The 57671-nt window shown below is 37.8% G+C and carries 50 protein-coding genes, 2 tRNA genes and 3 pseudogenes (1 of these 55 only partly in view); 31 read left to right on the top strand and 24 right to left on the bottom strand.

What is annotated here, in order from left to right:
* Positions 1-62 precede the first annotated feature (62 nt).
* From EJF25_RS07220 to mtgA, 3 genes are all read left to right on the top strand, one after another.
* A complete protein-coding gene (locus EJF25_RS07220) occupies positions 63-1436 on the top strand; it encodes an MATE family efflux transporter (protein WP_125040682.1) in 1374 nt (457 codons plus the stop codon).
* A 126-nt stretch (positions 1437-1562) separates the two neighbouring features.
* Complete coding sequence (locus EJF25_RS07225; RefSeq protein WP_025075746.1) at positions 1563-2276, top strand: YiaD family glycine zipper/OmpA-like lipoprotein; 714 nt, start codon at positions 1563-1565, stop codon at positions 2274-2276.
* On the top strand, positions 2257-3000 hold the full coding sequence (mtgA, locus tag EJF25_RS07230; protein ID WP_125040683.1) for a monofunctional biosynthetic peptidoglycan transglycosylase: 744 nt from the start codon (positions 2257-2259) through the stop codon (positions 2998-3000). The genes EJF25_RS07225 and mtgA overlap by 20 nt, the downstream gene beginning before the upstream one ends.
* A gap of 97 nt (positions 3001-3097) precedes the next feature.
* Here the strand turns inward: mtgA and EJF25_RS07235 are convergent, their stop codons facing one another.
* Positions 3098-4873 (bottom strand): hydroxymethylglutaryl-CoA lyase-like TIM-barrel protein, encoded by a 1776-nt coding sequence (locus tag EJF25_RS07235; protein ID WP_125040684.1) that lies wholly within the window; start codon positions 4871-4873, stop codon positions 3098-3100.
* 204 nt (positions 4874-5077) lie between these two features.
* On the bottom strand, positions 5078-5581 hold the full coding sequence (locus EJF25_RS07240; protein WP_025075748.1) for an RNA polymerase sigma factor: 504 nt from the start codon (positions 5579-5581) through the stop codon (positions 5078-5080).
* Positions 5582-5821: 240 nt separating this feature from the next.
* On the opposite strand from EJF25_RS07240, the gene EJF25_RS07245 reads away from it, so the two are divergent.
* The 3 genes from EJF25_RS07245 to EJF25_RS07255 all read left to right on the top strand — a co-directional run bounded on the left by EJF25_RS07245 (position 5822) and on the right by EJF25_RS07255 (position 8037).
* The gene (locus tag EJF25_RS07245; RefSeq protein WP_125040685.1) at positions 5822-6382 is read left to right on the top strand and encodes a LemA family protein; all 561 of its coding nucleotides are present in this window, start codon (positions 5822-5824) and stop codon (positions 6380-6382) included.
* Positions 6383-6418: 36 nt separating this feature from the next.
* Positions 6419-7378: a M48 family metallopeptidase gene (locus tag EJF25_RS07250; RefSeq protein ID WP_125040686.1), complete on the top strand. Its 960-nt coding sequence runs from the start codon at positions 6419-6421 to the stop codon at positions 7376-7378.
* A gap of 158 nt (positions 7379-7536) precedes the next feature.
* On the top strand, positions 7537-8037 hold the full coding sequence (locus EJF25_RS07255) for a DUF4251 domain-containing protein (protein ID WP_125040687.1): 501 nt from the start codon (positions 7537-7539) through the stop codon (positions 8035-8037).
* A gap of 100 nt (positions 8038-8137) precedes the next feature.
* On the opposite strand, the gene EJF25_RS07260 is transcribed toward EJF25_RS07255, so the two are convergent.
* The gene (locus EJF25_RS07260) at positions 8138-8791 is read right to left on the bottom strand and encodes a trimeric intracellular cation channel family protein (RefSeq protein WP_125040688.1); all 654 of its coding nucleotides are present in this window, start codon (positions 8789-8791) and stop codon (positions 8138-8140) included.
* 83 nt (positions 8792-8874) lie between these two features.
* On the opposite strand from EJF25_RS07260, the gene EJF25_RS07265 reads away from it, so the two are divergent.
* The 4 genes from EJF25_RS07265 to EJF25_RS07285 all read left to right on the top strand — a co-directional run bounded on the left by EJF25_RS07265 (position 8875) and on the right by EJF25_RS07285 (position 15061).
* Positions 8875-9960 carry a UDP-N-acetyl glucosamine 2-epimerase gene (locus EJF25_RS07265; RefSeq protein ID WP_125040689.1) on the top strand — a complete coding sequence of 362 codons (1086 nt, stop codon included), beginning with the start codon at positions 8875-8877 and terminating at the stop codon, positions 9958-9960.
* Positions 9961-10224: 264 nt separating this feature from the next.
* A complete protein-coding gene (locus tag EJF25_RS07275; protein ID WP_125040690.1) occupies positions 10225-12801 on the top strand; it encodes a DUF5686 and carboxypeptidase-like regulatory domain-containing protein in 2577 nt (858 codons plus the stop codon).
* Between the two features lie 5 nt (positions 12802-12806).
* A complete protein-coding gene (locus tag EJF25_RS07280) occupies positions 12807-14078 on the top strand; it encodes a replication-associated recombination protein A (protein ID WP_125040691.1) in 1272 nt (423 codons plus the stop codon).
* A 26-nt stretch (positions 14079-14104) separates the two neighbouring features.
* A complete protein-coding gene (locus tag EJF25_RS07285) occupies positions 14105-15061 on the top strand; it encodes a D-2-hydroxyacid dehydrogenase (RefSeq protein WP_125040692.1) in 957 nt (318 codons plus the stop codon).
* 636 nt (positions 15062-15697) lie between these two features.
* Here EJF25_RS07285 and cydB read toward each other — a convergent pair.
* Genes cydB through EJF25_RS07305 form a run of 3 tightly spaced genes read right to left on the bottom strand, consistent with a single transcriptional unit; the run spans position 15698 to position 18679 of the window.
* Complete coding sequence (cydB, locus tag EJF25_RS07295; protein WP_125040693.1) at positions 15698-16840, bottom strand: cytochrome d ubiquinol oxidase subunit II; 1143 nt, start codon at positions 16838-16840, stop codon at positions 15698-15700.
* Positions 16841-16864: 24 nt separating this feature from the next.
* Entirely contained in the window at positions 16865-18421 is a 1557-nt protein-coding gene (locus EJF25_RS07300) for a cytochrome ubiquinol oxidase subunit I (protein ID WP_125040694.1), read from the bottom strand.
* A 21-nt stretch (positions 18422-18442) separates the two neighbouring features.
* On the bottom strand, positions 18443-18679 hold the full coding sequence (locus EJF25_RS07305; protein WP_125040695.1) for a DUF4492 domain-containing protein: 237 nt from the start codon (positions 18677-18679) through the stop codon (positions 18443-18445).
* A 225-nt stretch (positions 18680-18904) separates the two neighbouring features.
* Between EJF25_RS07305 and EJF25_RS07310 the strand changes: the two genes are divergently transcribed.
* From EJF25_RS07310 to EJF25_RS25535, 7 genes and pseudogenes are all read left to right on the top strand, one after another.
* Positions 18905-20296, top strand: a complete 1392-nt coding sequence (locus EJF25_RS07310; RefSeq protein ID WP_125040696.1) for a TolC family protein — start codon at positions 18905-18907, stop codon at positions 20294-20296.
* 23 nt (positions 20297-20319) lie between these two features.
* Entirely contained in the window at positions 20320-21543 is a 1224-nt protein-coding gene (locus EJF25_RS07315; protein ID WP_125040697.1) for an efflux RND transporter periplasmic adaptor subunit, read from the top strand.
* Between the two features lie 147 nt (positions 21544-21690).
* Positions 21691-22434, top strand: coding sequence for an ABC transporter ATP-binding protein (locus tag EJF25_RS07320; RefSeq protein ID WP_125040698.1), 744 nt, complete (start codon positions 21691-21693; stop codon positions 22432-22434).
* A gap of 12 nt (positions 22435-22446) precedes the next feature.
* Entirely contained in the window at positions 22447-23667 is a 1221-nt protein-coding gene (locus EJF25_RS07325; protein ID WP_125040699.1) for an ABC transporter permease, read from the top strand.
* Positions 23668-23685: 18 nt separating this feature from the next.
* Positions 23686-24747, top strand: a complete 1062-nt coding sequence (locus EJF25_RS07330) for a sensor histidine kinase (protein WP_125040700.1) — start codon at positions 23686-23688, stop codon at positions 24745-24747.
* 13 nt (positions 24748-24760) lie between these two features.
* Positions 24761-25459 carry a LytR/AlgR family response regulator transcription factor gene (locus EJF25_RS07335; protein ID WP_125040701.1) on the top strand — a complete coding sequence of 233 codons (699 nt, stop codon included), beginning with the start codon at positions 24761-24763 and terminating at the stop codon, positions 25457-25459.
* Between the two features lie 372 nt (positions 25460-25831).
* Positions 25832-26200 (top strand): annotated as a pseudogene (locus EJF25_RS25535) (Arm DNA-binding domain-containing protein); the annotation flags it as partial.
* On the opposite strand, the gene EJF25_RS07345 reads toward EJF25_RS25535, so the two are convergent.
* From EJF25_RS07345 to EJF25_RS07355, 3 genes are all read right to left on the bottom strand, one after another.
* Positions 26151-26597 carry a hypothetical protein gene (locus EJF25_RS07345; RefSeq protein WP_125040702.1) on the bottom strand — a complete coding sequence of 149 codons (447 nt, stop codon included), beginning with the start codon at positions 26595-26597 and terminating at the stop codon, positions 26151-26153. The pseudogene EJF25_RS25535 and the gene EJF25_RS07345 overlap by 50 nt on opposite strands.
* 121 nt (positions 26598-26718) lie before the next feature.
* Positions 26719-27138: an ASCH domain-containing protein gene (locus EJF25_RS07350; RefSeq protein ID WP_125040703.1), complete on the bottom strand. Its 420-nt coding sequence runs from the start codon at positions 27136-27138 to the stop codon at positions 26719-26721.
* A gap of 4 nt (positions 27139-27142) precedes the next feature.
* Positions 27143-27463 (bottom strand): hypothetical protein, encoded by a 321-nt coding sequence (locus EJF25_RS07355; protein WP_125040704.1) that lies wholly within the window; start codon positions 27461-27463, stop codon positions 27143-27145.
* Positions 27464-27627: 164 nt separating this feature from the next.
* Here EJF25_RS07355 and EJF25_RS07360 point away from each other — a divergent pair, with 164 nt between their 5' ends.
* A complete protein-coding gene (locus tag EJF25_RS07360) occupies positions 27628-27855 on the top strand; it encodes a hypothetical protein (RefSeq protein WP_125040705.1) in 228 nt (75 codons plus the stop codon).
* Between the two features lie 135 nt (positions 27856-27990).
* Here EJF25_RS07360 and EJF25_RS07365 read toward each other — a convergent pair whose 3' ends face one another.
* The 3 genes from EJF25_RS07365 to EJF25_RS07370 all read right to left on the bottom strand — a co-directional run bounded on the left by EJF25_RS07365 (position 27991) and on the right by EJF25_RS07370 (position 29003).
* Positions 27991-28311, bottom strand: a complete 321-nt coding sequence (locus EJF25_RS07365; protein WP_235016746.1) for a hypothetical protein — start codon at positions 28309-28311, stop codon at positions 27991-27993.
* A 27-nt stretch (positions 28312-28338) separates the two neighbouring features.
* Entirely contained in the window at positions 28339-28467 is a 129-nt protein-coding gene (locus EJF25_RS26110) for a hypothetical protein (protein ID WP_262707193.1), read from the bottom strand.
* Between the two features lie 95 nt (positions 28468-28562).
* Positions 28563-29003 carry a hypothetical protein gene (locus tag EJF25_RS07370; RefSeq protein WP_125040706.1) on the bottom strand — a complete coding sequence of 147 codons (441 nt, stop codon included), beginning with the start codon at positions 29001-29003 and terminating at the stop codon, positions 28563-28565.
* Positions 29004-29006: 3 nt separating this feature from the next.
* On the opposite strand from EJF25_RS07370, the pseudogene EJF25_RS07375 reads away from it, so the two are divergent.
* Positions 29007-29625: pseudogene (locus tag EJF25_RS07375) on the top strand (IS4 family transposase); the annotation flags it as partial.
* 140 nt (positions 29626-29765) lie between these two features.
* Positions 29766-29972 (top strand): hypothetical protein, encoded by a 207-nt coding sequence (locus EJF25_RS07380; RefSeq protein ID WP_125040707.1) that lies wholly within the window; start codon positions 29766-29768, stop codon positions 29970-29972.
* A 164-nt stretch (positions 29973-30136) separates the two neighbouring features.
* On the opposite strand, the pseudogene EJF25_RS07385 reads toward EJF25_RS07380, so the two are convergent.
* From EJF25_RS07385 to gnd, 4 genes and pseudogenes are all read right to left on the bottom strand, one after another.
* A pseudogene (locus tag EJF25_RS07385) lies at positions 30137-30910 on the bottom strand (Dyp-type peroxidase).
* A 36-nt stretch (positions 30911-30946) separates the two neighbouring features.
* A complete protein-coding gene (pgl, locus tag EJF25_RS07390; protein WP_125040708.1) occupies positions 30947-31666 on the bottom strand; it encodes a 6-phosphogluconolactonase in 720 nt (239 codons plus the stop codon).
* A complete protein-coding gene (zwf, locus tag EJF25_RS07395) occupies positions 31663-33159 on the bottom strand; it encodes a glucose-6-phosphate dehydrogenase (protein WP_125040709.1) in 1497 nt (498 codons plus the stop codon). The genes pgl and zwf overlap by 4 nt, the downstream gene beginning before the upstream one ends.
* Positions 33160-33182: 23 nt before the next feature.
* Positions 33183-34658 carry a decarboxylating NADP(+)-dependent phosphogluconate dehydrogenase gene (gene gnd, locus EJF25_RS07400; protein WP_125040710.1) on the bottom strand — a complete coding sequence of 492 codons (1476 nt, stop codon included), beginning with the start codon at positions 34656-34658 and terminating at the stop codon, positions 33183-33185.
* Between the two features lie 109 nt (positions 34659-34767).
* Here gnd and EJF25_RS07405 point away from each other — a divergent pair, with 109 nt between their 5' ends.
* From EJF25_RS07405 to EJF25_RS07425, 5 genes are all read left to right on the top strand, one after another.
* On the top strand, positions 34768-35949 hold the full coding sequence (locus EJF25_RS07405) for a dicarboxylate/amino acid:cation symporter (RefSeq protein ID WP_125040711.1): 1182 nt from the start codon (positions 34768-34770) through the stop codon (positions 35947-35949).
* A 68-nt stretch (positions 35950-36017) separates the two neighbouring features.
* Positions 36018-37088: a GDP-mannose 4,6-dehydratase gene (gmd, locus tag EJF25_RS07410; protein WP_125040712.1), complete on the top strand. Its 1071-nt coding sequence runs from the start codon at positions 36018-36020 to the stop codon at positions 37086-37088.
* A gap of 11 nt (positions 37089-37099) precedes the next feature.
* Positions 37100-38170 (top strand): GDP-L-fucose synthase family protein, encoded by a 1071-nt coding sequence (locus tag EJF25_RS07415; protein ID WP_125040713.1) that lies wholly within the window; start codon positions 37100-37102, stop codon positions 38168-38170.
* Positions 38171-38352: 182 nt separating this feature from the next.
* Positions 38353-40011, top strand: a complete 1659-nt coding sequence (locus EJF25_RS07420; RefSeq protein ID WP_125040714.1) for an AMP-binding protein — start codon at positions 38353-38355, stop codon at positions 40009-40011.
* Between the two features lie 4 nt (positions 40012-40015).
* Positions 40016-41164 carry an LA_2272 family surface repeat-containing protein gene (locus EJF25_RS07425; protein WP_125040715.1) on the top strand — a complete coding sequence of 383 codons (1149 nt, stop codon included), beginning with the start codon at positions 40016-40018 and terminating at the stop codon, positions 41162-41164.
* A gap of 261 nt (positions 41165-41425) precedes the next feature.
* On the opposite strand, the gene EJF25_RS07430 is transcribed toward EJF25_RS07425, so the two are convergent.
* The 3 genes from EJF25_RS07430 to EJF25_RS07440 all read right to left on the bottom strand — a co-directional run bounded on the left by EJF25_RS07430 (position 41426) and on the right by EJF25_RS07440 (position 45724).
* Positions 41426-43420, bottom strand: coding sequence for a fructose-1,6-bisphosphatase (locus tag EJF25_RS07430; protein ID WP_125040716.1), 1995 nt, complete (start codon positions 43418-43420; stop codon positions 41426-41428).
* A 52-nt stretch (positions 43421-43472) separates the two neighbouring features.
* Positions 43473-45137 (bottom strand): putative transporter, encoded by a 1665-nt coding sequence (locus tag EJF25_RS07435; RefSeq protein ID WP_125040717.1) that lies wholly within the window; start codon positions 45135-45137, stop codon positions 43473-43475.
* A 140-nt stretch (positions 45138-45277) separates the two neighbouring features.
* Entirely contained in the window at positions 45278-45724 is a 447-nt protein-coding gene (locus EJF25_RS07440; RefSeq protein WP_125040718.1) for a hypothetical protein, read from the bottom strand.
* A 627-nt stretch (positions 45725-46351) separates the two neighbouring features.
* Here EJF25_RS07440 and EJF25_RS07445 point away from each other — a divergent pair.
* The 3 genes from EJF25_RS07445 to EJF25_RS07455 all read left to right on the top strand — a co-directional run bounded on the left by EJF25_RS07445 (position 46352) and on the right by EJF25_RS07455 (position 47219).
* Positions 46352-46438: transfer RNA gene (locus EJF25_RS07445), tRNA-Ser, on the top strand.
* Positions 46439-46502: 64 nt separating this feature from the next.
* Positions 46503-46574 (top strand) — tRNA-Glu (locus EJF25_RS07450).
* 147 nt (positions 46575-46721) lie between these two features.
* Positions 46722-47219: a hypothetical protein gene (locus tag EJF25_RS07455; protein ID WP_125040719.1), complete on the top strand. Its 498-nt coding sequence runs from the start codon at positions 46722-46724 to the stop codon at positions 47217-47219.
* A 7-nt stretch (positions 47220-47226) separates the two neighbouring features.
* On the opposite strand, the gene EJF25_RS07460 is transcribed toward EJF25_RS07455, so the two are convergent.
* On the bottom strand, positions 47227-47964 hold the full coding sequence (locus EJF25_RS07460; RefSeq protein ID WP_125040720.1) for a DUF3845 domain-containing protein: 738 nt from the start codon (positions 47962-47964) through the stop codon (positions 47227-47229).
* A gap of 100 nt (positions 47965-48064) precedes the next feature.
* Between EJF25_RS07460 and EJF25_RS07465 the strand changes: the two genes are divergently transcribed.
* Positions 48065-48649, top strand: coding sequence for a Crp/Fnr family transcriptional regulator (locus tag EJF25_RS07465; RefSeq protein ID WP_125040721.1), 585 nt, complete (start codon positions 48065-48067; stop codon positions 48647-48649).
* Positions 48650-48675: 26 nt separating this feature from the next.
* On the opposite strand, the gene EJF25_RS07470 is transcribed toward EJF25_RS07465, so the two are convergent.
* The 3 genes from EJF25_RS07470 to EJF25_RS07480 all read right to left on the bottom strand — a co-directional run bounded on the left by EJF25_RS07470 (position 48676) and on the right by EJF25_RS07480 (position 53439).
* A complete protein-coding gene (locus EJF25_RS07470; protein WP_125040722.1) occupies positions 48676-49578 on the bottom strand; it encodes a helix-turn-helix domain-containing protein in 903 nt (300 codons plus the stop codon).
* Positions 49579-49756: 178 nt separating this feature from the next.
* Entirely contained in the window at positions 49757-51505 is a 1749-nt protein-coding gene (locus EJF25_RS07475; protein ID WP_125040723.1) for a bifunctional metallophosphatase/5'-nucleotidase, read from the bottom strand.
* A complete protein-coding gene (locus tag EJF25_RS07480) occupies positions 51502-53439 on the bottom strand; it encodes a sensor histidine kinase (RefSeq protein WP_125040724.1) in 1938 nt (645 codons plus the stop codon). The genes EJF25_RS07475 and EJF25_RS07480 overlap by 4 nt, the downstream gene beginning before the upstream one ends.
* Positions 53440-53558: 119 nt before the next feature.
* On the opposite strand from EJF25_RS07480, the gene EJF25_RS07485 reads away from it, so the two are divergent.
* Positions 53559-55691, top strand: coding sequence for a Tex family protein (locus tag EJF25_RS07485; protein WP_125040725.1), 2133 nt, complete (start codon positions 53559-53561; stop codon positions 55689-55691).
* Here EJF25_RS07485 and EJF25_RS07490 read toward each other — a convergent pair.
* On the bottom strand, positions 55663-56559 hold the full coding sequence (locus EJF25_RS07490; RefSeq protein WP_125040726.1) for a CPBP family intramembrane glutamic endopeptidase: 897 nt from the start codon (positions 56557-56559) through the stop codon (positions 55663-55665). The genes EJF25_RS07485 and EJF25_RS07490 overlap by 29 nt on opposite strands.
* Before the next feature lie 102 nt (positions 56560-56661).
* Between EJF25_RS07490 and EJF25_RS07495 the strand changes: the two genes are divergently transcribed.
* Positions 56662-57671: the 5' portion of a leucine-rich repeat domain-containing protein gene (locus tag EJF25_RS07495; protein WP_125040727.1), read on the top strand. The gene runs 40 nt beyond the window's last position; the window shows 1010 of its 1050 coding nt (coding positions 1-1010); its start codon is at positions 56662-56664; its stop codon lies beyond the right edge, outside the window.

A 57671-nucleotide genomic window follows, 5' to 3' on the forward strand; every position in this document is an offset into this window, starting at 1 on the left:
TAGATGTGCGAAGATAGCAATTTTATGTATCTTTGCACTTCCCTTTAAACAGAAAAATTTATATGCAAGGAATAAAGAACCTTACACAAGGTCCCATCAACCGCCAATTATTTAACTTAGCAATGCCCATTATGGCAACCTCATTTATCCAGATGGCCTATAGTCTAACAGATATGGCTTGGGTGGGACGATTAGGAAGTGAGGCAGTTGCAGCTATCGGTTCTGTAGGAATCTTAACGTGGATGTCCGGTTCCATATCCTTATTAAATAAGGTAGGTTCCGAAGTCAGTGTCGGACAATCCATCGGAGCACAAAATCAAGAAGATGCCCGCCATTTCGCCTCACACAACATAACAATTGCACTTATTATCTCCATTTGTTGGGGCGGATTGCTTTTCATATTTGCAGATCCTATTATACGCATCTACGAACTGGACGAACACATCACAATCAACGCAATCAAATACCTGAAAATTATTTCTACCGGATTACCCTTCGTTTTCCTTTCCGCAGCTTTCACCGGAATTTACAATGCTGCCGGACGAAGCAAAATTCCATTTTATATCAGTGGTACGGGATTAATCCTTAACATAGTACTCGATCCTCTGTTTATCTTCGGTTTCGGACTGGGAACAAATGGTGCTGCCTATGCTACCTGGATATCAGAAGCAACCGTTTTCCTTATTTTCATCTATCAATTACGCTATCATGATGCATTACTCGGAGGTTTCCCTTTTTTCACCCAATTAAAAAAGAAATATACCCGGCGTATTTTGAAACTTGGATTACCTGTAGCCACTCTCAATACATTGTTCGCCTTCGTTAATATGTTCCTTTGTCGGACAGCTTCCGAACAAGGAGGGCACATCGGGCTAATGACCTTTACCACCGGAGGACAAATTGAAGCTATCACATGGAATACCTCACAAGGATTCTCTACCGCACTCAGTGCCTTCATTGCACAAAATTATGCAGCAGGACGAATTGAACGAGTCATCAAAGCCTGGTATACCACCCTTTGGATGACAGGTATCTTTGGAACGTTTTGCACACTGCTGTTTATCTTCTGTGGAAATGAAGTCTTTTCTATTTTTGTTCCCGAACGAGCAGCTTACGAAGCCGGAGGTGTTTTCTTACGTATTGATGGATACTCACAACTCTTCATGATGCTTGAAATCACCATGCAAGGAGTCTTCTATGGTATCGGACGTACCGTACCTCCTGCAATAATCAGTATCGTATGTAATTACATGCGTATTCCGCTCGCTATCTTGTTTGTACGTATGGATATGGGAGTAGAAGGAATTTGGTGGGCTGTCAGTGTTACTACGGTTGCCAAAGGATTGATTCTTTTGGGATGGTTCATAATTATCAAAAAGAGATGTTTAAGCTTACCTTCTGTAATGCAAAATCAAATATCGCCTTCCAAAACTTAACAAATCTAAAGGATAGAGGTTATTATTTTAACTTAAAAAGAACGTCGAAGGCAAATAATATTTATCTTTGCATTGTTATTTATTGAAACATTATAGAATATAAACCTAATTAAAAAACATTGGATTATGAATAAGATGAAATTTATGGTTCTTTTCATGAGTATCACTATGATATTCAGTGGCTGTGCTAGTATGAGCAATACAGGTAAAGGTGCTGCTATCGGCGGTGGTTCGGGTGCTGCACTGGGTGCTATCTTGGGTGGTGTTATCGGTAAAGGCAAAGGTGCTGCTATTGGTGCTGCTATCGGTACTGCAGTAGGTGCTGGTACAGGTGCACTTATCGGTAAGAAAATGGATAAAGCAGCAGCTCAAGCGAAACAAATTGAAGGAGCTCAAGTTGAACAAATAACCGATAACAACGGATTGCAAGCTGTAAAAGTAACATTTGACTCCGGTATTCTTTTCAATACAGGTAATGCTAGTCTGAGTGCTGCAGCAAAAGCTGCTTTGAGCAAGTTTGCCAACAATGTGTTGAACCAGAACCGAGACATGGATGTAGCTATCTATGGTTATACAGATAATCAAGGCTGGAAAAACAGTACTGCAGAACAAAGTCGCCAGAAGAATATAAACTTGTCACAAGAGCGTGCTCAGAGTGTATCAAGTTATCTTTTGAGCTGTGGTGTTGCGGCTAGCCAGATCAAGAGTGTAGACGGAATGGGAGAAAGTGATCCTGTTGCCAGCAATGACACTGCTGCTGGTCGTGAACAAAACCGTCGTGTAGAAGTATATATGTACGCCAGCGAGCAAATGATTAAAGATGCACAAGCAGCTAATTAAAAAAATACTTCGTTATACTCGTAATCTGCTGATTTTTTTCTTTGCATCTACTATTCTAGCGGTCCTTGTTTATCGTTTTATGCCGGTCTACATCACACCGTTAATGGTGATCCGTAGCGTTCAACAGATTACATCAGGAGATAAACCCACGTGGAAACACACGTGGGTTTCTTTTGATAAAATATCTCCTAATCTGCCGATGGCAGTCATTGCTTCCGAAGATAATCGTTTCGCAACACATAATGGTTTCGACTTCATCGAAATAAAAAAAGCGATGAAAGAGAATGAAAAACGGAAAAAGAAACGGGGAGCAAGTACTATTAGTCAGCAGACAGCTAAAAATGTATTCTTATGGCCGCAATCTTCATGGGTACGGAAAGGATTCGAAGTTTATTTTACTTTCCTCATTGAATTATTTTGGTCGAAAGAACGAATCATGGAAGTATATCTTAACTCTATTGAAATGGGAAATGGCATTTATGGTGCGCAGGCTGCTGCCAAATATAAATTCGAAACCACAGCATCCAAACTAACCAAAGCTCAATGTGCATTGATTGCTGCGACATTACCCAATCCCATACGATTCAACTCAGCCAAACCTTCTCCTTATATATTAAAACGTCAAAAACAGATTCTTAGATTAATGAATCTTGTCCCTAAATTTCCTCCGGCTCCAGCGAAAAAGCCTGTGGAAAAGAAAAAAGCAAAGAAAAGTAAACGATAACTGGTGAATGAAAAATAGAATTGTGCCATGGCTACATCAATCTACGATTTACCATTCACCAGTTATTTGTTTACCTTAATTATATAGTTATTCATCTTTATGCCGTTTCCTCACATCGTTCAATATATGCCAAAGTATCTCCTTTATTAACCAAAGCCCCTTGTTTTGCACAAACTTCAATGATACGTCCACTAAAATTTGCCATCACACGATCATAAGTATTCCATGGAGTGGCAATATAACAAAACACATCGTTCGGCTCATACTTATGCCCTACTTCAGGTGGCATAGAAGGTGATTCGACATCTATTTCCCAGATAATGCGTCCTTTTTCCATAGCAGTGATAGGCTCTGCCTTAACACGTTTGAGTCGTTTCACCTCTTCCTCTGAAAAACCTTGTTTAGCAAGAGTAACATCTTTGGCACGTTGCAAATCAGTCTCAAAACGTTTTTTGGCAACCCCTGATTTATAATCACGATATTGGCGATCATGCATGGCCAGTTCAAATAATTCCTCATCGTCCGATCCGAACTCCCATCCATTCTTTATCATCTCCTTGCGGTATTCTTCTAACTGATCCGGATAATTCTTCTGTGGATCTTCATCTGTAAATTCATATCCTTTTTCTTTGGCTAAAGCAATTATTTCGGGAGCAAGACTTCCCGGAAGACGTCCACTCTTACCCAAAATCATATCCCACGTATGATTATCAATCACCGTCCAACGTTCTTCCCCCTTAATTAGGGACATCACATTCATCAAGGCTACATTTTTCACATACTGACTAAAAGGAGTTACCAACGGAGGATAACCAAGTTTTGGCCAGACATACTCAACTTCGTCAAACAGCATCACCAATAAATCATCAATACTCAATTCCGGTTCATTCTTACTTTTCAATATCATATTAATACCGGAATGTACACCTTTCAAATCCGCCATCATGGAGCCCATCATACCACCGGGTAATCCACACTTTAAAAGCAATGAAGAAGTATGTTTGTTAGTAGAATCTATAAAATATCCGAGAAAATCATCTATCAATTCCTGTATCATAGCACGTGCTTTCATATAAGCTTTCATATTTATTTCCGGCACCTGGAAACCTGCATCTTTAAGCATAGCTTGCACAGAGATTAGATCCGGATGAACTTTTCCCCATGAAAGCGGTTCCATTGCTACATCAATGATATCCGCTCCATTCTCACAAACTTCAAGAATGGAAGCCATCGAAAGTCCCGGACCACTATGTCCATGATATTGAATAATGACTTCAGGATGTTTTTCTTTAATAGTCTTCGTCAGCCGTCCTAACATTTCGGGACGACCAATACCTGCCATATCTTTCAAACAAATTTCTGGTGCACCGGCTTCTATTAGTTGATCAGCAATTGCAACATAATATTCCACAGTATGTACCGGAGAGAAAGTAATACATAATGTAGCTTGGGGAATCATCCCCGCTTCGAGTGCATAATGAATAGAAGGAATTATATTCCTGACTTCATTTAATCCACAAAAGATACGGGTAATATCCACTCCCTGCGCATGTTTTACTTTATACATTAAACGACGAACATCTGCCGGAACAGGATACATACGAAGCCCATTCAATCCACGATCAAGCATATGAGTCTGAATACCGACTTCACGAAAAGGTTTTGTAAAAGCACGAACAGCCTCATTCGGATTTTCTCCATACAACAGATTTACTTGCTCAAATGCACCCCCATTGGTTTCAATACGGGAAAAACATTCCATTTCAATAATCAGCGGAGCAATTCTGACTAACTGATCAACACGTGGTTGATACTTTCCTGATGATTGCCACATGTCCCGAAAAACGAGACTAAACTTAATTTCTTTTTTCATTGCTTTTAATTAGATGAGATTTATTCATTAGGCTAACTAGTTATTACAAATATACTAAGTTATTTGACATTATGACAAATAAAGAACAGTAAATTTGGATCAACGAACATATTTAATAACATATTGCTATAAAATTAAAGGAGCAAGCGAAGATATACTCCGTTGCTCCTTACAAGAACTGGGTTCTAAAGATGTTATCCCCTTTTAAACAAAATCTTTTAATTCTTGTTGCAAACGTTGGCGAGTAAAGAAGATACGACTCTTTACTGTTCCAAGAGGCAGATCCAGCTTTTCAGCAATCTCCCGGTATTTAAAACCGGATACGTGCATAGAGAAAGGTACCTTATATTCTTTCGGCAACGCATTGACAATACGGTGCATCTCTTTCAAGTCATAAGCACCTTCTGTACTTTCAAATCCTGAGTCTTGGGGAAGATTCAAATGATACAAGTTATCGGTTTGGTCTACATAAGTCTGATCCCGTACTATCTTACGGTAATTATTTATAAATATATTGCGCATGATGGTATACATCCATCCTTTAAAATTAGTATCCGGGACATATTTTTCCTCATTATCTAATGCTTTTAATGATGTTTCTTGCAATAAATCGTTTGCTTCCTCACGATTAGCTGTTAATTTATATGCAAAACGAAGCAATTCTTCCTGAACTCCAATTAAATCTTTTCTGAAACTTAAACTTTTCATACTCTAAAGGTTTTTGGTTAATATTTCGTTTCTTTCTCAATGGTTGCAAGTTTAAAGGTATTTTCAGAGTCTAACAGGGGAGGATTCAACATTTCATAGGGGGTAAAACTGTCAATTGATAGAATTTAGGTGGTTTTTGATAGTTTTTGGGTGGTTATTAATGTTTTTTATTTGCCTCTTTTTGGCGAAAAAGACTAAATAGCCTACTTTTGATAAATAAATTAAATTAATTAAAAGACTATGGCTACACTTGTTATTGTTGGGGTAATCGTACTACTAGGAATCATTTTTGCTTCCATGTACAACTCTTTAGTGAAATTGAAGAACAATCGCGAAAATGCTTTCGCAGACATTGATGTACAGTTAAAACAGCGTCATGATCTTATCCCGCAACTAGTAGATACAGTGAAAGGATATGCCTCACACGAAAAGGAAACGCTCGATCGTGTGATTCAGGCAAGAAACGGTGCAGTAAATGCTAAATCAATTGATGAAAAAATAAACGCAGAAAATCAACTATCATCAGCTTTGTCAGGACTGAAAATTACTTTAGAAGCTTATCCGGACCTGAAAGCAAATCAAAACTTCCTGCAACTGCAAGAAGAAGTTTCCGATGTAGAAAACAAATTGGCAGCTGTACGCCGCTATTTCAATTCTGCAACAAAAGAATATAATAATGCTGTTCAGACATTTCCTTCCAATATTATCGCAGGAATGTGTGGCTTCCATAAGGAAATCATGTTCGATCTGGGACAAAACGAGCGTGCAAACCTGGAGCAAGCACCTAAGATTAGTTTCTAACACCGTCATTTACTCAACCACAAAACTCGAACATTTATGCAATACGTCGGAATCCAAACGCAACAGAGTCGGAATAACCGTCGTTCTGCGATTTTGCTACTATTATTTCCATGTCTGGTAACAATGCTTCTTTATCTGTCTTGTTATCTAATAATCATTTTCGGGTATGGGAAAAACATGGAAAGCGAATTGTTGCCAATGGTCAATCAGTTATTCATTTCAGCCTTTCCTTATACTATAGGGATTGTACTGGTCTGGTTCCTGATTGCTTATTGGGCTAATACAAGTATCATCAATACTGCAACCGGCTCCAAGCCACTAGACCGTAAGGATAATAAGCGTATCTACAATTTAGTAGAAAATCTCTGTATGTCACAGGGCATGAAGATGCCTAAAATCAATATAATTTATGATAACTCTCTGAATGCTTTCGCCAGTGGTATCAACGAACGGACTTATACTATTACTCTTTCACAAGGAATCATCCAGAAACTTAAAGATGATGAACTGGAAGCCGTTATAGCCCATGAACTAAGTCATATTCGCAATCATGACGTTCGCCTGTTAATCATATCTATTGTATTCGTTGGTATCTTTTCTATGCTGACACAGATCACCCTTTATACTATCACGCACGTTCGTATACGCAGTAATAAAGGTGGAGCAGGAGTCATTCTCTTTATATTTATTACTTTAATAGTGGCTGCCATCGGTTTCTTTTTTGCAAGCCTGATGCGTTTTGCTATTTCACGCAAACGCGAATATATGGCAGATGCAGGTTCAGCAGAAATGACAAAAAATCCATTGGCTCTGGCAAGTGCTTTACGCAAAATATCGGCAGACCCGAATATAGAAGCTGTAAAACGTGAAGATGTAGCACAACTATTTATTCAACATCCCGGAAAGCAAGCCAAAAGTTCTTTCATGGGATTGAGCGGACTGTTTGCTACACATCCTCCTATTGAGAAAAGAATCGCTATTCTGGAACAATTCTAAAAACAACTAGGAAAATCAGGAGATTAACACCAATCTCAGCTTATTTTGTCATTAATAAGCAGGGATTGGTGTTTAATTTTCATTAAAGGTAGCATAAATCATCTGATTTTTAGTATATTTGAATGTTATAATATACACTCACTAAAAATATAACTGATATGAAAACGAAAAAACAAATCTTGGTGTTATTACTAGCTATGCTAGTGGGAGCTCCTACTCTTTTGGCTCAAAGCAAAAAAGAAAAGCAGGAACAGAAAAAAGAAGCGGTTAAACAAGAAATCGTATCAGAGAACTACAAGATAGATGTCAATACTGCCATGCCTATGCGTGGACGTAATATTTCATTGTCATCTCCCTATTCGTTAGAAATCAGAAATGATTCGGTTATCTCTCATTTACCTTATTATGGAAGAGCTTATAGTATTCCTTATGATGGCGGGAAAGGTTTAAACTTTAGTGCTCCACTTAAAGAATACACTATGAAAGTAGATAAGAAAGGTGCTGCACGCATTAAGTTTACAGCACGTAGTCCGGAAGATTTATTCGAATATAATATCAGAATATTCAGTAACGGATCGGCTTCTATCGATGTCAGTATGCAGAATCGACAATCTATCAGTTTTATGGGAGATTTAGTAATTAAAGACAGTAAGAAATAACCAATCTAATCTTTTAAAGATGATGTTACTATCCTGTTAGTATAGTAACGCTATAAGCTAAGCATAGCGGCACTATGGTAACAGGATAGCGTCATTATAATTAAGAGGAAGTCCCCCATTTCCCTCCCCCTTCATTTTCACTCTCTTCATTTCCTTTCAGGATTGGCAGACAGATATGATATTTCACAGCCAAGATACGAGTCACGAAAACGGTTAATCCGCCTATCACTTGGCAACCGTATGAATGCATACCTATAGTATCACATATCCAATATGCAATACCACCAACCACACACGCCATAGCATAAATTTCTTTTCGGAAAATCAATGGTATTTCATTGATAAAGACATCTCGTATCACACCTCCGGCAGCACCCGTTATACTACCCATAATAATTGCCACCCAAAACGGATAACCTAAAGCAAGACTTTTACCGACACCAACTACTGTGAATAAAGCCAGACCGACAGTATCGAATATAAAAAATGTATTATTAAGCCGAATCAACGAACGCCCGAAAAAGATAACCCATAACAAAGCCAGAGCCGTACATATCAAATAAATAGGGTTAGTCATCCAAGCAGGGGTAACATCCAGTAAAACATCACGTATAGTACCGCCTCCGATAGCTGTAGCAAGTCCCACTACATAAGCTCCAAACCAGTCGAAACGTTTTGCCGAAGCCAAACGAATACCACTAATTGCGAAGGCAAACGTGCCAATAAAATCAAGAATTTGAACGAATGTGGGCATATATTTGTTATTTTTGTATGCAAAGAAACGAATAAATTCCGTAAGAAGATGTATTTTTGCTTCTAGAATTAGATAGAAACGATATGAAAATAACAATTGTTGCCGGGGCTCGCCCCAATTTCATGAAAATAGCTCCTATTACGCGTGCTATCGAAGCTGCAAGGGCGCTGGGTAAAAGTATTTCCTACCGTCTGGTCTACACAGGCAAAGAGGACGATACAAGTCTGGATGCTTCTCTGTTTTCAGATCTGGATATGAAAGTGCCTGATGTTTATTTAGGAGTCGAAAGCAGCAATCCCACCACTTTGGCAGCCGGAATTATGATCGCTTTCGAACAGGAACTAACTGAAAATCCGGCACACGTTGTTTTGGTAGTAGACGACTTGACAGCAACGATGAGTTGTGCCATTGTAGCCAAGAAACAAGGAATCAAAGTAGCACATCTTGTAGCCGGAACACGTTCTTTCGACATGAAAATGCCGAAAGAAGTAAATCGTATGATTACGGACGGAGTATCGGATTATCTCTTTACTGCCGGAATGGTGGCCAACCGCAATCTCAATCAAACGGGAACAGAAAACGAAAATGTATATTACGTAGGTAATATACTGATTGACACCATACGATACAGCCGTAACCGTCTGCTCAAACCTATTTGGTTCTCTGTTTTAGGACTGGAAGAAGGAAACTATCTTTTGCTCACTCTTAACCGTCGTGCATTACTGAGTAATCGAGAAACCTTACGCCGTCTGCTGGAAACAATTATTAAGAAGTCTGAAGGTATGCCTATTGTAGCTCCCCTGCATACATACGTACGCAATGCTATTAAAGAACTTGGAATTGATGCTCCTAACCTTCATATCATGCCGACACAGAATTATCTATTTTTCGGATATCTGATCAATAAAGCTAAAGGTATTATTTCGGATTCCGGTAACGTAGCGGAAGAAGCTACATTTCTGGGAATCCCCTGCATTACTCTCAACACCTTTGCCGAACATCCGGAAACATGGCGTATGGGAACCAACGAGTTGGTGGGAGAAGATCCAACTGCACTCGCCCAAGCTTTGGACAAACTGATGAAAGGTGAATGGAAAAAGGGAGGATTGCCTGAACGTTGGGATGGACGTACAGCAGAACGCATCGTACAGATTTTAACAAATAAATAAACTATGAGTTTCAAGGAATAAGACTAAGTGTTTCATGCCTTGAAACGTTTAGTTTCATCCCATGAAACCAATAGTTCCACCCATATGAAACCAACAGTTTCAAGCCATGAAACTAAAAGTTCTAAACTACGGAACAAAAAGAATCTATTGATCGTTCTATGATTATGCATGTAAAGAACAAAAAACGATGAGTAAAAAAAGTTATATAATCTGTTATACTTAGAGTTATTTGCTAACTTTGTGCCCCTACTACGTACGAACGTTATGAAACAACAATACAACCAAATAATTATACTACTCATATTTATACTGGCAACTTCAAATACTTTTGCACAGCAGATTAAGGGAGTAGTTACGGACTCTATTACCAATGAGCCATTAATGTACATCTCGGTTTACTACCAAGATAAGAAAGACTTGGGTACTATCACAAACATTGACGGTGAATACAAGCTCGAAGCCCGAAAGAACGGGGGAAATCTTATATTCTCAGCTATCGGATACGTCAGTAAGACAGTAAAAGTAGGTTCCGGCAACCAAACTGTCAATGTTAAATTATCAACGGATAATGTACTGATTGATGAAGTCGTAGTGAAACCCAAGAAAGAAAAATACACTCGTAAAAACAATCCGGCTGTCGATTTTATGAAAAAAGTAATCGAACACAAAAAGGCACAATCCCTGGAAGTGAACGATTACTATCAGTACGACAAGTACGAGAAAATGAAGATGTCTATCAATGATCTGACCCCGGAAAAGCTGGAAAAAGGTATTTATAAGAAGTACTCTTTCTTGAAAGACCAAGTGGAAGTATCGGAAACTACTAAGAAACTGATTCTTCCTATCTCCGTTCAAGAAACAGCTTCACAAACGATCTTCCGGAAAGATCCCCAAAACAAAAAGACTATTATTAAAGGAAAGAATTCTAATGGTATAGATGAGTTCTTTTCTACAGGTGATATGCTGGGGACAGTTCTGAAAGATGTATTTGCCGATATTAATATTTACGATGACGAAATCCGTCTTCTACAGCAACGTTTCGTCAGCCCTATAGGCAATAACGCCATTTCTTTTTATAAGTTTTATCTGATGGATACGCTTGTGGTCAATAAGCGTGAATGTGTACATCTGACTTTTGTTCCACAGAACTCACAAGATTTCGGTTTTACGGGACATCTTTATGTCCTGAATGATTCTACTTATGCAGTTCTGAAGTGTACCATGAATCTTCCGAAAAAAACCGGAGTAAACTTTGTAAATCAAATGGATATCGTGCAACAATACGAACAGCTTCCCAATGGTAACTGGGTATTGGCGGATGACGACATGACGGTAGATCTTTCTTGGAATTCCAATAAGACTTCCGGAGGATTACAGGTAGAAAGAACAACGAAATACACTAATTATCTGTTTGATCCTATTGAGCCACGACTTTTCCGATTGAAAGGTGATGTAATTAAAGAAGCAGATATGCTCTCGAAAAGTGATGAGTATTGGGCAGAAGTCCGGCAAGTACCGCTGACGAAGAAAGAGAGTAATATGGATATTTTCGTAAATCGTCTGGAGCAGATCCCGGGATTCAAATATATTATATTCGGAGCAAAAGCACTGATCGAAAACTTTGTAGAGACAGGGACCAAAGAACATCCGAGTAAAATTGATATCGGTCCTATCAATACGATGATTTCAAGCAATTACATTGATGGAACCCGTTTCCGCTTAAGTGGTATGACAACAGCTCATTTCGATAAACATTGGTTCCTCAATGGTTATGGAGCTTATGGTCTGAAAGATGAACGTTGGAAATATAGTGGTACTCTGACTTATTCCTTCAACAAGCGTGATTATGTAGTATGGGAATTCCCGAAACATTATATATCAGCGACTTATAGTTATGATGTAATGTCACCGATGGATAAATTCCTGTTTACGGATAAAGATAATATCTTCCTTTCTCTGAAAACGACAACGGTGGATCAAATGTCTTATATGCGCGATGCTACCATTAATTACGAACTGGAAACTCAAACAGGATTTGGTGTAAAAGCAATGCTTCGCCATCGTAACGATGAACCTTGCGGAAAACTGGAATATTTACGTAATGATGCAGCGCAAACGCGTGTACATGATATTACAACTTCTGAAGCCAGCCTTACACTGCGATATGCTCCGGGAGAGTCTTTTGTTAATTCAAAGCAACGCCGAGTGCCTGTTTCGCTAGATGCTCCCATCTTTACATTGACTCATGCAATGGGATTCAAAGGGATATTGGGGGGAGAATACAATTTCAACCGCACAGAAGCAAGTATCTGGAAACGTTTCTGGCTTCCTTCATCCTGGGGTAAAATTGACTGTAGCGTGAAAGCTGGTGCAGAATGGAATGTAGTGCCTTTCCCATTGCTGATTTTACCGGAGGCTAACTTGTCTTACATCACCCAGCGTGAAACATTCTGTTTGATCAATAATATGGAATTCCTGAATGACCGTTTTGCTTCTATGTCCGTTTCATATGACATGAACGGGAAACTGTTTAATCGTATTCCTCTGATCAAGAATCTGAAATGGAGGGAAATGTTTCGTATACGTGCTTTGTGGGGATCATTGACCGATAAAAACAATCCATTCAAGAGTAGTAATCCGGAGCTATTCCGTTTTCCTACCCGCGACGGTAAATTTACCAGTTTTGTAATGGATCCTAAAGTGCCGTACATTGAAGGTAGTGTCGGTATATACAATATATTCAAATTGCTGCACATCGAATATGTGCATCGTTTCACTTATCGTAATAATCCGGGTATTAATAAAAATGGTATCCGTTTCATGGTATTAATGGTATTCTAAAAATTATGCAACCTCTAGCAGAACGGTTACGACCTAAAACTTTAGATGAATATATCGGTCAGAAACACTTAGTCGGACCGGGTGCTATCTTGCGCAAAATGATTGATGCAGGACGTATCTCTTCTTTTATCCTTTGGGGGCCTCCCGGAGTAGGCAAAACGACTTTAGCGCAAATCATTGCTAATAAACTGGAGACTCCGTTCTATACTTTAAGTGCTGTAACTTCGGGTGTAAAAGATGTGCGCGAGGTGATAGATCGTGCCAAGAATAACCGTTTCTTTTCACAAGCCAGCCCTATTATGTTTATCGATGAAATTCATCGATTCAGTAAATCACAACAGGATTCATTGTTGGGAGCCGTAGAACAGGGAACCATTACTTTAATTGGCGCTACAACTGAAAACCCTTCATTTGAAGTGATTCGTCCTCTCCTATCCCGTTGCCAACTTTATGTGCTCAAATCTTTAGAGAAAGAAGATTTGCTGGAATTGCTACAACGAGCTATTACTACTGATGTGGTACTAAAGGAACGGAACATAGAATTGAAAGAAACTACAGCCATGTTACGTTTCTCCGGTGGAGATGCACGTAAATTGTTAAACATTTTAGAATTGGTTGTAGATTCGGAAACAGAAGATAAGGTTGTCATTACTGATGAAATGGTAACCGAACGTCTACAACAAAATCCGTTGGCATATGATAAAGACGGAGAAATGCATTATGATATTATTTCCGCTTTCATCAAATCCATTCGGGGAAGTGATCCGGACGGGGCTATTTATTGGCTTGCACGTATGGTGGAAGGAGGTGAAGATCCTGCTTTTATTGCCCGTAGATTAGTGATTTCTGCTTCTGAAGATATAGGTCTTGCCAATCCCAATGCCTTGCTTTTGGCAAATGCTTGCTTTGATACACTAATGAAGATCGGTTGGCCCGAAGGAAGAATTCCTCTGGCAGAAACTACGATCTATTTAGCGACAAGCCCTAAAAGTAACTCTGCTTACAATGCAATCAATGACGCATTGGAGTTAGTACGTTCTAGTGGCAACTTACCTGTGCCTTTACACCTCCGTAATGCTCCTACTAAGTTAATGAAACAGTTAGGTTACGGACAAGAATATAAATACGCTCATAATTACGAAGGGAACTTTGTTAATCAGCAGTTCTTACCTGATGAATTGAAAAACAAACGAATCTGGCAACCTCAAAACAATCCGGCCGAGCTGAAACATGCTGAACGAATGCAGCAATTATGGGGAGAAAAGTTCAAGAAATAGGAATAGACAATTCAAAATATATATTTATGAAAATAGTAGTTTTAGACGGCTTTGCCGCCAATCCCGGAGATCTATCCTGGGAAGGTTTGAAAGCTCTCGGAGAATGTACTATCTACGATCGTACTGCCCCCGAAGAAGTGCTGGAACGTGCTGCCGATGCAGAAGTTATTCTAACTAACAAGGTCGTTATCAATGGTGATCTTATAGCTGCTCTACCCGAACTAAAATATATCGGTGTATTAGCAACCGGATATAATGTTGTAGACACTACCGCAGCTAAGGAACGTGGTATCACTGTGACAAATATCCCTGCATATAGCACTGCTTCTGTTGCACAGATGGTATTTGCCCATATTCTGAATATAGCATTGCAAGTACAACATCATTCAGAAGAAGTTCGGAAAGGTCGTTGGACAAATAGCAAGGATTTCTGTTTCTGGGATACTCCGTTAATAGAACTTAGAGAAAAGAAAATTGGGCTCATCGGATTGGGAAATACAGGTTATACTACAGCTCGTGTTGCCATCGGTTTCGGTATGCAAGTATATGCAGTAACTTCTAAATCACATCTCCAATTGCCACCGGAAATAAAAAAAATGGATATGGACCAGTTGTTCAGCGAATGTGATATTATCAGTTTACATTGCCCGCTGACTCCTGATACTCACGAATTAGTGAATGCCCGCCGTTTAGCTACAATGAAACCATCGGCAATCCTGATTAATACTGGTCGTGGTCCACTAATTAACGAACAAGATCTTGCTGATGCGCTGAACAATGGCAAGATTTATGCAGCTGGAGTAGATGTACTTTCATCAGAGCCTCCTCGTGCTGATAATCCGTTACTTACAGCAAAGAACTGTTACATCACTCCGCATATCGCATGGGCTACTTCAGAGGCACGCGAACGGTTGATGAATATCGCAATCAGCAATTTACAAGCATTTATTGCCGGAACTCCGGAAAATGTAGTGAATAAATAAGGGAGTTGTATACTTTAAAATAATGTAAGGCTACTCCATCCTGAAATACCTTCTAAAAGTAGAACAAAACTTTTAGAGACTCTATAGACAGAATGCAGTAGTCTTATTTTTAGTTCCTCCCAATGCCCTTATAAATAAAACACGTTAATTCTTAAAGTTTAAAGCCTATTTCAATTTTAAAGGTATCTCAAGAGAAAAGGGGCTCTTATAGCTACAATAATATCAATAGTCTCCTTTACTTTAAGTTTTGCCGTAGCATTGATAGATTTCTCCTATGCTGTTGATTATAAACCCGGCGCTGAACCTTCTTTAGGCATTATAGGAGGAACTATTTTATTCTTAGCAACATCAATTATATAATAACCATGTGGTTCTTCTTAGCCCAATACACGAAATGATTGCGTGATATTTCTATGTCAAGTTTATGGCTCATAGTTTTGTTTATTCCGATAGCTATCATTATACTTTCAGCATATTTGCTGACCGCTAAGAGAATTCAAAACACGACTTATTCAGTCGCATAAGAAAAACCTCCTCCTATTTTACTCTACTCCATGCTTGAAGAATGTATAATAGGAAGAGGCCTTTTTATTTTAAAATCTCAAATATAAAATCCTATTTTAAAGAATCTCTATTTTAATAGGCATGTCCACCTTCATCCATTTCTTTCTCTGTGATCTTCTTGTTGTCAATACTCCGCCATGCATAGAAAATATATGCAATCACAAATGGAACAAGAATAGAAACCCATGCCATTGTTTCCAACGTATACATACTGGAACAACTATTGGCTAACGTCAAAGAACTTTGCAGATCCGTAGTAGATGGGTAATAGGCTGTATTATTATATCCTGCTACTAATAGCAAAGCCAATACAGTCAATACAGATCCAATTCCTGTAAACCAAATACCTTTGTCAAAAGTCTTTTTAAGAACAGTCTTTCCTATTCCAAAAAGTACTAATATAACTCCAACTAGAAACAGTCCCAATACAATAGGCATCTCCATGAAGTTAGTAAAATACTTAAATGGCTGCATATAAATCTCTTGTGTATCAGGATTTACAGCAAATCCATCGGATACTAATGTACGAATTACAAATGCTAAGAAAAATACTAGAAACAATATTGTATTATTCAATACTGCCCGGCGACACTTTGTGTTTAATTCTTTATCGCTAATATTATTAATAAAATACAGAGCTCCTAATACACGTGCTAAAAAGAACACAGCCAATCCCAAAATCACATTCCAAATATTTGTCAGTGCATCTAATCCATGCCAACCATTTCCCCAGTGGCTGATAACCGGCATAATCGTATCTGTAATATTTGATTTATTTACATAAAAATCCGAACCGGTAAAGAAGGTAGCAACTGCTCCACCTAACAGCAACGGACCTACTACTCCATTAATCACCAGAAAAGTCTGATAAGTCTTTTTACCTAACAGATTTCCTGCTTTACTTTGGAATTCATAGCTAACTGCCTGCAAAACAAAGCTAAATAAAATAATCATCCAAAGCCAATAAGCCCCTCCGAAACTAGTACTATAGAACAATGGGAAAGAAGCAAAAAAAGCACCTCCGAATGTAACCAGTGTAGTAAATGTAAATTCCCATTTACGTCCTGTTGAATTCACCATCATTTTGCGATGTTCTTCTGTCTTACCTAAGCAAAACAACAATGAATTTCCTCCTTGCACAAATAACAAAAATACGAGTATGGCTCCAAGCAAGGATACAATCAGCCACCAATATTGTTGAAGAAGTATATACATGAGTTATTAGTTTTAAGTTTCATATTATTTGTTTAATCCCTCCGGTCCCTTCTTAATAGCCCGCAACATTATTCCGATACCGGCTATCAGCATGACTGTAAATAAAAGCAAGAAAATAAAGAATGTAATCTGCACAGAACTTACATCTAATTTTGAAATAGCGACCGTTGTAGGAAGTAAGTCACGAATAGCCCACGGCTGACGGCCGCATTCGGCTACTACCCAACCGGCTTGTCCGGCAATGTATCCCAAAGGAATAGTCAATATAGCAATCCAATGTATCCAACGCATTTTACTCAGGTCTTTCTTATATGCAAGGAAGAGTACAACAATAAAGAATAGTATGAAATAACCACCCAATATTACCATCACGCGAAAAGCATAGAAATTCAGAGGTACGTTAGGAACCAGCTCATTTACATCTTTAATATATCCGTAACCAAAATAAGGCATATTCTCTTTCAATACTGAATGTGCAACTTCTGCCTCCTTTTCATTCCCAGCCTTCTTTGCTGCTTTAAATGCTTTCAATGCACCAATAGCTGTTTTTCCACGGTCAATCTTCTCTTGTGCCGAAAGCGCAGTTGAACCATCCTTTAATTGATAACCTCCTTCAATGATATTTGTTATTCCGGGAACGTAAGCATTTGCATCCCGTTCAGCCAAAAATGATAGGAAACTTGGAATTTCTATTCGGAATAGGAAAGGTTCTTTCCCGTCATTATATGTTTTCTTCTCTGGATTTAATGCTCCAATAGCTACCAAACCGACATTATTACCTCCTTCATACAAACCTTCTACAGCAGCCAACTTCATTGGTTGGGTCTGTGCTATTTGATAACCGGAACCATCACCTGTCCATGCAGAAAGCAAGGAAGCCACTAATCCAAAGATTGCACCAATCTTAATACTGGCAAGTGCAAATTCACGATTACGTTTCTTAAGTAAATACCAACAACCGACACCTACTACAAAAACTCCACCTAGTACCCAGCCGGATAACACTGTATGAAAGAACTTATTGACAGCCACTGGAGAAGTTGCTACAGCCCAAAAATCAACCATCTCATTACGGGAAGTCTCCGGATTAAACTCCATCCCGACCGGATGTTGCATCCAAGCATTAGCAACAAGAATCCACCAAGCAGAAATAGTAGCACCTAAGCCAGTCAGCCAAGTAGAAGCTAAATGGAAACGTTTGCTAACCTTCTCCCATCCGAAAAACATAACAGCAATAAAGGTAGCCTCCATAAAGAATGCCAGAATACCTTCAATAGCAAGTGGTGCACCAAAAATATCCCCTACAAACCAAGAATAATTACTCCAATTCGTACCAAACTCAAATTCCAGAATTAATCCGGTTGCCACACCAATAGCAAAATTAATACCAAACAGTTTCATCCAGAACTGGGCAGTACGTTTCCAAAACTCATTACCTGTCTTATAATACAGCGTCTCCATTATTCCCATCACCACTGCTAGTCCAAGGGTGAGAGGAACGAAAATCCAATGGTACATAGCTGTCATTGCAAATTGGGCTCTCGACCAATCGATCAGCGAGGTGTCAATACTTTCAATCATAATCTTATCGGATTTTTAAATTTAATAATCAGTAGTTTTCTCTGGAAGTGCACGTTGTATTAATTCATTTCCCACATAATCAGCTTTATCTGCATCCGTAGGATGATCACCTAGGAAATCAGGGAAAAAGAAGAATTTAAGTATAAAGAACATAACAAATAGTTTCACCAGAATAATAAGCCAAAGTGTACGACCTAAGGTCATACTACGGAAACCATCAAGATAAAAGTTCCAGACTCCAAGTAGTGCATTCTTCATAATCGGATACTTAGGATTTGTAATTAGTACAAATATACAATTTTTATAATTAAAACAAATAAGTGGACCAAAATGTTGAGTGATTTATACACTTTTTCCCTATAATACCTTCCTATCGACACAAAAAAATCATTTAACGGGGAAATATCGACATTTGTCTATCGTTTTTGTACCTAATATTAGATGTACGTACCTTCGCATCAGTAAAATCAATAGCAGTAAAATATGATAAACGTAAAAAGATTGGCAGTGATAGCAGTTCTGGGAACGGGTATACTGACAGGCATATCCGCCCAGAATTCTTCTGTGCAAGCTGATACCCAAAACGAAGTGGCAATTCCAGCTCAATGGGATTTGCAATCGTGTATCGATTATGCCTTGCAGCAGAATATTACTATTCGTAAGAATCGGGTTAATGCGGAAAGTACACAGATTGATGTCAAGACGGCGAAAGCTGCTTTGTTTCCCAGCCTGTCGTTTTCTACTGGTCAAAATATGGTAAATCGTCCATATCAGGAAACAAGTAACACAGTTAGTGGAAGCGAGATCATCAGAAGTACAAGCAAAACCAGTTATAATGGTAACTATGGTTTGAACGCTTCTTGGACTGTATACAATGGTAATAAACGACTTAATACCATTAAACAGGAAAAACTGAATAATCAGGTAGCCGGACTTGAAGTAGCAACTTCGGAAAACAGTATTCAGGAATCTATTGCACAGACTTATATACAAATTCTTTATGCAGCAGAGTCTGTGAAAGTAAATGAAAATACATTGCAAGTCTCTATTGCACAACGCGACCGCGGACAAGAACTTCTGAATGCAGGAAGCATTGCTAAAAGTGATTTTGCTCAATTGGAAGCACAAGTAAGTACAGATCGTTATCAACTCGTTACGGCGCAAGCCACTTTACAGGATTACAAATTACAACTAAAACAATTGCTCGAACTGGATGGGGAGAATGAAATGAATATCTATCTCCCCTCCTTGTCCGACAACAGTGTGCTCACTCCGCTACCGACTAAAAAAGATGTTTATGCCAATGCTCTCGCTATCCGCCCGGAAATTGAAGCTAGTAAACTTAATGTAGAAGCATCTGAATTGGGTATCGATATTGCTAAAGCTGGTTACCTTCCTAGTATTAGTCTTAGTGCAGGAATTGGAACGAATCATACAAGTGGTAGTGACTTCACTTTTGGCGAACAGGTGAAAAACGGATGGAATAATTCGATCGGATTATCTGTCAGTGTACCTATCTTTAATAATCGTCAGACAAAGAGCGCCGTACAAAAAGCCATATTGCAACGTGAAACAAGTATGCTGTCTTTACTTGACGAACAAAAGGCTCTGTATAAAACTATCGAAGGTCTCTGGTTAGATGCAAATAGTGCACAACAACGTTATGTAGCAGCTAATGAGAAATTAAAAAGTACTCAGATCAGCTACGATTTAATTAGTGAACAATTCGACATGGGTATGAAAAATACCGTCGAGCTCCTCACAGAAAAGAATAATTTGTTGCAAGCACAACAAGAACAACTTCAGGCTAAATATATGGCTATATTAAATGCACAATTGCTGAAATTCTATCAGGGAGATAAATTAGCATTATAAATAAGTAAAAACATAGAAAAAGAATGAAAACAAAAAAGATTATCCTAATCGCTGTGGCAGTCGTCGTGGTAGTGGGTGGAGGAATCTGGTTCTTTACTGGTTCTCCTGCCAAACACAAAGTCACTTATGCAACTGCTAATGTCAGCAAAGGCGACATCTCCAATTCAGTGACTGCTACAGGCACTATTGAACCGGTGACAGAAGTAGAAGTCGGTACGCAAGTATCTGGTATCATCGATAAAATTTATGTAGATTATAATTCAGTAGTAACCAAAGGACAGTTAATTGCAGAAATGGACCGTATTACTCTGCAAAGTGAACTTGCCTCTCAAAAAGCTACTTATGATGGTGCAAAAGCAGAATATGAATATCAACAGAAAAATTATGAACGTAGTAAGGGATTACATGATAAATCATTAATTAGTGATACTGAATTTGAACAAGCATTGTACAATTTTCAAAAAGCTAAAAGTTCTTATGATAGTAGCAAAGCTTCATTAGCAAAAGCTGAACGTAATTTGTCCTATGCAACCATTACTTCACCAATTGATGGCGTAGTTATTAGCCGTGACGTAGAAGAAGGACAAACTGTAGCTTCCGGATTTGAAACTCCTACCCTCTTTACCATTGCAGCCGATTTGACACAAATGCAGGTTGTGGCCGACATTGACGAGGCTGACATAGGTGGTATTGAAGAAGGTCAGCGCGCCAGCTTTACTGTAGATGCTTATCCGAATGATACGTTTAATGGAGTAGTAACACAGATACGTTTAGGTGATGCAAGCAGTTCTAATAGCAGCACTAGTTCTAGCAGTAGTACTGTTGTTACCTATGAAGTAGTAATTTCGGCTCCTAATCCTGATTTGAAATTGAAACCTCGTTTGACTGCCAATGTTACCATCTATATTCTAGATAAGAAAAATGTATTATCAGTTCCCAACAGAGCTTTACGTTTCACTCCGGAAGAACCGCTAATTGGCAAGAATGATATCGTAAAAGACTGTGAAGGCGAACATAAATTGTGGACTCGTGAAGGAAACACTTTTACTGCCCATCCAGTAGAAATAGGAATCAGTAATGGAATCTCAACAGAAATCATCAGTGGAGTTGCTGAAGGTACTAATGTTGTGACAGAAGCTACTATCGGTGCTATGCCTGGAGAAGCTGCTACAGCTGAAACCAATCAGGGAGATACTGAGAAAAGTCCTTTCATGCCTAGCCGTCCGGGAAGTAAGAAGAAAAAGTAAAAAGAAACTTTTCCTCAGCTCTCTATTAAGAATTGAAGAACTGAGAAGATCGGATTCGACTATATACAGAGTATTTAGAGACTAATTATTAATCAAAAAAGTACCCCCTATTCCCTTTCCTTTAGAAAGGGTTGGGGCGAGGCTAATATGAAAAAAGTAATCGAACTTCAAAATATCAAACGAGACTTTCAGGTAGGAGAAGAAACTGTCCATGCGTTACGAGGCGTTTCGTTCACTATTTGTGAAGGTGAGTTTGTCACTATCATGGGTACTTCCGGTTCTGGTAAATCTACGTTGCTCAATACATTGGGTTGTCTAGATACTCCTAGTAACGGAGAATATCTGCTCGATGGAATTTCTGTCCGTACAATGAGTAAGCCTCAACGTGCTGTGCTGAGAAACCGTAAAATCGGTTTTGTATTCCAAAGCTATAACCTGTTGCCTAAAACAACAGCTGTAGAAAATGTAGAGTTGCCACTCATGTATAACTCTTCAGTTAGTGCAACAGAACGTCGGCAGCGTGCAATCGAAGCTTTACAGGCTGTAGGGCTGGGTGATCGATTGGAACATAAATCCAATCAAATGTCCGGTGGACAGATGCAACGTGTAGCCATTGCGCGTGCTTTGGTAAACAATCCTGCAGTTATCCTTGCCGATGAAGCTACAGGTAACCTCGATACACGTACCTCATTTGAGATACTTGTTTTGTTCCAAAAACTTCATGCGGAAGGACGTACTATCATATTCGTAACGCACAATCCCGAAATTGCGCAATATAGTAGCCGGAATATTCGTTTACGTGATGGTCATATCACAGAAGATACTATTAATTCGCATATTCTATCGGCTGCTGAAGCTTTAGCTGCATTGCCGAAAAATGAGGAAGATTAAATAATTTAAATTATGAATGGAACCAACTTATTTAAGATAGCTCTCCGGGCCTTAGCTAATAATAAGCTTCGTGCTTTTCTTACTATGCTAGGTATCATTATCGGTGTCGCTTCGGTTATCACGATGCTTGCCATCGGGCAAGGATCCAAAAGAAGTATCCAGAAGCAAATTTCTGAAATGGGCTCGAACATGATTATGATTCATCCGGGAGCTGACCGGCGCGGAGGTGTTCGTCAAGACCCATCAGCGATGCAAACGTTGAAACTTACTGATTACGAAGCTTTGCGTGATGAAACGAATTACCTGGCTGCTATCAGTCCGAATGTCTCTTCATCAGGACAACTCATTGCCGGTAATAACAATTACCCTTCTTCTGTTAGTGGTGTCGGATTAGAATATCTCGAGATCCGTCAATTAAGCATTGAAAATGGGGATATGTTTACGGAAGCTGATATACAAAGTTCTGCCAAAGTATGCGTTATTGGTAAAACAATCGTGGATAATCTTTTCCCGGGTGGCAGTGATCCTATCGGTAAAATTATCCGTTTTAACAAAATACCATTCCGCGTTGTAGGAGTACTCAAGGCTAAAGGATACAACTCTATGGGACAAGACCAGGATAATATTGTATTAGCTCCTTATACCACAGTAATGAAACGTTTGTTAGCAGTTACTTATTTGCAAGGTATCTATGCCTCTGCTCTCACAGAAGATATGACGGATTATGCAACCAACGAGATTAATGAGATTCTTCGCCGTAACCATAAACTTAAAGCTTCGGATGAAGATGACTTCACGATCCGCACACAACAAGAATTAAGTACAATGCTGAATTCTACAACAGATTTAATGACAACTTTACTTGCTTATATTGCCGGAATTTCTCTTGTAGTTGGCGGTATCGGAATTATGAATATCATGTATGTCTCTGTGACTGAACGTACTCGTGAAATTGGTTTACGTATGTCTGTCGGTGCACGTGGAGTTGATATTCTTAGTCAGTTCCTTATCGAAGCTATTATGATCAGTATCACTGGCGGTATTATTGGAGTGATAATTGGTTGTGGGGCGAGCTGGGTTGTTAAGAGTGTGGCACATTGGCCTATCTTTATACAACCATGGAGTGTCTTCCTTTCTTTCGCTGTTTGTACTGTTACAGGAGTCTTCTTCGGATGGTATCCTGCAAAAAAAGCTGCAGATTTAGATCCGATTGAAGCAATCAGATACGAATAAAAAGCTATCTTTGTCTTTATGAAACAAACCTTTACATCCGCACGTCGTCCCCTAGAGATACTGATACATATTATCAGCTGGGGGATTATGTTCGGATTTCCATTCTTTTTCGTTGAGCGGGGAAATGGAAATATAAATTGGATGGCCTATATACGGCATGCTGCTGTCCCACTCTCTTTTATGATTGTGTTTTATATCAACTATTTCCTTCTGGTTCCAAAATATCTTTTCCAAAACCAGACTAAGAGATATATTACATATAATATTCTCCTGCTCTGTGCTATTGGAGTATTATTGCATTTCTGGCAAAGTTTAACATTCGATCCATCATTAGCTCCCAAACCTAAACGACCGAATATGCCTCCGGGGTGGTTATTTTTCGTTAGAGACATGTTAAGTCTGGTTTTTACGATTGGTCTGAGTGCTGCGATTCGTATGAGTGCACGATGGAGTAAAGCTGAAGCTGCTCGTAAGGAAGCGGAACGTAGTCGTGCAGAAGCGGAACTGAAAAATCTACGTAATCAATTAAACCCTCACTTCTTGTTGAATACCTTGAACAATATATATGCTTTAATCACATTTAATACAGATAAGGCACAACAAGCTGTACAGGAGTTAAGTAAATTGCTTCGATATGTTTTATACGATAATCAGCAGACTTATGTCCCACTGTGTAAGGAGGTGGATTTCATACGCAATTATATTGAACTGATGCGTATCCGATTATCATCTAATGTACAAATGACAACTCAATTCGATATTCAGCCGGATAGTCAGACACCTATTGCCCCACTCATTTTCATATCTCTAATCGAGAATGCGTTCAAACATGGCATATCTCCTACTGAACCTAGCTTTATCAACATCTGCCTTGCTGAAAATGATAAAGAAGTAATATGTAATATCCGGAATAGTAATCATCCTAAAAACATGATGGATAAGAGTGGCTCCGGCGTGGGATTAGAACAGGTAAGCCGACGTCTGGAGATACTTTATCCCGGAACTTACACATGGTCAAAAGAGATCTCTGAAGACGGTAAGGTATATGAATCAAAATTAAGGTTAAGTATTAAGTATTAAATATCAAAGTATTATGGTGTTACGTTGTGCTATCGTTGATGATGAGCCTTTAGCGCTCGGCCTACTGGAGAGTTATGTAAACAAGACTCCATTTCTCCAACTTATTGGGCAGTATTCCAGTGCAGTACAGGCAATGAAAGAGTTACCGGATCAAGAAGTAGATCTTCTTTTTCTGGATATCCAAATGCCGGAGCTAAATGGATTAGAATTCTCTAAAATGGTTAATGCACGTACTCGTATTGTATTTACAACTGCTTTTGGACAATATGCCATTGATGGTTACCGCGTAAATGCACTCGACTATTTACTAAAACCTATTTCGTATGTTGATTTCTTACAAGCAGCCAACAAAGCACTCCAATGGTTTGAATTGACTCAGAAACCAGAAGAAAAGGATAGTATCTTTGTAAAAAGCGATTATAAACTTGTACAAATAGATTTGAAGAAAATCCTATATATTGAAGGCTTAAAAGATTACATTAAAATATATACGGAAGATGCCCCAAAACCTATATTGTCATTAATGAGTATGAAAGCTATGGAAGAGCTATTACCTTCTAGTCGCTTCATACGCGTTCATCGTTCATATATTGTCCAAAAGGATAAAATCAGGATAATTGATCGTGGACGGATTGTTTTCGATAAGACCTATATCCCCATTAGTGATAGCTATAAACAAGCCTTTCAAGTTTTTCTTGATGAAAGAAGCTAAAGCTAATGTTTGCATATTTATCGGTAAAAAAAGGAATTTTGTCGATTATGCTTTGGTAGACCGGGTTTTATCTATATCTTTGCATTGAACAGAAAGGGATTGTGAAATTCCAAGAATAGAATAGTTTAGTTAAGTCTAGTTTAGTTTTTGTGTTGAATCGGAAGCCTGCAAGAGAGCATGGCTTCCGATTTTTATTTTATTGATATTCAGTGAATTAAAAAGCAAAATCGAACTTTTTTAATGTCAATTAGTAGTCTATATTAGAGAGCAAAAATGTCACTTTTGACGCTATAAAATGGTCGGATTATGGTCGGAAAATTCCCGGATTAAAATCTGATTATAAGTAAATTACAATAGGATGTTTTTAAAATAATGGTCGAAAACGCCATTTTCATCTTAAAAAAAACACAAATTATGGCTACATTAACATTGGTAATAGTTCCAGCAAAGAAGTTGTCAGACGGGACACACAAAATAAGAATTCGAATCGCGCACAACTCCGAAACAAGATTCATCACCACGGATATAGTGGTAAGGGAGAACGAGTTTAAGAACGGAAAAATAGTGCACCGTCCAGACAAGGATTTTCTCAATACAAAATTACAGCAGCTATACAACCTTTATTTCAAGCGATACATGGAACTGGAATACCCTGATTCGCTCACTTGTACGCAATTAGTCAGAATGATAACTAACCCGTTAAACGGAGAAAAGAATTTATCGCATTTTGATAGTTTTGACTATCCCCCCAATTAGCAAGACTTCCACTCACTTCTTCCACTAATCGAAATACCGCAGTGCGACCACCATAGCTAGAAATGCCGTATTTATCAAGAATTTCTTTACAAAGATCCCAACATTGAACACCAGTACAAAATCCTACGAATTTACTAGAATCCATTAATTCAATAGGATTTTTTAATTCATCACAACCGCAACCACTGCCTGCACCACAACCATAAGCACCACAGTAATAACAACTACATGCGCAAGTATGACTATCACTTGATCCACAACCGGAACCACTGTCAGAACCGGAAACTAGAGCCACAGCCAGATCCAGAGCCACAGCCGGAATTAATGCAACTACAGAGATTATAGTTACAACAGCCACAAAGACAACTAGAGCTACTACCACAACCTGAACCACAACCACTAGCTGACCATCCAGCTAGTGTCCACCCCCATCCACATACATAAACACTACCGGATATGGCCCCTCTTTCATTCAGAGATTGAAAAAATCTTGAGACATACAATCATCCGGCCCCATACAATTTCCCTTTAGCCGGTATCGATTCTGGAAATAATATAGGATTAGCTAATATCCAGTTATAAATAGGATTTTCATAATAGCCTTTACTATCATCTGTTTTCTCTGCCCATTTAGAAGGATGATTGATAGAGCATCCAATTATTTCTACACTTCCAATGATAGCAGAATTGACAATATCCTCTACACATATTATTTTTTGTTGAAACTCAACAGGCAGACTATCCCATTGAGCTTTTGTAAATACACTATGGGGATTTCTCATTTCTACAGGTTTTCCACTTGCATGGATTAACACTCTATGCCCTATGTATTTCTCTGGACACGCCCAAGTACGGTTCTCGATGTCTTTGATACCATGGACGATTAAGGATGCCCACGGCTGTTTTACGGTGATTGCTTTCATTTATTTAATTCTTTCCCCAGTCTATTTTCTCATACGAGTGATGTCCTATCCAATCAAAATCATCTGAATACGGCCATTCTTCTTCATCGCAATCTTCTGGGCATTTGTCTGTATGTACATGATAGTTTTCTTTTTCATCCGTCTTGGTAACAACAGAACGGTATTGGATTTCTGCAATATAGTTTTGACCGCAACAGGCTTCATCGAAGATTCCTTCTCCATCACCTTCCTTCAGCCAATCTTCTGCCTCTTTCAGCGTTTCAAACTCTTCGTACTCTCCGTTTGCAGCATCATAAGCTACATAACGGTAATTGTTTTTGCTCATTTCTTTGATTTTTTAGATTTTACTTTTATCGGATTCCATTTCTCATCGGTGCCAAACTGACTAAGGCGGAATTCGTGGACTCTTAGCCAGTATTTAAAAGGCGGAGATATTTGGTTGATTCATTGCTTTCTTATACATTTGTATATTAAATATCAAATTGCGTTATGGCTGATTATCTAAAACAAAAAGAGCTTTATATAAAGCAATACCCTCAAGCTAAGAATTGGCTGAATCAGTGTGTTATATGCCAAGAAATAGGATATAAGCCTGAAATGCCTGAAAATATCTATCCTGGGGTATTGGCTCAAAATATTAGAAAGTTATTCAAACCATTGCCTGTTAATGAACATGGAATATGTGCTCAATGTGCAGCATACATCCATAATATCTAGCGTTTTTATTTATTTTTACTTCACTTCAAATTCAATGGTTTTCACCTCACCATCTTTCATTTTCTCAAATACAAGAACAAAATCATTTTTCAATCTGAGCATCAGACATATATTCTGTTTGCTTACGTCCCTTATTCATTGGTTGATGTCCTTTTGGAAAAACTCTTTAGATTTAAAGAGTCGTAATTTGAACGCTATTCCATTTACGGCAGAATAAGTTGTACCTAATATCTGTGCTATTTCCTCATTAGTATGATTGGGATACAACTCTTTCAATCTTTCAACCCTCTCACTATTCCAAAATCCAGTTTTTGGAGAGCGCTTAAGCTTTCGAATCAAAGCCTTTGCTTTTACAGCAGTAGGCGTTTTACCAAGGCGTCTGGCAAGCTCTTGCAAATCAGCAGTTGGATACTCGCTATCAAGTATAGCGAGTTGTTCATTAGTCCAAGTTCTCATAAATATATCAATAAAGAGAGGAAACCGTTAGGCTTCCTCTGTATTATCATTCTCAAGGTCTTTCAATCTCTCATTAAGTTTCTTTTGTTTCTTGTCGAAAGAAGTAGCAAGCTGCTTACCAAGTTCAGCGTAGTCATTCAGGATATTGTTCTGCAAAGAGAATGTTTTGGCATTTTTGCATATAGGGATAGAACATCACATCATTGCTCGAAAGATTGTTAGCGATAAAAGCACGATACCATTGATTACGATCAGCTCGGTTGTTCTTCACATATTTTAACGAAATCAGACTCTTTCTTATAAGTAGAAAGTTTTAGTGTTTCCAAATATTTACTACTACAATTCCGGAGAATCATTACATCGAACACAGTTTGTTCGTCAACAGATAACTCTTTATTGCGCTTATAATAGGGCTTTTCCTGTGCCCATTTTCTCATAGTTTCAGAGCTCTTCTCGATTACCTTATCCTTAGCTTTCTTCAACTTTTCGTTTATCTTTTCCCTTTCTATATCTTTAGGATTTGCAAGAGCACAATTACTGGAAGCTAATTCTTTTCTGATATAATAAAACTTAACCTTTACTTCGGGGTTATAATAGTCCCCAAAAGTGATACAGCGGTAAACTTCTCCATCCTCAAGCATTTTTTGAGTACGCTCATCATCTTCCGCATACCAACATACTCCTTTAAACACATGATTGAAATTCCTTATGAACCAGATTCTTATTATATCTTCGACCGCGGTTATAACAACTTCAAGATGCTGTATAAGATTGCCTATTTCGTTGTCAGAGCCCAAAAGAGCCTCCAATACAAATCCATCAAATGGAAACGTAGACTGCCTAAGAATGTGCTGTCAGAGGCGAGTGTACTTCTGACCGGATTCTATCCTAAACAATATTATCTGGAGCCACTTAGACTGGTTAAATATTGGGATGAAGAAAAAGAACGAGAATTTACATTCATAACCAATGCGATGCATATATCTGCGTTTCAAGTTGCTGAACTTTATAAAAATCGCTGGCAGGTAGAGCTGTTTTTTCAAAAGGCTCAAGCAGCACCTTAAAATCAAAAAAATTTAGGGAACTACAAAGAATGCTGTTCGAATACAGATATATGCTGCAATATGCGCTTACTCTTTGGTGGCAATCATTCAACACGATATGCAACTGAACAGAAGTACATATGAAGTACTGCAAATATTGAGCATCTCATTAACAGATAAGACTCATCTAAGAGACCTATTTGATAAAACTAAATTTCAAAATGACAAAGAACGATTCGGAGCAAATGGGTCAAGTTTATTTAATTTTTAATTCGTCCCCAATTTTAATGGGACACTAGTGATCTCGATCTTAAAAAAATCGAGATAAAAGAAAGTGATCATATATAAACAGACTAATCTCCTCTATTTATACAAGTTGTTTTTGTACTTTTGCACTGAAAAGTCTCAAGAATGGAATACAACGTAGAAGAACTTAAAAAAGCATTGATAGAAAAATGCAAAGAGGAAAGCATAATATATGCTCTGGTAGCAATAAATCGATATACGAAAGAGATTATTCTACCAAATTCCTTACAAGATGCATTAAATAATCCCAATTATTATGTATGCACTTGTAGAAAAGTAGAAGAAAAGTACCAAATAGAAGAGGAAAAATAATGTTTTTTCACATTATATATCCTTTTTATTATATTTGAGTCAAATATTTATAAATTAAATAGTTTCATTTTATTTCTGTATAATAAAAATATTAATCAATACCTATTATAATTTCCAAGTATGTTAAATAGTTAAATATGTACGACATAATATAAGATAAACAATTACTTTTTGATATAAAGACCAAGTGTTCCGAGTAAATCATATGAAGGTACAAAAAAGAGAGTTCCAGTTATTGGTGTTCTAAAATCTAATAAGCGATCAGTATTACCTATCGGATTACCAATATACATATTCTCTAACATTTGATACCTCGTACTGAAAGTATTAGCATAACCGAAAGTGTATTCCATGCTACCATATCATGGATATATTTCTGTATAAAGACATAACTTCCCCCTTTAAAATCTGGGTCCTCTTCACCAATCACAGCAAACAAATATAAATTCTCATCAACAGCTGGATTCTCCATACCGTCTACATAACCAATAATGGCTTTGCCATCCAAATATCGAAAACCATGTGTCTCATCAACAGACTCAACTACTCCCCTAAGTTTTTCGTCTATTAGAGAAGCAATTTAAAACACAATCCCATCCGGCGATACCGAATATGAAATAATAAATCACCCGAAGTAGATACTGCTGTATACTTATTTCCTTTTATTTCTGGAAAAGGTACCAATTCTTTAGGTTTTCCTAATTCTGGAAAAAAAGCCCCATGCATCAGCTCCAAATCCCATAGTACAACTAAACTGCATTTCAGGGAAACGATTACGCATAAATCAATGCAGAAAAACTGGAACAAACATCTTTTATCTTATCACTAGTATCTGGTAATTGTTTCAGTTTATAAACTATAAATATGCTATTCTCTCCCTGCTTCCTTACAACATCTTGTGGGAAATTACCACCAAACGGGCATTGAATAGGATTCATACGATTCTATTTTTAGTTACTTTCATCAAAATCATTCTATTTCTCAGTAAAGTTCGAAGCAGCTAATTCATCAACAAATAATTCGACATTATTTGCATGATGAGCAACATAAGCAGCTGGACTTACATCTCCCGAGTTACATATCTCACTTACAACTTCAGCTTTTGACCTTCCAGTAATTAAAAATATAGTCCAACGAGCGTTGATTATAACATTCCCAGTCATTGCTATCCTCTTTTGACCATTAATTGGATTGATAGTAAGAACATAGGCAACATCAGAAGTAAGAAACTCTTCCTGCCCTGAAAAAATAGAAGAAGTATGTCCATCCGCTCCTGCACCAAGTAATATAATATCAAATTCTGGAAAACCATTTTTTTCGGGTACTAACCGTTCTACTAATTCGGAATAGCGTTTAACTTCTTTATTAGGCGACTTCATTTCTCCATAGATACGAAATACATTTTCATAAGGAATAGGTACCAAACTCAATAGCAGAGAACGTGTCATTCCATAATTACTATCCGAATCTGAAGGAGGTACACAACGCTCATCCACCCAGAATATTCTCATTCGTTCCCAAGGTGTGACATTTGCATATTCATTTGCCCATATATCAAACATTAATGCAGGAGTTTGCCCTCCACTCAACGCTATATTGAATATTTTTCCTGGCTCCTCATTCAGAATATTTATTATATATAGTATTAACTTACGTGACACCTCGGCAGACGAAGGATAAATAGATAATTTCATAATTCACAATATTGTTCTGTATGTTTCAAATTTTTACAAGGATTTGTCCATTCCGCGCCATGTTCACGCATCATAGCTTCACTTTCTAAAGGTCCCCATGTACCTGCTGGATAACCATAAAGCGGTGCATTAGGAGTGTCACTCCAAAAACGAAGCACAGGGTCAAAGAAGCGCCATGAAGCCTCAACCGCATCACTACGTGTAAACAAAGTCGCATCACCCTGAATACAGTCATCTATTAAACGCGCATAAGCATCACCACCTGGTACTCCACCTAAATCAGCATAACTAAAGTCCATCGTCACTTGTCGGACCTCAAAACCAGCTCCTGGAACTTTCATTCCTATTTTAAGGACTATACCTTCATTGGGTTGTAAACGAAGAATTAATTTGTTAGCACGGGGACAGTTACCACCAGAACAACGAAACATTTGATGAGGTGTTTCACGAAAGTGAACAACAATTTCTGTTACCTTTGTTGGCATTTGCTTACCTGTACGAATATAAAAAGGTACTCCACTCCAACGCCAATTACTGATACCCAGCTTCATCGCAATATAAGTTTCTGTACGCGAATCAGGAGCCACACCTTTCTCTTCACGATATCCTTTTTTATTGCCAGAGGCAGTATATTGTCCACGAACTATGTGTTCGTTAAGGTCGATTTCATTTAAAGGGGTTAATGACTCATAGACTTTTACTACCTCATTACGGAAATTATCAGCATTAAAGATTGCAGGAGGTTCCATAGCAGTTAATGCTACCAGTTGAATCAAATGATTCTGCACCATATCACGTAAAGCACCGGCAGTTTCATAAAAACCACCACGCTGTTCTATTCCAAGATTCTCTACAGCCGTAACTTCTACATAGTCTATATAGTTACGATTCCACAAAGGTTCGAAAATACCGTTAGCAAAACGGAAAGCAAGTACATTCTGTGCTGTTTCCTTACCTAAGAAATGATCAATTCGATAAATTTGATGTTCATCAAAAACAGAAGCATAGATACGATTTAATTCTCGTGCCGATTCAAGATCGTACCCAAAGGGTTTCTCAACAATAATACGAGACTCTGACGTATTCAATCCTGCTTCTTTCAGATGTAAAGGTACAACTCCATAAAGTGAAGGTGGAGTAGCCAGATAGAACAACAAATTATTAGGATTAATATCATCTGTTAATTCTATCAGACGCTGACGTAATAATGAATACCCCTCTGCCTCGGCCGGATCCATTGGCAAATAAAATAAATGAGTAACAAATAAAGTCATAAGCTCCATATCCTGTTCTTCAGGCTTGACAAAACGTTGTAATTCCTCAAGGATATAAGAACGATAACTCTCATCAGTATAGACTGTACGTCCGACACCTAAAATAGTGAATTCTCCGGTAAGTCTTTTATCCCTAAATAATGAATACAATGCAGGCATCAGTTTACGTTTTGTTAAATCTCCCGAAGCCCCGAAAATAATCATTGCAAATTTATCCATACCTTAACTTATATACTTTAACCTTATACATTATATGTTCCCGACTTTGTATCACCTCCATGCCCCGTCCAATTCTCATGAAAGAACTGTCCTCGAAGTTCATCCTTACGTTCGAAAGTATGTGCACCAAAATAGTCACGTTGCGCTTGTACCAAATTGGCCGGCAAATCAGCAGAGGTTAAAGAATAAAAATAATTCAACGCAGAAGAAAATGCCGGAACAGGCAATTCTTCTTTCATGGCCTCCGCTACAAGGTTTTTCCATCCAGGAATCAATGTTTTTATTTCTTGCTGGAAATATGGAGCTAACAACAAATGTTCTGGCTTGTTAGCTGCTTCAAAAGCAGCGGCTATATCATTCAGAAAAATACTACGAATAATACATCCTCCCCGCCACATACGAGCAATAGAAGCGAGATTTAGTTGCCAGTCAAAAGTATCGGATGCACGCTGTAAGACTGCAAAACCTTGCGCATATGAAACAAGTTTTGAAGCATAAAGTGCCGAAAATATTTCTTTTACAAATTCAACTTTATTATAAACAGGCATTATATGTGAATGTGGAAACTGCTTACTAGCCAAATGCCGTAAATCTTTCTGTGCAGAAAGACTACGCTCGAAAACAGCTGTAGCAATTAATCCCAATGGCATACCAAGTTCCATTGCATTAATAACCGACCATTTACCTGTCCCTTTTTGTCCTGCCGTATCCAAGATTTTATCAATAAGATAGCCTCCTGCTTTATCTTTATGCCTCAGAATATTAGAAGTAATTTCTATCAGATAACTACGGAGTTTCCCTTCATTCCAATATTCAAAGACATCTGCCATTTCTTCATTATTCAAATCAAGCAAATTCTTCATTACCCAATAGGCTTCCGCAATAAGTTGCATATCTCCATATTCGATTCCATTATGAATCATTTTCACAAAATGTCCTGATCCGGCAGGACCTACCCATTCACAGCAAGGAGAACCATCCAGCGCTTTTGCAGCAATACTCTGTAGAATAGGTTTCACTTCCTGCCAAGCTTTCTCCGAACCACCAGGCATAATAGAAGCACCATTTAGAGCCCCTTCTTCACCACCAGATACACCACTACCTACAAACAGAAAACCTTTTGATTCGGCGAGCTTAACACGACGATTAGTATCCTCATAATTAGAATTGCCCCCATCTATCAGTATATCTCCGGGAGAAAGTAGTGGAAAAAGTTGTTCCATTAGTTCATCTACAGGTTTACCTGCACGAACCATCATCATAATCTTACGAGGGAGCGCTATTGATTCTACAAATGCTTTTATATCTGTAAATCCTTCGATATTTTTGCCTTTAGCACGTCCATTTATAAAACGTTCCACAACCCCCTCTTCTACTCCAGGAACAGTACGGTTGTAAACCGATACATGCCATCCCTTACTCTCCATGTTCAAGGCAAGATTCTCACCCATCACAGCCAAACCAATCAATCCAATATCTGTTTTATTCTGATTTGCCATAACTTGTATAATTTAAAAATATTGTTTATGTAAATAACAATTCATAAGAATATTTGTTCGCAATTTTTAGATTAAAACATTACTTTTGTAATTCATAAAATAATCCAGAATGAAGAAGTTTAAAATCGGCTTATTGCCACGCATTATTATTGCCATCATCTTAGGTATTGCCATCGGTACTATATTCCCGGCACCATTAGTACGTATATTTGTTACCTTTAATGGTATTTTTAGCGAATTCCTCAATTTCTCCATTCCACTAATAATTGTAGGACTAGTTACTATAGCAATTGCCGACATCGGAAAAGGTGCAGGCAAAATGTTGCTTATTACAGCACTGATAGCCTATGGAGCTACATTATTCTCCGGCTTTCTCTCTTATTTTACAGGAGTCACAATTTTCCCTTCTCTCATCGATACAGGTGTACCGCTTGAGGAAGTTAGTGAAGCTCAAGGTATTGTACCCTACTTCTCAGTATCAATTCCTCCACTAATGAATGTAATGACAGCACTAATTCTTGCTTTTACTCTTGGCTTAGGTCTAGCCTCATTACAGAGTGATGTATTTAAAAATGTAGCACGTGATTTTCAAGAGATCATTGTGCGTATGATTAGTGTAGTAATATTGCCGTTATTACCACTTTATATTTTCGGAATATTTTTAAACATGACCCATTCAGGACAGGTATATTCCATTCTAATGGTTTTTATCAAAATTATTGGAGTCATATTCATACTCCACATCTTCCTATTAATTTTCCAATATTCCATTGCCGCACTTTTTGTTCGGAAAAACCCATTCAAGTTACTTGGAAAAATGATGCCGGCTTACTTCACAGCTTTGGGAACGCAATCTTCTGCTGCTACCATCCCTGTGACATTAGAGCAAACAAAAAAGAACGGCGTATCTGCTGACATTGCCGGATTCGTAATTCCACTTTGTGCAACCATCCATCTATCCGGTAGTACACTCAAAATAGTAGCTTGTGCTCTAGCATTAATGATTATGCAGGGGATTCCTTTCGACTTCCCTTTATTTGCCGGATTCATCTTCATGTTAGGAATTACTATGGTAGCTGCACCTGGTGTTCCCGGCGGAGCTATTATGGCTTCATTAGGCATTTTACAATCCATGCTAGGCTTCGACGAATCAGCGCAGGCACTGATGATTGCACTATACATTGCCATGGACAGTTTTGGTACAGCATGCAATGTAACTGGTGACGGTGCTATCGCATTAATAATCGATAAAGTCATGGAAAAAAATACCGCTAAAAATAAAATCGAATGAGTTTTTTGCGTATGCAGCAAAAATTGCCGACATTTGTATCCGTATTTTCAAATAAAAACATATAGTGTATGAAAACAGCCCTTATCTCAGGCATTACCGGACAAGACGGTTCCTACCTTGCTGAATTTCTTTTGCAAAAAGGTTATGAAGTTCATGGTATTCTTCGCCGTTCTTCTTCATTCAATACTGGTCGTATAGAACATTTATATTTTGACGAATGGGTACGTGATATGAAACAGAAACGTACCATCAATTTACATTATGGCGATATGACCGATTCCAGTTCTCTTATCCGTATCATCCAACAAGTACAACCAGATGAGATATACAATCTTGCAGCCCAAAGTCATGTAAAAGTATCATTCGATGTTCCCGAATATACAGCAGAAGCTGATGCCATTGGCACATTACGTATGCTTGAAGCAGTACGCATTCTGGGATTAGAAAAGAAAACTCGTATTTATCAAGCTTCTACTTCTGAATTATTTGGTAAAGTACAGGAAATTCCACAAAAAGAAACAACTCCTTTCTATCCACGTAGTCCATATGGAGTAGCAAAACAATACGGCTTCTGGATAACTAAGAATTATCGTGAAAGTTATGGAATGTTTGCTGTTAATGGTATATTATTCAATCATGAAAGTGAACGTCGTGGAGAAACATTCGTAACACGTAAAATCACATTGGCAGCTGCACGTATAGCACAAGGAGAGCAAGACAAATTATATTTAGGCAATCTGGATGCACGTCGTGACTGGGGTTATGCTAAAGATTATGTTGAATGTATGTGGTTAATTCTCCAACATGATACTCCGGAAGATTTTGTAATTGCTACAGGAGAAATGCATACTGTACGTGAATTTGCAACACTCGCTTTCAAAGAAGTGGGAATTAAACTCCGATGGGAAGGTGAAGGTACTGATGAAAAAGGCATTGACATTGTCACAGGAAATATATTAGTTGAAATTGATCCTAAGTATTTCCGCCCTGCAGAAGTGGAACAATTATTGGGTGATCCAACAAAAGCTAGAACATTGTTAGGTTGGAATCCACGTAAAACATCATTTGAAGAATTGGTAAGCATCATGACTCGTCACGATATGGAAAAAGTGAGACGCATGATTGTCACCAAACATTAACACAACTTTATATGGAAAAGAATGCAAAAATATATGTAGCAGGACACCGCGGTCTGGTAGGTTCTGCTATTTGGAAAAATTTGCAAGACAAAGGATATACAAATCTTGTTGGCTGTACCCACAAAGAACTTGATCTTTTAGACGGTATTGCTGTCCGTCAATTCTTCGACAAAGAAAAACCAGAGTATGTGTTTCTTGCTGCTGCCTTCGTAGGTGGCATAATGGCAAATAGTATTTATCGCGCTGACTTTATCTATAAAAACCTACAAATCCAGCAAAACATAATCGGGGAAAGTTTCCGACACAACGTAAAGAAGCTTCTATTTCTTGGTAGCACATGTATATATCCTCGTGACGCCGAGCAACCAATGAAAGAAGATGTTTTACTGACATCTCCATTGGAATATACCAATGAACCTTATGCAATAGCCAAAATAGCAGGATTAAAAATGTGCGAAAGTTTCAACTTGCAATACGGTACAAATTATATTGCAGTAATGCCAACCAATCTGTACGGTCCAAATGATAACTTTGATTTAGAGCGTAGTCATGTACTTCCTGCGATGATTCGCAAAATTCATCTGGCACATTGCCTTAAAGAATGTAATTGGGAGGCTATTCGCAAAGACTTGAATCTACGACCTGTAGAAGGAATCAATGGCAATAGTTCGAAAGAAGAGATTCTTGCTATTCTCCGCAAATATGGTATTAATGAAATGGAAGTAACACTATGGGGTACAGGTACTCCTTTGCGTGAATTCCTTTGGAGTGAAGAAATGGCCGATGCCAGTGTATTTGTCATGGAACATGTGGATTTCAGAAACACATATAAAGAAGGTGATAAAGATATCCGCAACTGCCATATCAACATTGGAACCGGAAAAGAGATCTCGATCCGCCAATTAGCCGAACGAATTGTTGAAACAGTTGGTTATAATGGAAAATTAACCTTTGACAGTAGTAAACCAGATGGCACAATGCGTAAGCTAACCGACCCGTCTAAACTCCACGCCTTAGGATGGCATCACAAAATTGAAATAGAAGAAGGCATACAGAAAATGTATGAATGGTACCTGCAATAAAAGAGCAAAGAAAGATGAAGGATCGGATTTAGGTGTTATTACACAACCATTCTTCATCTTCCTTTTTATAAACATCCCTTACCTCCAAAATTCTCTCTCCCCAAAAAATTTTCACTTATAATGCATCTTTCTTAATTTAATTATTATATTTGCACAATTTAATACCAAATGTGCAAAAAACAATGGAACAAAGTTTTATAGCTTACATTGAGAATAGTATAAAAGACAATTGGGACTTGGATGCCTTGACTGATTACAAGGGAGCCACCCTACAGTATAAAGACGTAGCTCGCAAAATCGAAAAACTCCATATTATTTTTGAAGAAAGTGGAATCCGCAAAGGAGATAAAATAGCCGTTTGCGGAAGAAACAGTTCTCACTGGGGGGTTACTTTTCTTGCTACATTAACCTATGGAGCGGTGATCGTTCCCATTCTCCATGAATTTAAAGCAGACAATGTACACAACATCGTCAATCACTCCGAAGCTAAATTATTATTTGTTGGAGATATGGTCTGGGAGAATCTGAATGAATCGGCGATGCCACTATTGGAAGGCATTCTGATGATGAACGATTTTACTTTACTAGTTTCACGTAGTGAACGTCTGACACATGCAAGAGAACATTTAAACGAATTGTTTGGCAAAAAATATCCAAAGAATTTCAGAACAGAACATATTGAATACCATAAAGATCAACCAGAAGAACTGGCAGTTATCAATTATACTTCTGGAACAACCAGCTACTCAAAAGGTGTTATGCTCCCCTATCGTAGTCTGTGGTCAAATACAAAGTTTGCTTTTGAAGCATTGCCGCTACAAGCTGGCGATAAAATTGTATCTATGTTACCAATGGCACATATGTATGGTTTAGCCTTTGAATTCTTATATGAATTCGCTGTGGGATGCCAGATTTATTTCCTTACCCGTATGCCTAGCCCAAAAATCATTTTTCAAGCTTTTGCAGAAGTAAAACCAAGATTAATTGTCGCCGTTCCTCTGATTATCGAAAAGATTATCAAGAAAAATGTACTTCCAAAATTGGAAACTCCCACTATGAAGTTATTACTTAAAGTACCTTTTATCAATGATAAAATCAAGGCAACTGTCCGCGAAGAGATGATCAAAGGGTTTGGGGGGAACTTTGCTGCCGTAATTGTAGGTGGTGCAGCTTTCAACCAGGAAGTGGAACAATTTTTGAGAATGATCGACTTCCCTTATACTGTAGGTTATGGAATGACAGAATGTGGTCCGATTATATGTTACGAAGATTGGACTAAGTTCAAACCAGGCTCTTGTGGAAAAGCGGCTCAACGTATGGACGTGCAAGTACTCTCTTCAGATCCTGAAAATATTGTAGGTGAAATAGTATGTAAAGGTCCTAATGTAATGTTAGGCTATTATAAAAATGAAGAAGCAACTCGCCAAGTAATAGACAAAGATGGTTGGTTACATACAGGTGACCTCGCTCTAATGGATGCCGAAGGTAATGTCACAATCAAAGGACGTAGCAAAAATATGTTACTCAGTGCTAGTGGACAAAATATCTATCCTGAAGAGATTGAAGATAAACTAAACAATCTGCCTTATGTAGCTGAAAGTATTATCGTTCAGCAAAATGAGAAATTGGTAGGCTTGGTTTATCCGGATTTTGATGAAGCATTTGCCAATGGTTTAAAAAATGAAGATATCGAACGAGTGATGGAAGAGAATCGAATAGCTTTAAACGAAACACTACCTGCTTACAGTCAGATATTTAAAATGAAAATATATCCTGAGGAATTTGAGAAAACTCCTAAGAAAAGCATCAAACGTTACTTATATCAGGAAGCTAAAGGATAAAAATATGAGAATCAAAAAAGCAATATGTACGGCAGCTATTTTAATGGCTGCCGTTTGTTTACAAGCACAGAATAAGTGTGCAGGTATTAATCTCTCTGTTTGGAAAGGTGTTAGTACCCAATCTCTTGACAGTACTCAAACTAGCTACGTAAATCTAGGTTTCCTATCGACTATGAACCGTCTTAATGGTATAGGAATAAATGTCTTAGGAGGCGTGACTCGTAAAGACATGAATGGAATGCAAATTTCCGGACTAGCTAACATAGTGGGTGGCAGTATGCAAGGACTTCAATTATCCGGTATTAGTAATATCAGTGGAAACAATTTGGCAGGTCTCTCAGCATCTGGTTTGGTCAATATCACAGGCAATGATGCTAAAGGTATAATTATTTCAGGCCTCACAAGTATTGGAGGAGATAATACAACAGGAATAATGATGAGTGGATTTATGAATGTTACAGGAGAAACAGCTTCAGGATTACAACTTTCCGGACTGGCAAACATAACCGGAGAAGATCTCAGTGGTATGATGACTTCCGGACTCCTAAACGTAACGGGTAAAAACATGAACGGAATACAAATTGCAGGCATTGCTAATATAACTGCTAATTCATTAAATGGAATACAAATTGGATTATGTAACTACGCAACCCAAGTCCACGGAGTCCAACTTGGCCTAATTAACTATTATCAAAAAACAATAAAAGGCTTTCAACTTGGACTGGTAAATATCAATCCTGAAACAAAAGTCCAAATGCTAATATATGGCGGAAATACGACACTTGGAAATATAGGAGTACGCTTCAAAAACAAGTTATTCTATACTATATTAGGACTTGGAACATACAATCTAAATTTGAATGATAAGATCTCAGCTAGCGCTTCTTATCGTGCCGGTCTATCATTGCCTGTTACCAAAAAACTATCAATCAGTGGAGATTTGGGATACGAACATATAGAAACGTTTAAAAATAAAAATGAAGTTATCTCTAAACGCCTCTACGCTTTACAAACACGCATTAATGTAGAATATCAAATCACTGAAAAACTTGCAGTCTTTGCAACCGGAGGATATGGATGGACTCGTTATTACAATAAATCCCACAACTTTGACAAAAAAACGATTGTAGAAGCTGGACTCATCCTTTTCTAGAGTCTCACTATCTTAGGTATAAATATAGAGAAGAAAAATATGTCATTCGTGCTAAACAGGAAATAATATCTAACGTCGGTTTCACAGATTGGGGCCTAAGCATTCTTCTCATTATTATGATGATACCAACCCTGCCACATACAGAGTTGGATATGAAATTAAAGATCTTCCTCATGAGAAAATAAAAGTAAAACTTAGTCTAATTAAATGATTAATTAAACAGGATATATCTATAATAATAAATACATCCTTAATATAACATCAAACCTTTTCCTTAATTAAACCGATTCGATAAGCTACAAGTAACTTCTTCAAATCCTGAATTTGTGTTATAAGTTCCTTTCCCTTATCTGTATCTTTCACCATCATACGCTGGGAATTAAACTCAAGAACAAAGTTCGTAGATTTAATATCAAGCGCCTCTTCAATTGCTTTTTGCCTTGACTCAAACGGTTCATGTTGCACTAATTGTAGACCATGAGAATGATATACAAGAGTATATCCTGCTATTCCAGTTTCAGGCTGATAAGCTTTCGAAAATCCACCATCAATAACAAATAGTTTTCCATTGGCTTTCATTGGTTGTTCCCCCTGAGTAGTTTTTACGGGTACATGACCATTAATAATATGAGAATGAGGTCCTAAAACTCCAAATTCAGACAAGATCTTATTACAAATATCTTCCTGATTACGCAATGTATAATAGTACCCTTTTTTCTCTTTATGTAATTCCTTATCTTCTAGAAAATAACGTTCAAAAGTAGCCATCTTGTCTTTGTCAAACAAAGGAGCATCAGGACCACACCACATATACCAAATATAATCCATAGCAAAAGCTTTATCATCCTCACCTTCTTCATCAAAGTAAGCAGTACGGATTAATTGGTCAGCCTTATCCAGCAATTTACGTCCCCAATATTCTTTACCACGTATTTTAACATGCTTAAAACTACCATCTTCATTTAAAGGAACAGAAGCATGATACAAAAGATTGGAATTACATACTAAATACATTCCGCCATATGTAAATAAACAGCGCATATGTTTCTTCAATTTCTCACTATTCATAAACGAGTAGTGAATTTTATCTACCAACTCACGTTCTTCCTCAGTCAAGCGATAAGGATCAGTAGGATCGATAGTTGGAAAATTCGTATCAAGTAAAGCATATTCTTTTCCTTCATATACAAAAACTCCTCGTTCGAAATCTATCTTATCTAACAATTTTCGATTTCCCATACCAAACTCCGGGCGACGATCAATAATTGCAGCTTCTAATTTAAATTGAATAATAGTGATAGCCTTATGCATCTGAGTAATCAGACGCAAAGTTTTTTCATTATAATGAACGTCTGCATAATTCATTTTCGGCATAAAAATAGCACATGGATCATCAGCATAAGTATCCATAGCAAAAGTAGCTAATGGAAGAAGATTAATTCCGTAACCATCTTCAAGAGTAGACAAATTACCATAACGCATTGACATACGGATCACATTTGCTATGCAACTATCATTACCCGAAGCAGCTCCCATCCACAATATATCATGATTTCCCCACTGAATATCAAAATTATGATAATTACACAACGTATCCATAATAATATGTGCCCCTGGTCCACGATCATAGATATCCCCTACAATGTGCAAAGAATCAATAGTCAGACGCTGAATCAGATTACACATGGCAATAATAAAAGCGTCTGCCCGTTTCGTGGAGATAATCGTGCTAATAATCACATTAATATAAGCATGTTTATTCGGTTCAATAGAAGACTCATGCAACAATTCCTGAATTATATAAGAAAAATCTGCCGGCAATGACTTACGGACCTTTGAACGAGTATACTTAGAAGAAACATTCTGACAGACTTTCACCAATTGATTCAAAGTTATCAAATACCAATCATCCAGATCCTTCTCACGAGCTTTCACCAACTGAAGTTTTTCCTCTGGATAATAGATTAATGTACAAATTTCCTTCTTTTCCGATTCACGCAAAGTATTACCAAAAATCTCATTAACCTTGCGCTTCACTGCTCCGGAAGCATTCTTTAAAACATGTTGGAAAGCTTCATATTCACCATGTATATCCGTCAGAAAATGTTCTGTACCTTTAGGAAGATTCAATATAGCCTCCAAATTGATAACCTCCGTACTTGCATCTGCAATTGTAGGAAAACTACGGGAAAGTAGTTGTAAATAGCGTAAATCAGCCACAATACTTTCAGGAGTTATATTACTTTGAGCAGTCATTCTATTTTAGAGTTTTATAATTTACAATTATTATATTTTCATCACTTATTTCTCAACCAAGCAAGAACATTAATAGGACTTGAGCAATAATGACTCTTAAAAACATACATAATGGATACACCGTTGCATATGCTACCGAAGGATTATCTCCGGGTATCGTATCATTTGCATAGTTCAGTGCCATCGGATTAGCCATACTACCACACAACATGCCAGACACTGTACCGAAATCAATCTTCATCATTTTAAAAGCAACAAACCCTATTATTACAGTCGGAATAATTGTCAGACCAGCCCCTAAAGCAATCCATAACAATCCTTCCGGACGAAATACAGTATCGAAGAAATGTGCTCCCGAATCCAATCCAAGACAAGCCAGATACATAGAAAGCCCCAATGCACGTAACATTAAATTAGCACTTCGTGTGGTATAAGTTATCATATGTATCCGAGGTCCGAAAGTGCCTAAAAGAATACCTACAATTATCGGTCCTCCTGCCAATCCCAACTTCACGGGAGTACTGATTCCCGGAATAGAGAAAGGAATAGCTCCTAATGCCAACCCAAGTACAATACCCATAAATACTACAATCAGATTAGGCTCTTTCAAGCTCTTTATAGCATTTCCTAATACTTTTTCCACATTTTGAATTGCTGCCGCCTCTCCTACTACCGTTAAACGATCACCCAATTGAAGCACCAGCTCTGGTGTTGCAAGCAACTGCACACCGGAACGATATACACGACTAATATTAATGCCATAGTGATTCCTTAGCCGGAGTGAGCCCAATTTTTTCCCATTTAATTCAGGACGTGTCACCACAATACGTTGTGAAATCAACTCACTGTCAATTGCATTCCAATCAATGTCCTCTTTGTTCCAATCCGTATTTTCCTGTTCACCAAAAAGTACAGTCAAAGCTAAAGCATCTTTTTCCGAAGTAACAACAAGCAATCGATCCCCTTCTTTCAATACTTTCTCAGAAGTAGGAATACTGACATGCCCATCTCGCCACAAACGAGAAATAACAAACTTAGGATAACTCATATGAGCTATATCTTTGATACTTTTATTAAAAATAGCCGGATTATGTACTTGAAACGCCGCAATATAAGTTTTGTTCGCATCATCCTTCTCTTTTACTTCCAAATCTTCTTTACGAACAAGAACTTTACGGATTAATAACACAGCAAGAATCACACCAACAACTCCCAACGGATAAGCTACTGCACATCCTAAAGCAGGAGTACTACTGTCCATTCCCATCTGCTTTAATGTCTGTTGTGCAGCTCCAAGTGCAGGAGTATTTGTTGTTGCACCACAAAGAATACCTATCATATCAGGAAGCGATACACCTGTCGTATAACTCGCAAATACAGTCAGCAAAGTTCCTAATAAAACAACTCCTAATGCTAACATATTCAACGTTATCCCCCCTTTTCGGAAAGAACTGAAAAAACCGGGACCCACCTGAAGTCCGAGAGAATAAACGAAAATAACCAATCCAAAACTTTCTGCATAATTTAACATTTGAGAATCAACAGAAAGTCCGAGATGTCCTGCCAAAATACCCATAAAAAAAACAAAAGTGACTCCTAGAGAAACTCCCCAGAAATGCACTCTTCCCAAGCCTAGACCAATGGCAGAAATCAATGAAAGTATGACAACTGCCTGTAAAGCAGAATGTTCGATAAACAGAGTATATAACCAATCCATGCGTTAAACGTACTAATAGGACGCAAAGATAAAAACTATTTAGTCCCATTCAAAACTTTTAAGCTTTCATTTCACGTCCCTATTATGCCCTCAATACATATAGTTCATCCTGACTGAATATCCTATTTTACCTGATTAATCTATCTTTTACCCTGATATTCTACAAAATTATTTCGTCCGTCCAAATAACCACTCAGTCTATTTCCTCCAATATATATATCATCCAAGAAAGAAACATCACCCGGCCCATAATTCATACGAATAGAAGTTTGTGCATTGTTTTCCCAGTTCCAACGGAAACTATATTCAAAAGTCTCTACATATCCATCTGGATACTCCACTCGAATATAATCTACTCCTGTACGATCCATATAAAAATCCAGTTCCTGACAACAGTAATTACCATCTACATCCTGATAAAAACTCACCCAAGTACGACTAGTTAGATCAATAGAACGATTATAGTAATTATTTCCAATGTTATCATCATCATAAAAACTATCGATTTCTATTTCACATGAAGTCAAATTAACCATTAATACAGCTATTAAAGCCAACTTTAAATATTTCAATAAGTTCGTTTTCATATTCCTTTATTTTTTAGTTGTTCCTAACTTTTGTCTTTCTCGATGGAACAAAAGTAAAAAATGAAAATTCCTTTTGGAATTGAAATCTCCTACTTGTTAGGAGGAATTCACCTCTCCAATTAGGTAAATTCCCCTTTTTTCTTACTTAAAAAATAACTAAACGAATCAAATTTCTTCACGTTACAGACAATGTGAAAAAATATTATATATAGAGAAAGCATGCACCTTTAAAAACTTAATAAAGATAGAATAAGGTGCTATAAATATAATTAATGTTACAAATCAAGTCTTTCTGCCCTCTTTATTTGCAAATTCCATAAGATTCAGTACATTTGCAATGTGTTTTTCATAGTATTAGATTTAAGGTTAACAAAAAGATTGGCTGTCTGGGATAGATAGCCTTTTTTTATGTTCTTTCTTCAAAGAAATTATTAAATTTTCTTTTCCTCTCTTCTCTATCACAAAATCATCAAAGACAATCAAAAAAAATCATTCGTTTAACATTTGAAACATAGCAGTTTAACTCATTTCCTAAAAATTAGGTAAAAAAAATATTGCTAAAAGATTTGCGTAGTCCAAAAGTTCCCCCTATATTTGCACCGCATTTGAGAGAGAATGCGGGTTCAAGGAAGTTTGGGTGAGTGGCTGAAACCACCAGTTTGCTAAACTGACGTACGGGTAACTGTACCGGGGGTTCGAATCCCCCAGCTTCCGCAAAATCTCAAAAATAAAAAAGAGCTAAGTTTTATGGACTTGGCTCTTTTTAAATCTAAAAATCGGTGGGTTCGTCTAACGGTTAGGACACATGCCTCTCACGCATGTAATACGAGTTCGATTCTCGTACCCACTACTATTATTAGCCCCTTACATTCATGTAAGGGGCTTTTTTATTCATCTTAATTATAGCATTTCAAGTGAAGTATATGAAATTAGATATACTCTTTTATTTTGAACCTTAATCGTTTTTTGAACGTTATTTTAGAAATAAAAGGCTAAAATGAAAACAATTCTTTTAATACTTGGTTTGATGATATCTATTTGTATAACTGCTCAAGAACATCATCATGCTCGAAATGAGATTGGTATCAGTCCGGGTGTAACCTACTCACCTTCACATCACAATTGGGGATTCGGAATACATGCACATTATTTTCGCACACTTGGAGATCACAGTCCATGGTCATTTGGTGGAGGATTAGAACAAGTCTACGCACATGGTTCACACTGGACAATGAGTATAGGAAGTAAATATGAAATACTAGATAAGTTAAACTTGGCAGTAATGCCTGGCATTACCTTCTTTGTTCGCAACCATGAGCATGACCACGAAAAAAGTCATGAACATAGCAAGAAAGCACAATTTTCAATACATTTCGAAATAGCTTACGATTTAATTCATTTAGAGCATTTCCATCTAGGGCCATCCATAGACTATTCATGGAGTAAACATGACAATCATTTTTCACTAGGAGTTCATTGTGCCTATGGATTTTGATTTAACACTAAACAGCCTCTTTCTGCTCATATATTTCAAAGAATGATTCCTTATCAATTCTCAAACTAATTCTGTCCTCCCGTTTCTGCCCAGCCAAATTAATAAACATATTAAAATATAACTGACTAAAAGACAAATCAGAACGATCATAACTTATATCAAAAGTACAAGTTCTGCGAAACGAATCAAAAGTCCCAAATTTCATACCTCCCTTACACATGAACACTTCAGCCGGAAAAGAGGATGGTGGATACGGTTGAAACAAACTAGCCAGTTGAGTATACACATAATCTATCATCCATTCATCTCCCGATAAAGTTAGTTCCCCCTTCAAACGAAGTTTAACCGCATATCGGGTCGTTACATCCGGAGATGTATATATAGGAACTTGGCTTATCTCCGAATAATTACCATTCTTATAGCCGAGACTCATTGTTAATTTCGATTTTCCAACACCATTAAAACCGACAACTTCTTCATCAACCAACTGGTTCTTCAAATCAATCATAAATGTCAATTTACCCAATGTCGAATTGTTCGGATATTGCGCAACAGTATCCAACACATAATCTTCGTCATTATAACTCCGGATAAGAGGAACTTGCCCTTCTTCCACTATCAAAGCCGGACCTCCTGTTTCAATATCCACATTACTTACCGGATAATAGATAACATCATTATCTTTAGCACAACCATACAAACATAGCAGTAATACTGCCATTCCTATTATTTTTTTCATTACCATAGCTATCTTATTTCAAAAACAAAGATACATCTTTTTTGTTCCACACCTGATTTATGTCAATCGTTTTTAGTATTTTTGCACACAACAAGACGGAAAAGACATGGATACATTATTAAGAGAAACAGTAGATGCCGTTGTAAACTCCCGTTTTCCGGAAATGAGTTTCGAAGGACGCCGGCAGATAGAAAAGATATTAATTCGCAAAGAATACCCTAAAGGAGTAATAGCACTCAAGGAAGGAGTAATAGCCAACGAAATTGTATTTGTTGGCAAGGGAATGCTTAGACAATATTATTATAAAAATGGAAAAGACGTCACAGAACATTTCTCCTATGAAGGTTGCATATTGATGTGTATTGAAAGTTTTCTGAAGCGGGTTCCCACCCGATTAATGGTCGAAACGTTAGAGCCTGTTGTTATATATTTATTTCCTTATGATGAAATACAGAAATTAACACAGGAAAACTGGGAAATCAATATGTTCTATCGGAAAATATTAGAATATTCCCTGATTGTATCACAGATAAAAGCAGACTCGTGGCGCTTCGAAACTGCACGCGAGCGATACAATCTCTTACTTGAACAGCATCCTGAAATAATCAAACGAGCTCCATTAGCAAATATAGCTTCTTATTTATTAATGACACCGGAAACATTGAGTCGTGTACGCTCAGGAGTATTGTAACAGAGTAATAACAACGTTCGTCTTTATTATCTATTTTTACGATATTCTTTAGGAGATACTCCCACATAATGTTTAAAATATTTTCCGAAAAAAGATTGGTTGGCAAAGTTTAACCGATCAGCTATCTCCTGTATGTTCATACTCGTTGAATTCAAAAGAGCTTTCGCCTCCAATATCACAAACTCGTCAATCCACTCTCCCACTGTCTTACCACTAATCTCCTTCACTACTCCCGAAAGATGTTTAGGTGTCAAACACAGTTGGTCAGCATAGAATTTTACACTTCGTTCGGACTGATACGATTGAATCAGAGACTCATAAAATTGTTCAAAGATATGCTCCTTACGACTTTTATTAGACACTGTAGTTGATACAAGCGGAGCATGATTACGAAAAATATTATAAAGTTCAAAAAAGAAACTCTGCATCAACCCAACTACTACTTCCTTACGATAAGCATCCTCTTTATTTTTCAATCGTTTACGGACAAATGAGTGATACTCTAAGACTAATCCCTGTTCACTGGGAGTGAGATCAAGACATGGATAATCTTTCAAATAGAAAAAGAGTGAGAGTATATTCCCCATTTTAGGCAATTCTTCCAACAAATTCTTAGATATCGCAAAAAATATCCCTTTGAAATCGTTACTTACTTTTCGATTCTCAATAATCTGGCTAGGTAATGCTACTACCATCCTACCAGGAACCAGTTCGTAATCACGAAGACTTATATTAAAATTAGTACTTCCTCCCAAACAAAGACCTACGCTCAATACTTCCAATTTACTTGGACCATCAAACAAAGATATTATACTCTCTGTGTCAAAGAGTGCTATATCATTATCTACAACATCAATATTAGCAGGATCTATATGTTTAGAATGAAACACTGAAGAAATACCTATTTTAGGAACACTCTGGATATTCATACACTCTCTTTTTGACGACAAATATACCAGTAGTTATCCAATTTCCAACTTATCCAAAGCCTAAATCAGAGAAAAAGAACATTTTCTCCTACTTTTAGACTAGCTACTAACAAAGGAATTATCCAAAGAGAAAACAAAAAAACACTCATTTCTTTATTTACAAGAAGAACACAGATAGTTACTTCCCCTTCCCTTTTTCAAAAAGAAAGTCATAATCCCGTTTAGCAGCAGGAACTGTCCATTCCTCAGGAATAAACTTCCACTGATTGAGAGCCTGTGGATCTATTATCTTTTTCTTTTCAATATATTGCATCAAATAAAAACGAAGATCTTTATCCGTAGAAAATATAATGCGATCTTTCAACTTCTCTTGGGGAATACCTGCTCCTTTAGTCAGCAATTCTCCACCTCCATTACCACGATAAGAATTCAAAGCCACTTTATAAGTCTCATCCATGCGGAAAGGAGTACCATCTGCCCTACTAATAATAGTAATCTTTTCCCCCCTAGGTTTAGTTACATCCACTGTATATATTATACCCGCCGCAGAATCAAAATTAAAGCTGAAATTCTGTAAAGCAGCCCTATCCGCTGCACCCTCTTTAAGCTTCTCTTTAAACCAAAGCAAGTGGTCATTTGGAGATTTCATCTGATTCGTCCACAAGTAATAAGAATCTTCCAGATAATTCTTGATTTCTTTTCCGGATAAAGTCATCACGTAAAGCATATTTTCATACTTATACAGATTAAACATATCACTAACATACACTTCTCCTTTCATAATTTCCGCATCAAAAGAAAGAGGCGCGGTAAAAGAAATATCAGCTCCGGTTATATCAAGTTGTAGCCTATGAATCAGGTCGATAAAAGCCGACGGTCCAAAGAATGCGGGACGTGCTGAAATACTTTCCGTAAATGTACCGATCTTCTTAGAAACAAAATTCCGCACCGCTTCATACTGAGAAGCAAAATGTTTCATAAAGTCTTCGCTTACCCCATAATCTTTCGTTTCCGTCAGCATTCCCTGAATATCTTTATGCAGTATCTTACCATCTTTCAACTTCAAGGTTATATCTACATTAGAAAGCACGACACCGTTACTAGCGGGATCAATAATCAATACTGAATCTCCCGCAACATTCATTATCTTCTTACACTCACGTGCATGATCATGTCCCATCAACACGATATCAAAACCCGGAACGTTTCTCGCAACTTGTGAAGATGCATTTTCGTTATATTTCCCCGACATTTTAAATGCCTCCTGACCTGCATGAAACAAGCCAACAACTAAATCCGGATTTTCCTTTTCACGAATGATCTTCATCCACTTACGCGCCGTTTCCTCCATATCATCAAATCTCAGCCCACTCCATAGGTTTTCGGAAAGCCACGCAGGTATAGCAGGGGTAATCATTCCCAATACAACAATTTTCACGCCATCACGTTCAAGCACCTTATACGGAGTCAGATGAGTTTTTCCTGTAGACGTATCAATGATATTCGCACCCAATATCGGAAAATCACATATACGAATCCAACGATCGAATACATTACGCCCAGTTTCCACATCATGGTTTCCCATATTCCCAGCATCATATTTCATGAAATTCATCATCTCCGAACATAAATGAAGAGAAATCGTATCTATATAATTATAGTAGTATGCCGTAGGTTGTCCCTGTAGTATATCCCCATTATCTAGTAAAATCAAATTCTCTCTATATTGTTCGCGTTCTTTTTGCACAAAAGCATATATACGCGCCAAACTTCCCTCCCATTCCTGCCGAGTGATAAAATTATAAGGATAATAATTACCATGTACATCACTTGTTTGTACAATCTTTAATTTCACCAGCTTCTCCTGAGCCGCCACTGACAGCACTAAGCAAAGAAGCCAGACAAAAATACATACGTTTTTTTTCATTCTTTCTCTATATTTAGCGGATGTGAGAATACAAAACGTGCCCCTCCTATATAATCAGGGTCAATCCATATACCACCTTTCCATTTATATACAATCAATTTACATATCGACAATCCAAGACCAGTTCCTTGAGCATACTCATTCAATTTTTCAAAGCGTTCAAACACCAACTTTTGTTTCTCTTTAGGAATACCACACCCAGTATCTGTTACTGAGAAAATAGCCATCTTCTTTTTCTCATCTATGTAAAAGTCCAACGTAATCTTTCCATTCTTCGTAAATTTATCAGCATTCGACATCAGATTAATAATCACCTGTTGGATACGCTGTACATCAGTTTCCATCTGAAAAGCCTCATATCGACTATTAAACAGGAACTGATTGTCCGAAGACTGCCGGGAAAAACTTACCGAAGCCACAACTTGCTTACACAACTGCACTATATCACAATATTCCCAAGTCAAAGTTACCCGATTTGCTTCCAAGCGGGACAAGTCCAGAATATCATTAATCAAACGTAACAGCAAATCTGAGTTAGACTTAATTATTTTATAATAAGATTGACGATCTTCCTCGGTACTATCGCCCATTGATAGCACATCCGAGAATCCAACAATCGAATTTAGAGGTGTCCGAATCTCATGGCTCATATTGGCAAGAAAAGCACTCTTTAAACGATTGGATTCCTCAGCCCTATCTTTCGCTATCCGCAAATCTTTCTCCGAAGTTAATAATTCGTCCTTCAAACGTTTTGTACGAAAATAAAAAAAAAGTGAAATACACAATCCTAACACCAATATAATAAAAGCAGAACATGCCATCCATATTTGATAAGTATATTGTTGGTAAAAAGTAACAGGCTGATTGACAATCTGTACTTTTAGAGGAAGATTTTTTGGATTCAATCCCAATTCTTTCGCCTTCCGGCTGTCCAATACTGCTTTACTTCCAATGACAGTCAAATTTTGCAATGTATCTTCCGGATTATCGTCAATTCTTATACTTGCCACAGCCATATCACCTCCAACCTTTTTGTAATCCGGCAGGACTCCTCCGATAGCCCAATACCCAAGGGCCACAGAGGAAGGTGTGAAGGTAGGAATTTTTGGGGCAGCCTCCATCATAGCATATGTAGCATTTCTCATAAAATAACCTTCATTCATATCTACTCGCCAGGTTCCTACCATGATCGCGGTATTCTCCGGCAGTTGCCGTAATTCTTCAACAACCGTATAAATAGTATGTTGGCGTCCGTCCAAAAGAATTAGGTTCAACTCGGGAAATTTCTTCATCTCTTTACGCACCAACGCCTGCATAGTCACTCCACCATAAGTGTTATCCGAAATGAAAACAATATTCTTAGTTTTTGGATAAAAAGACTGAATCATCCGAATATTATCATCAATATTATATTGATAAATAAAACCTGATTTCAGTTCAGGAATATCAAGATGATCGCCAAAAAGATCAACAGATTCAGGCAACCAAGTGCTCAAAGAGGAAACTGTATCAGTTGGCAAAATCACTACATTACTACTAATCAGACTACACATTACAGGTACTTTTACTTGCATAGAGTCACGTTGTGAAAGATATGCTGCCCATGCTTCCTGACCTAAAAGAATAATTTGTGCCGGATATCTATCCCCCTGATATTTCGAAAGAATCTCAGTCATTAGTTCACTCCAAAGAGGAGATTCTGAGAAACTCTTACAGTTCATATTTTCAATGATAATATCGTGCGTTCCTCCCTGTTTTTGATATTCTTCCATATAATCCGAAATCGTTACAGAAGTTTGTTGTGACGCCGGATTATAAGAACAGATAATCAGAATAGGATTTTTGTCCTTAGAAACGGCCCGTAAATTAGCGGACTGAAATAGAAACAACACTAATATAATCAGGCATTCTATGTGTCTTACCCAAACTGACATGCTTATATAGTTTTGATGTGCAACCTTGTTATTTAATCCTGCAAATATAATAAAACTTGTTGGCTATAATAGATTTATGTGTATTTTTGTCATTCATTTATTTGCAAAAAAAAATATTTATGGAATTATTTCACAGAATGATTTCCGGATTATTAGGTATACCGGAAAAACAGATCCGTAGCACTCTCCAACTCCTGGCAGAAGGTGCAACTATCCCTTTTATCAGCCGTTATCGTAAAGAAGTTACAGGTGGACTAGATGAAGTACAAATTGAAAATATCAAAGACCAGCATGATAAATTATGCGATATAACTAAAAGAAAAGAAACAATTCTTAGTACAATCAACGAACAAGGAAAGCTAACTCCAGAACTTGAAAAACGTATCAACGGTACCTGGAATTCGACGGAATTGGAAGACATCTACCTTCCCTATAAACCCAAACGGAAAACACGTGCAGAGGTAGCCCGTCAAAAAGGTTTGGAGCCTCTTGCCATGATCATACTGTTACAGAGAGAAAACAATCTCACAGCCAAAGCTGCTACGTTCGTCAAAGGCGATGTAAAAGACATAGAAGACGCATTGAAAGGTGCTCGTGATATCATTGCAGAACAAGTAAATGAAGACGAACGAGCTCGAAATGTTATTCGTAACCAATTTAATCGTCAGGGGCAAATCACCGCCAAAGTGATAAAAGGAAAAGAGGAAGAAGCTGCTAAATATCGGGACTATTTCGACTTTTCCGAATCTTTGAAACGTTGTACTTCTCATCGTCTACTTGCCATTCGTAGAGCAGAGGCAGAAGGATTATTAAAAGTGTCTATCAATCCGGATGACAAAGAATGCATTGAACGTCTGGAACGACAATTTATTCATGGCAATAATGAATGTAGCCGCCAAGTGAACGAAGCAATTACTGATTCATATAAAAGACTACTCAAGCCCTCTATTGAAACCGAATTTGCTGCTCAGTCCAAAGAGAAAGCAGATGATGAAGCGATCCGTGTATTTACAGGAAACTTACGTCAGTTGTTATTGGCTCCTCCCTTAGGACAAAAACGAGTACTTGCTATTGATCCGGGATTTCGTACAGGATGCAAAGTGGTCTGCCTTGACGCACAGGGTAATTTATTGCATAATGAAAACATTTATCCTCATCCTCCTGTCAGCAAAACCGGAGAAGCTGCTTCCAAACTTCGTAAAATGGTAGAAGCTTATCAGATCGAAGCGATCTCAATTGGAAATGGAACAGCCAGCCGCGAAACGGAAGATTTTATCAATCAGCAAACTTTCGACCGTCAAATCCCCGTATTTGTAGTTAGTGAACAGGGAGCCTCCATCTATTCGGCATCAAAAACTGCTCGTGATGAATTCCCTGATTATGACGTAACTGTACGAGGAGCTGTTTCTATTGGTCGGCGTCTTATGGACCCTCTGGCAGAACTTGTCAAAATCGATCCCAAGTCTATTGGGGTAGGACAATATCAACATGATGTAGACCAGACAAAACTGAAAAAAGCACTTGACCAGACTGTTGAAAACTGCGTAAACTTAGTCGGTGTAAACTTGAATACAGCTAGCAATCATCTTTTGATTTATATCTCCGGTTTAGGTCCCCAATTAGCACAAAACATCGTAAATTATCGTGCTGAGAACGGAGCCTTTACCTCTCGTAAAGAGTTAATGAAAGTTCCACGAATGGGTGCAAAAGTTTTTGAGCAGTGTGCCGGTTTCCTTCGTATCCCCAATGCACAAAACCCTTTGGACAATACAGCTGTACATCCGGAAAGCTATTGTATTGTAGAACAAATGGCAAAAGACCTGAAATGTTCCGTCAGCGAGTTGATAACAAATAAAGAACTTCGACAGAAAATTAATATATCTAATTATATTACCTCTACTGTCGGTTTACCAACCTTGCAAGATATTATGCAAGAACTTGACAAACCCGGACGTGACCCGCGTCAAACAATTAAAGTTTTCGAATTTGATAAAAATGTACGGACCATTACAGACCTACGCGAAGGTATGATTCTACCTGGCATAGTAGGAAATATCACAAATTTCGGAGCATTTGTCGATATAGGAATAAAAGAGAACGGACTTGTACATCTCTCCCAATTAGCGGAACGATATATCTCTGATCCGACAGAAATCGTATCTATTCACCAACAAGTCATGGTCAAAGTCATGAATGTAGATACCGACCGAAAACGCATTCAGCTTAGCATGATCGGGGTACCGCAAGACTGATTGCTTCTCTTTTCTCTCCCCACCATATAATCAGAATAGTAAATACAATCATAAGCACTGTGCAAATGAGCGAGCCTTCAAACCCGAAGGCTCCGCCATTCAGTACATTTTCTTCCGGCAAGTACAGAGTCAGCATTGAAGTACCAAAATCATTACCACTCACTTCATAGCCTAATATCGGACCTTGTATCCAATTCCAGAAAAGATGGAGTGACAGAGAAAAGCAAAGATTACGGGTATATAAAAAAGTTGCTCCAAGAAGCATTCCCGCAAGCACCAAATTCAACATAGGTAGAAAAGCAATATTCGGATTAAAAAGGTGCATAGTAGCAAATAATAAAGAAGAGATCAAAAGAGAAAGAAACTTGTTTAGTTTTGTGTGCATCAGTCGTCCCAAAATATAGCCACGCATCATAATTTCTTCAGCTAATGCAACAAGCAGGAAAAAACAAAAAGTCCATACTAATGTTACAGGATCCCACTGAAAACCAGTTACCTCCACCAATCCAAAAACAAAAGACAAGCCAAAACCGATAACATATATCGCAAAGGCTAATAAAGCTCCATACCAGATTCCTTCACTATGACCTTTTATAGATAATCCCAAATCAGAAAAAGGACGACGCTCAAAATAAAGCAAAATCATTGCCGAAGAAAGAACAGCCAGCAGCATACAGGATTCTGCTATATTATACTTCCACATCCCTGCTTTCATCACTCCCTCCCCAACAGTTACCGCCAATCCCCAACTAATGATCGTACTATATAGTCCAAAAAATACAAAGACCCCCACCACCATTAGTAAGATACTCGCCCATGCAGGGATACGCTGAACTTCCTTTTTTTCAATGAATTCTTCCACTTCCATTTTTATAATGTGTTATCAGGTTACAAAATTAGATATAAAACATAAAATAACGTCGTATTTTATCTATTTTTGTTATATTTGTATGAATAAATCTGCATGATTATGAAAATTAGACAACTACTGATAAGTTTTTTACTGGCTACTAACGCTTTAGGAGCAGCCTCACAAGTGAGTAAAACCTATTATGTCAGCAAACCCGGCACGCTGATTTCCATGATGACTCAAGAGGAAGCAAACAGTGTAACACATCTGACACTAACAGGAAAACTGAACGCGGAAGACTTCAGACACCTGCGAGATGAATTTAATAATCTGAAAGTATTGGATATCTCTAATGCTGAAATAAAGATGTACAGCGGAAAAGCAGGAACTTATCCGGACGGAAAATTTTATATGTATATGCCAAATTTTATTCCGGCTTATGCTTTTTCAAACGTAGTAAATGGAGTAACAAAAGGAAAAGCAACTCTTGAGAAAGTTATTCTTTCTGAAAAGACCAAGAATATAGAAGACGCTGCATTCAAAGGTTGTGACAAACTGAAAATCTGTCAAATCCGAAAAAAGACAGCTCCTAACTTGTTACCGGAAGCATTAGCAGATAGCATAACCGCTATATTTGTTCCGTTAGGTAGTAGTGACGAATATCGCAATAAAAACAGATGGGAAAAATTTGCTTTCATTGAAGGAGAACCAATAGAAACGACTTTGCAAGTTGGAGCAATGGGCAAGTTGGAAGATGAAATCATCAGTGCCGGATTACAGCCGAAAGATATCAATTTTCTGACTGTTGAAGGAAAACTTGATAATGCAGACTTCAAATTAATACGTGACTATATGCCTAATTTAGTCTCTATTGATATTTCCAATACCAATGTTACCGCAATTCCGGATTTTACTTTCTCACAAAAAAAATACCTGTTAAGGGTTAAGTTACCACATAACCTCAAATCTATCGGGCAACGGGTATTCAGTAATTGCGGACGTCTTTGCGGTACACTAGAGCTACCGGCTAGTGTAACAGCTATTGAGTATGGAGCATTCATGGGATGCGACAATCTCCGTCACGTTGTAGCTACAGGAAATAAAATTACGACATTAGGTGACGATTTGTT

Origin of the sequence: Bacteroides faecalis (genome assembly GCF_003865075.1) — a bacterium.
GTDB lineage: Bacteria > Bacteroidota > Bacteroidia > Bacteroidales > Bacteroidaceae > Bacteroides > Bacteroides faecalis.

Coding starts and splice junctions, on each gene's coding strand:
- EJF25_RS07220 (WP_125040682.1), top strand. CDS start 63: ATGCAAGGAATAAAGAACCTTACACAAGGTCCCATCAACCGCCAATTA.
- EJF25_RS07225 (WP_025075746.1), top strand. CDS start 1,563: ATGAATAAGATGAAATTTATGGTTCTTTTCATGAGTATCACTATGATA.
- mtgA (WP_125040683.1), top strand. CDS start 2,257: ATGCACAAGCAGCTAATTAAAAAAATACTTCGTTATACTCGTAATCTG.
- EJF25_RS07235 (WP_125040684.1), bottom strand. CDS start 4,873: ATGAAAAAAGAAATTAAGTTTAGTCTCGTTTTTCGGGACATGTGGCAA.
- EJF25_RS07240 (WP_025075748.1), bottom strand. CDS start 5,581: ATGAAAAGTTTAAGTTTCAGAAAAGATTTAATTGGAGTTCAGGAAGAA.
- EJF25_RS07245 (WP_125040685.1), top strand. CDS start 5,822: ATGGCTACACTTGTTATTGTTGGGGTAATCGTACTACTAGGAATCATT.
- EJF25_RS07250 (WP_125040686.1), top strand. CDS start 6,419: ATGCAATACGTCGGAATCCAAACGCAACAGAGTCGGAATAACCGTCGT.
- EJF25_RS07255 (WP_125040687.1), top strand. CDS start 7,537: ATGAAAACGAAAAAACAAATCTTGGTGTTATTACTAGCTATGCTAGTG.
- EJF25_RS07260 (WP_125040688.1), bottom strand. CDS start 8,791: ATGCCCACATTCGTTCAAATTCTTGATTTTATTGGCACGTTTGCCTTC.
- EJF25_RS07265 (WP_125040689.1), top strand. CDS start 8,875: ATGAAAATAACAATTGTTGCCGGGGCTCGCCCCAATTTCATGAAAATA.
- EJF25_RS07275 (WP_125040690.1), top strand. CDS start 10,225: ATGAAACAACAATACAACCAAATAATTATACTACTCATATTTATACTG.
- EJF25_RS07280 (WP_125040691.1), top strand. CDS start 12,807: ATGCAACCTCTAGCAGAACGGTTACGACCTAAAACTTTAGATGAATAT.
- EJF25_RS07285 (WP_125040692.1), top strand. CDS start 14,105: ATGAAAATAGTAGTTTTAGACGGCTTTGCCGCCAATCCCGGAGATCTA.
- cydB (WP_125040693.1), bottom strand. CDS start 16,840: ATGTATATACTTCTTCAACAATATTGGTGGCTGATTGTATCCTTGCTT.
- EJF25_RS07300 (WP_125040694.1), bottom strand. CDS start 18,421: ATGATTGAAAGTATTGACACCTCGCTGATCGATTGGTCGAGAGCCCAA.
- EJF25_RS07305 (WP_125040695.1), bottom strand. CDS start 18,679: ATGAAGAATGCACTACTTGGAGTCTGGAACTTTTATCTTGATGGTTTC.
- EJF25_RS07310 (WP_125040696.1), top strand. CDS start 18,905: ATGATAAACGTAAAAAGATTGGCAGTGATAGCAGTTCTGGGAACGGGT.
- EJF25_RS07315 (WP_125040697.1), top strand. CDS start 20,320: ATGAAAACAAAAAAGATTATCCTAATCGCTGTGGCAGTCGTCGTGGTA.
- EJF25_RS07320 (WP_125040698.1), top strand. CDS start 21,691: ATGAAAAAAGTAATCGAACTTCAAAATATCAAACGAGACTTTCAGGTA.
- EJF25_RS07325 (WP_125040699.1), top strand. CDS start 22,447: ATGAATGGAACCAACTTATTTAAGATAGCTCTCCGGGCCTTAGCTAAT.
- EJF25_RS07330 (WP_125040700.1), top strand. CDS start 23,686: ATGAAACAAACCTTTACATCCGCACGTCGTCCCCTAGAGATACTGATA.
- EJF25_RS07335 (WP_125040701.1), top strand. CDS start 24,761: ATGGTGTTACGTTGTGCTATCGTTGATGATGAGCCTTTAGCGCTCGGC.
- EJF25_RS07350 (WP_125040703.1), bottom strand. CDS start 27,138: ATGAAAGCAATCACCGTAAAACAGCCGTGGGCATCCTTAATCGTCCAT.
- EJF25_RS07355 (WP_125040704.1), bottom strand. CDS start 27,463: ATGAGCAAAAACAATTACCGTTATGTAGCTTATGATGCTGCAAACGGA.
- EJF25_RS07360 (WP_125040705.1), top strand. CDS start 27,628: ATGGCTGATTATCTAAAACAAAAAGAGCTTTATATAAAGCAATACCCT.
- EJF25_RS07365 (WP_235016746.1), bottom strand. CDS start 28,311: ATGAGAACTTGGACTAATGAACAACTCGCTATACTTGATAGCGAGTAT.
- EJF25_RS07380 (WP_125040707.1), top strand. CDS start 29,766: ATGGAATACAACGTAGAAGAACTTAAAAAAGCATTGATAGAAAAATGC.
- pgl (WP_125040708.1), bottom strand. CDS start 31,666: ATGAAATTATCTATTTATCCTTCGTCTGCCGAGGTGTCACGTAAGTTA.
- zwf (WP_125040709.1), bottom strand. CDS start 33,159: ATGGATAAATTTGCAATGATTATTTTCGGGGCTTCGGGAGATTTAACA.
- gnd (WP_125040710.1), bottom strand. CDS start 34,658: ATGGCAAATCAGAATAAAACAGATATTGGATTGATTGGTTTGGCTGTG.
- EJF25_RS07405 (WP_125040711.1), top strand. CDS start 34,768: ATGAAGAAGTTTAAAATCGGCTTATTGCCACGCATTATTATTGCCATC.
- gmd (WP_125040712.1), top strand. CDS start 36,018: ATGAAAACAGCCCTTATCTCAGGCATTACCGGACAAGACGGTTCCTAC.
- EJF25_RS07415 (WP_125040713.1), top strand. CDS start 37,100: ATGGAAAAGAATGCAAAAATATATGTAGCAGGACACCGCGGTCTGGTA.
- EJF25_RS07420 (WP_125040714.1), top strand. CDS start 38,353: ATGGAACAAAGTTTTATAGCTTACATTGAGAATAGTATAAAAGACAAT.
- EJF25_RS07425 (WP_125040715.1), top strand. CDS start 40,016: ATGAGAATCAAAAAAGCAATATGTACGGCAGCTATTTTAATGGCTGCC.
- EJF25_RS07430 (WP_125040716.1), bottom strand. CDS start 43,420: ATGACTGCTCAAAGTAATATAACTCCTGAAAGTATTGTGGCTGATTTA.
- EJF25_RS07435 (WP_125040717.1), bottom strand. CDS start 45,137: ATGGATTGGTTATATACTCTGTTTATCGAACATTCTGCTTTACAGGCA.
- EJF25_RS07440 (WP_125040718.1), bottom strand. CDS start 45,724: ATGAAAACGAACTTATTGAAATATTTAAAGTTGGCTTTAATAGCTGTA.
- EJF25_RS07455 (WP_125040719.1), top strand. CDS start 46,722: ATGAAAACAATTCTTTTAATACTTGGTTTGATGATATCTATTTGTATA.
- EJF25_RS07460 (WP_125040720.1), bottom strand. CDS start 47,964: ATGGTAATGAAAAAAATAATAGGAATGGCAGTATTACTGCTATGTTTG.
- EJF25_RS07465 (WP_125040721.1), top strand. CDS start 48,065: ATGGATACATTATTAAGAGAAACAGTAGATGCCGTTGTAAACTCCCGT.
- EJF25_RS07470 (WP_125040722.1), bottom strand. CDS start 49,578: ATGAATATCCAGAGTGTTCCTAAAATAGGTATTTCTTCAGTGTTTCAT.
- EJF25_RS07475 (WP_125040723.1), bottom strand. CDS start 51,505: ATGAAAAAAAACGTATGTATTTTTGTCTGGCTTCTTTGCTTAGTGCTG.
- EJF25_RS07480 (WP_125040724.1), bottom strand. CDS start 53,439: ATGTCAGTTTGGGTAAGACACATAGAATGCCTGATTATATTAGTGTTG.
- EJF25_RS07485 (WP_125040725.1), top strand. CDS start 53,559: ATGGAATTATTTCACAGAATGATTTCCGGATTATTAGGTATACCGGAA.
- EJF25_RS07490 (WP_125040726.1), bottom strand. CDS start 56,559: ATGGAAGTGGAAGAATTCATTGAAAAAAAGGAAGTTCAGCGTATCCCT.